Source organism: Nonomuraea rosea (assembly GCF_039539705.1).
Lineage (GTDB): Bacteria > Actinomycetota > Actinomycetes > Streptosporangiales > Streptosporangiaceae > Nonomuraea > Nonomuraea rosea.
This window is the reverse complement of the sequence record NZ_BAABDQ010000003.1, coordinates 110,643-168,313: the sequence shown is the minus strand read 5'-3', so window position 1 is coordinate 168,313 and position 57,671 is coordinate 110,643. Positions and strand designations below refer to the sequence as shown.

Below are 57,671 nucleotides of genomic sequence, written 5' to 3'. Positions count from 1 at the left end.
GTTCTGCTCCAGCCAGTCGCCGAACTCCGTCGAGCCGGTGAAGTCCACGATGCGGATGGCGGGGTGGGTGGCCAGGTCCTTGGCCAGCCCCTGGCCCTCCTCGACGGCCAGGGAGACGAGCGCGGGGTCGAACCCGGCCTCGGCGAGCACCTCGCGAGCGATCCGCACGGTGATCGCCAGCGGCAGCACGGCGCGCGGATGGGGCTTGACGATCACCGGGTTGCCGGTGACGAGCGAGGCGAACAGCCCCGGGTAGGCGTTCCAGGTCGGGAACGTGTTGCAGCCGATCACCAGCGCGACGCCCCTCGGGACGACCGTGAAGCGCTTGTCCATGACCAGCGGCTCGCCCTTGGCCGGCTTCTCCCAGCGGGCGGTGGCGGCCGAGGCGGTCATGGCGGCGTAGCCGCAGGCGATGGCTTCGAGCGCGCGGTCCTGCGCGTGCGGCCCGCCCGCCTGGAAGGCCATCACGAACGCCTGGCCGGTGGTGTGCTGGACGGCGCAGGCCAGCTCGAAGCTCCGCCGGTTGATCCGGTTGACGATCTCGACGCAGGCCAGCGCCCGCGCCTCCGGGCCCGCGTCCCGCCAGGCGGGCATCGCCGCCTTCGCGGCGCTGATCAGGTCCTCGGCCAGCGGCTGCGGATAGGTGACGCCGAGTTCGATCCCGTACGGCGAGCGCTCGCCGCCGATCCAGGACCCGGTGCCCGGTTGTTCGAGCGGGAACGGCTTCCCGAGATAGGACTCGAACGCCTCCTTGCCCCGCTCGGCCGCCCCCTCGCCATAGACGCGCGGGCTCGGCGACTCCGGATAGGCGCTCCAATATCCGCGGCCGGCGATCGCGGAAAGGGCTTTCTCCAGGGTCTCGCGGTGCTGCTCGAACATGTTGTCCACCCTCTTGACAGGGAACGGCCAGTCGTGAAGTGTTTACCGAACATTCGGTCAGTTGACAAGGAGACCTGCGTTGGAGAGCGCGCGTCGCATGATGGACGCCGACACCGCCTCCGCCGCCCTGGGCATCGAGCTGACGGAGCTGGGCGAGGGCCGGGCGGTGTGCCGCATGACGGTGTCCGGGCAGATGGTCAACGGTCACACCCTGTGCCACGGCGGTTACGTGTTCCTGCTCGCCGACACGGCCTTCGCCTGCGCGTGCAACACGTACGGCCCCGTGACGGTCGCGGCGGGCGCGGAGATCACCTTCGTCGCGCCCGCGCGCGAAGGTGACATTCTGGTGGCCGAGGCGGCAGAAAGGACTGTCTACGGCCGCAGCGGCATCTACGACGTCACGGTACGCAGGCCCGACGGCCAGGTGGTCGCGGAGTTCCGCGGCCGCAGCAGGCAGCTGAACGCCGGGCCAGACGGGCAGCACGATCGGCAGCACGACAGGCAGCACGACAGGAATCCGACGGCAGACCACTGAGACGGGAGCGGTGAACGGCTGATGAGACTCGGCGATCCCCCCGCGCCGGACGAGCTCGACCCGATCGAACGGGTGTCCCGCGACGAGCTCATGAAGCTCCAGCTCGAACGACTGCAATGGACACTCAGCCACGCATACGCAAATGTCCCGCTATATCGGGAAAAGTTCGATAGCGTCGGCATCCATCCGAGCGACTGCAAAGAACTGGGCGACCTCGCCCGCTTCCCCTTCACCACCAAGCAGGACCTGCGCGACAACTACCCGTTCGGCATGTTCGCCGTGCCGCGCGAGCGGGTCGCCAGGATCCACGCCTCCAGCGGCACCACCGGCAAGCCGACCGTGGTCGGCTACACCAGGAAGGACCTGGACGTCTGGGCGGAGGTCATGGCGCGCTCGATCCGCGCCTCCGGCGGGCGGCCCGGCGACATGGTGCACGTGGCCTACGGATACGGGCTGTTCACCGGCGGACTCGGGGCCCACTACGGCGCCGAGCGGCTGGGCTGCACGGTCGTCCCGGTCTCCGGCGGCATGACGCCCAGGCAGGTGCAGCTCATCACGGACTTCCGGCCCGACATCGTCATGGTCACGCCGTCGTACATGCTGGCCCTGCTGGACGAGTTCGAGTCGCAGGGCCTGGACCCGCGGGAGTCGTCGGTCAGGATCGGGATCTTCGGCGCCGAGCCCTGGACCGAGCGGATGCGCACGGAGATCGAGGACCGCTTCGACCTGCACGCCGTCGACATCTACGGCCTGTCGGAGGTGATGGGCCCCGGCGTGGCGAACGAGTGCGTCGAGAGCAAGGACGGGCTGCACGTCTGGGAGGACCACTTCTATCCGGAGACGGTCGATCCGTTCACCGGCGAACCGGCCGGCGAGGGCGAGCTGGTCTTCACGAGCCTCACCAAGGAGGCCATGCCGGTCATCCGTTACCGCACCCGCGACCTGACCAGATTGCTGCCGGGGACCGCCAGGCCGGCGTTCCGCCGCATGGTGAAGGTGACCGGCCGGACCGACGACATGATCATCCTGCGCGGCGTGAACGTCTTCCCGACCCAGATCGAGGAGGTCGTGCTGCGCACGGCGGGCCTGTCGCCGCACTTCCAGCTCCATCTGACCCGCCCCGACCGGCTGGACGTGATGACCGTCAAGGTCGAGGTCCGGCCCGGTTTCGAGAGCCGGGCAGAGGCCGGCGCGGCGCTGCGCAAGGCGGTCAAGGACACCGTGGGCGTGAGCGTGGAGGTCGAGGTGGTGGATCCGGAGACGCTGGAACGCTCGGTCGGCAAGCTCAGACGCGTCATCGACAAGCGGATAACCAGGGATAATTAGCATTATGGCCCCGCCAACCCCCACCAGGCACCGCAGACGCGGGCATGACCCCGAGTCCGTGCTGTCCATCGCCGTGGGCGTGTTCAACGAGCGCGGCTATGACGGGACGAGCATGGAGGACCTGGCCAGGGCACTCGGCGTCACCAAGTCCGCCATCTACTACCACGTTCCCGGCAAGGAGCAGCTCCTCGCCAGGGCGCTCGACCGGGCGCTCGACGGGTTGTTCGCGATGGTCGCCGACGAGCGGGCCGCCTCGGGCACCGCGATCGAGCGGCTGGAATGGGTCGTACGGCAGAGCGTCAGGATCCTCATCGACCGGCTCCCCTACGTGACGCTGCTGCTCCGGGTGCGCGGCAACAGCGCGACCGAGCAGGCGGCGCTGGGGCGGCGGCGGGAGTTCGACAGGTTCGTCAGCCACCTGGTCAAGGAGGCGGCGGCGGATGGGAGCATCCGGCCCGACGTGGACCCGGCGCTGGTGACGCGGCTGCTCTTCGGCACGGTGAACTCGATCACGGAGTGGTACCAGCCCGCACGCGGCGCCTCGGCGGAGGATCTGGCCGACGCGCTGCTGAAGATGACGTTCGACGGGCTGCGCGGCCGGCCGGCCGCGTAGCCGGGGAGAAGCGGGCCGCTCTCAGGCTTCGAGTTCGCCGTTCGTGCCGGGCTCGACCTCCTCGCGCCTCGGGCCGGGCGGGAGCTTGCCGCGCAGGTCCTCGCGGATGGCCTGGCCGAGTTTCTTGGTCGCCATCCTGTTGAGCGCGCCGCCCGCGACCGCGCCGGTCAGGAACGGGCCGAACGTCGTCAGGTGGCGGCCGAGCGTGCGCATCAACCGGTTGCGGAGGGCCGTCTTGGTGGCCGCGCCGAGTGCGAGCGTGACGGAGGCGGGTGCGAGCGGATCGATGCCGCGCTGTTTGGCCCAGGCGGCCGTGAAGGCGACCGCACGCTGGGTGCCGCTGCCCTGGACGCGTACGCCGTAGACCTCGTGCAGCTCGGCCAGCAGCTTGACCTCGATGGCGGCGACCACGATGGTCTCGGCCACGAGCTGCGCGGGGGCGGAGAGGAGGAGGGGTGGTGCGGCGAACTCGGCCGCCGCGAGCGCTCCGCCGATGGCGCCGACGGTCATCGTCGCCTTCTGGGCGGTGCGCACCAGATCATCGGCCAGTTCCTCGCCGGTCAGGCCGTGATGATGCTCGGAGAGGGTGTGCAGGTCCCTGATCGGGATGCGTGGCGCGATGTTGAGGAAGACGTCAGCCAGCCAGCGTCCCCGGCCCACGCCGGTCACGCGCGCCTTCTTCGCCCCTTCGGCCAGGGATCGGGCTAGTCGGCCGAGCAGCCTGCGCCGCTCGGCCGGCTCCAGCTCACCGGGTGCGGTGAGCTTGCCGACGAGCTCGCCGACCTCCTTGTCGGGGTCGGCGACCTCACTGCCCGGTTGATGATCTTTCTCCGGTACGGCCACGCGATGCCTCCTCTGTTAGGCGGCGCACTCCCTGCAGACCTGCTGGCCGTTCCTCTCGGAGGCCAGCTGGCTGCGGTGGTGCACGAGGAAGCAACGCGAACAGGTGAACTCGTCCGCCTGACGAGGGATCACCCGCAGGGACAGCTCTTCGTTCGACAGGTCGGCACCAGGAAGCTCGAGCGACTCCGCCAGATCGGTCTCGTCGATGTCGATGCTGCCGGACGACTTGTCAGTGCGCCGCGCCTGGAGTTCCTGAAGGCTGTCCTCCCCCAGGTCGTCGTCTGTCTTGCGCGGGCTGTCGTAGTCGGTAGCCATTGTGCTTACTCCATCCCCCTCATCTATATGTCTTCGCGCTCATCGCGCGTCTTCTAACGTCCGGGAGGCCCATCTTGTGCCCGTTCCGTCGGGGAGATTTCCCATCGGTACCCCGCAGGAACACGCCACGAACCTCCCAACACGTCAGGGCCTGCTGCCGTTGGCAATGGTTAGCCAAATATGGCGAAACCCACAGCCTTGGCGGCATGCACCACCGTGTTCGACGGCACATCCAACCACATGTGCGGCGAGAACGAGACGCCCCCACCACATCAACACGCGGACGGAGGTGCGGGAGAGACATCGCGGGTCAGCGTCTCGGGAGCTGAATGGTCACGACAAGTCCTCCACCATCACGCGGCACAGCGGCCACATTTCCGCCATGTGCCTGGACCACCGCACGGACGATGGACAGCCCGAGCCCCGCCCCCTTGGCCGATTCCACACGGTCCGCATGGAGCCTCCTGAACGGCTCGAACAGGCTGTTCACCTCGTACGCCGGGACGTGCTGCCCCGTGTTGGCCACCTGAACAACCAAGGCACCGTCCGCCATTCCCGTTCGGATCCATACTTTTCCGTTTTCGGGAATGTTGTACTTGACCGCGTTCTCCAGCAGGTTGCTCACGGAGCGCTCCAGGAGCACCGGATCGCCTATGGTAGGCGCGCTGACCAGTTCGGTCGTTACGGTTACGCCGTGTTCCTGGGCGAACGGCGCGACCTGTTCCACGGCCGTCTGGGCCACTTCCTGAACGTCCAGCGGTTTGCGCACGGCGAGTTCGCGCTCGCTCCTCGCGAGCAGCAGCAGCCCCTCGATGAGCTTCTCGTTACGGGCGTTGACTTCGAGGAGGGTACGCCCGAGCGCTTTGAGGTCCCCGGACGCCTCGGGATCGGACAGGGCGATCTCCAGCACCGTCCGGTTAATCGTGAGAGGAGTGCGCAATTCGTGGGAGGCGTTGGCCACGAATCGGCGCTGGGTGTCGAAGGCCACGTTGAGGCGGGCGAGCATGGCGTCGAAGGTGTCGGCCAGCTCCTTCAGCTCGTCGTTGGGGCCTTCGAGGGCGATGCGCTGGTGGGCCAGCGTGCTCTCCGACAGCTTGCGCGCCGTGCCGGTCATCTGCGCCACGGGCTTGAGCGCCCGGTCGGCCACGAAATAGCCGATGATGAGCGCCAGGATGCCCACTCCCAGCAGCGCCAGGAAGGAGCTGCCGAACAGCGCGTCCCTGGCGTTGGCGATCGCCTGCTGCTGGAACTGGCGCCACGACGACTGCAACTGCGCGTTCTGAACCGGGCCCAGCCCCAGGTCGATGCTGGGCCAGGCCTCGCCGATGGCCCTGCCGACGATGGCGTAGACCGAGAACAGCAGCACGGCCGCGGCCACGAAGACGAGCGCGCCGTAGGTGAGCGTCAGCCGCCATCGGATGCTGACCTTGCCCGGGAGCTCCTTCACACGCTCCATGGTGGTGCGCGCGACCGGCACGCGCGACGGCGGCGGCGGCGGGCCGTCCCACACGGGCGGCCCGCTGGGCGGCGGGGCCTCCTGCACGCGCGTCGTCGTCCTGGCCGAATGCGGGCTGATCATCGGATGCGTCGGTCCCGCTTCGCGCTCTGGCCTATCGGTCACAATTTGTACCCAACCCCGGGCACAGTCTCGATCACCTGAGGCTCGCCCAGCTTCTTACGCAGCGTCATCATGGTCACGCGGACCACGTTCGTGAACGGGTCGATGTTCTCGTCCCATGCCTTGTCCAGCAGGTCCTCCTGGCTGACCACGGCGCCCTCGGCGCGCATCAGCTCCTCCAGGACCGCGAACTCCTTCTTGGTCAGCACGACCTCCCTGCCGTCGCGCTCCACCAGCCGCTTGCCCGGGTCGAGGCGGATCCCGCCCCGCTCCAGCACGGGCGGCAGCGCGGGGGCGGAGCGGCGGCCGAGCGCGCGCACCCTGGCGACCAGCTCGATGAACACGAACGGCTTGGCCAGATAGTCGTCGGCCCCCAGGCCGAGCCCCTCCACCTTGTCGTCCACGTCGCCCGAGGCGGTCAGCATCAGGATCCGGGAGGCGGTCCGCTGCTCCACCAGCCGCCGGCACACCTCGTCGCCGTGCACGACCGGCAGGTCACGGTCCAGCACGATCACGTCGTAGTCGATGTAGGAGGTCCGCTCCAGGGCGCCGCCGCCGTCGTAGGCGACGTCGACCGCCATGGCCTCACGGCGCAGGCCGGTCGCGATCGCGTCGGCGAGCACCCGCTCATCCTCTACCACCAGCACTCGCACGCTTGGAACACCTCTTCCTATTCTGGGCCCTCATTCTGCCCACGGGCTCGATAAGCGCACGGTAAGCCATGTTCAGGCGTTGGTGACCCACCGGTGAGGGGAAGCCTCGCGAAATTCATGTTTCGGAAGGCGACAAGCCGGGGTATGCCTGCGGGACACCCATTGCCCGGATATCAAACGGCAATGGGGAGACTTCGCCCCCACACGGATCGAACCCCTAGAGAGTAGGTGAGATGGGCGAGTTCACGACCACGATCGAACACCGCCTCGACCAGGCTTATAAGGGCCTTCGGGAGGCCCGTAGCGTCGGCGACGACTACCTCGCCGACACACTCACCGCCGAGATCGAAGATCTGCGCAGGCTGGCAGACGATCACGGCATCCCGTTGCCCCGCTAGCTCATGAAACGGCCGGAGCCCCTGGCTCCGGCCGTTTCACTCATCTGCCTCAGGGCTGACGGTCGGCGTCCAGCGTGACCAGCAGGTCGTGCAGCTCCCCGAATAGCCCGGGCGCGGCGCACAGCGCGAACTCCGGGCTGACCTGCTTGCCGCGCAGCCCGCCCAGCGTGGCGCCCGACTCCGTCGCCACCAGCCCGGCGGCGGCGAAGTCCCACTGGTTGACGCCTCGCTCGTAGTACGCGTCCACGCGGCCCGCCGCCAGCGAGCAGATGTCGATGGCGCACGAGCCGCCGCGCCGGATGTCGCGCACGCGCGGCAGCACCTCGGCCACCACCTGGCCCTGGACGACGCGCCTGGCCGCCGAGTAGCCGAACCCGGTGGCGACCAGGGCCTGCGAGAGCGGGACCCCGGTGTTGCAGCGCAGCCGCTCGGCGCCCAGCCACGCGCCCCCGCCGAGCGAGGCCGTGTAGACCTCGCCGCGCGCCGGCACGTTGACCACGCCGGCCACGGCCTGGCCGCCGACCTCGACGGCTATCGACACCGCCCAGTCCGGCAGGCCGTACAGGAAGTTGACGGTGCCGTCGATCGGGTCCACGACCCAGCGCACGTCGGACTCGCCGGGCTCCTCGCCGCCCTCCTCGCCGAGGATGCGGTCATCGGGCCTGGCGGCGAGGATCCGCTCGCGGATGAGCTCCTCCGACGCCTTGTCCAGCGCCGTGACCACGTCGGTGGGGCTGGACTTGGTCTCGACCTCCTCGGACATCGTGGGCCGCTTGGCGAGGAGCATGTGCCCCGCCTCTCGGGCGATGTCCTCGGCCAGCTGCAGGAAGTCCGTCATCACGCCACCGAGTCCGGACGCTTCCACTCCTGCCCGAGCACGTGCTGGGCGAGGAAGGCGAGCACGGTCTCGTACCAGGCGACGGCGTTGCCCGGCTTGAGTATCCAGTGGTTCTCGTCGGGGAAGTACAGGAACTTCGACTCCACCTCGGTACGGCGCAGGTCCCACCACAGGCGCAGGCCCTCGCCGATCGGCACGCGGTAGTCCTTGTCACCGTGGATGACGAGCATCGGCGTGGTGATCTTGTCCAGTGAGCGGTGCGGTGACAGCAGGTCGTAGCGCTCGGAGCCGGGCTCGCCGAACTCCCGCTGCCAGTACATGGACGCGTCGGTGGTGCCGGCGAACTGGTCGAGGTTCCACAGCGAGGCGTGGGTGACGATGGCCTTGTAGCGGTCGCTGTGGCCGGCCAGCCAGTTGGCCATGTAGCCGCCGTACGAGCCGCCCATGGCGCCGATGCGCCCGGCGTCGATGTCGTCCCTGGCCAGCGCCACGTCCACGATCGCGTCGAGGTCGGCCTGGGTGCGCGGACCCCAGTTGCCCCAGCCGCGGTCGATCATCTCCTGGCCGTAGCCGGTGGACAGGCACGGGTCGGGCATCAGGACGGCGTACCCGTGCTGGGCCATGATCCACGCCTGCCAGCGCCACTGCCAGTCGTTCCACGAGGCGACGGGACCGCCGTGGATCCACAGCAGGAACGGCGCCGGGGCGTCGGCCGATGCGCCCTCGGGCAGCACGAGCCAGCCGCGGATCGTGACGCCGTCGTCGGCGGTGGCGGAGATCTCGGTCAGCGTGCCGGGCACCTCGGGGCGCGGCGCGGGCGAGGGCAGGTCGGTGATCTCGCCGGTGGCGACGTCGATCCTGGCCGGGCCGTGCGCGAGGTGGACGCCGCTGCGCAGGGCGTAGACGAAACGGCCGTCGGCCGACGCGCTGAGCCCGGCGTACGCGGCGTCGTCCTGGGTGAGCCTGCTGTGCTCCCCGTCCAGCGGCACGCGGAAGATCGGGCGGCGGCCCTGGTAGTCGGCCACGAGGTAGACGGCCGAGGAGTCCGGCGCCCATTCGACGCCCGCGGGGAACAGGTCGGGCCCGTACGCACGGCCCTCGCCGGTGGCCAGGTCGGCGATCCACAGCTCGCTGCGCGCCGAGACCTCCAGCCCGGTGAACCGCTCGCGGGAGCAGGCGATCTTCGTGCCGTCGGGAGAGACGGCCAGCGGGCCGCCGAAGTCGTGGCGGTCCTGGGTGAGCAGCACCCGCCGCTCGCCGGTGGCGACGTCGATGGTGACCAGGTCGGTACGCGACTCGCCCTTCTCCAGGGCGGTGCGCCAGGTGCTGACCACGGTGGCGCCGTCGGGGGTGAGCTCGAACGCGGCGTCCTCCAGCGCCTCGCCGGCGTCCGGGGTCAGGTCGCGCACGTCCTCCAGGCGGTCGGCGCCCAGCCGGGCGGCGAACAGCCGCGGCCGGCCTGGCCCGAGGTCGTGGTCCCAGTAGCGGACCGGGTAGCCCTCGTGCAGGATCGCGCTGATGCCCGCGTCCTTGCGCGCCTTGCGCTTGTCCGCTTCCGCCGCCTCCTCGCCGTCGAGCACGTCGGCGGCGAACACGACGACGTCACCGGCCGTGCGCACGGCGCCGACGCCGCCGGGGCGGGTGGCCACCTGGCGGGCCTCGCCGCCCGCGCGGGGCAGCAGCCAGAGCGCGGGCACCTCGTCCGTGGAGTCCTTGACGGTGGGGTCGGGGCGGGCGGAGGTGAACAGCACGTCTCCCCCGGCGGTGAAGACCGCGGGAGACTCGCCCTTGGCCGAGCGCGTCAGCCGGTAGGGCTCGCCGTCGACCGGGATCGCCCAGAGCGCGGTGCCGAACGACTTGCCGTCGGGATTGAGGGACTGGACGGCCGAGACCAGCTTGGAGCCGTCAGGCGAGAGTCGTAGCGAGAGAACCCGGGGAATGGCCACATAGTCACGTATGTCGTTGAATGCGCTCACTCGATCGAACCTACCGCGCGGGAAGGACCGTGGAGAGCCCGGCATAAGGTTGTCACGTGGGAATTTACGACGCCTTGCTGGTCCTGTCGTTCGGGGGGCCCGAAGGTCCCGACGACGTGCTGCCCTTCCTGGAAAACGTCGTACGCGGGCGCGGCGTGCCCCGCGAGCGGCTGCTCCAGGTGGCCGAGCACTATCAGGGGTTCGGCGGCGTCAGCCCGATCAACGGCCAGAACCGCGCGCTGGTCGAGGCGCTGCGCCCGGTCGCCGGCGTGCCGGTCTATTGGGGCAACCGAAACTGGCACCCGTTCGGCGAGGACACCGTGCGGCAGATGAAGGCCGACGGGATCAGGAAGGCGGCCGTCTTCGCCACGTCGGCGTTCGCCGGCTACTCCAGCTGCCGCCAGTACTACGAGGACATCAAGCGCATCTCCATCGACGGCGGCCCTGAGCTGGTCAAGATGCGGCATTTCGGGGACCACCCCGGGTTCGTGACCGCGATGGCCGACCACACGCGGGCGGCGCTGGAGCGGCTCGGCCGCGACGACGCCAGGCTGGTGTTCACCGCCCACAGCATCCCCGTCTCCATGGCCGAGAAGGCCGGTCCGGGCGGCGGCCTGTACGAGGCACAGCTACGCAGGAGCGCCGAGCTGGTCAACCAGGCGCTCGGCCGCACCGAGCCGTGGGACCTGGTGTGGCAGTCGCGCAGCGGGCCGCCGCAGGTGCCGTGGCTGGAGCCCGACGTCTGCGACTTCCTGCGCAAGACGGACGCCGGCTCCGTCGTGCTGGTGCCGATCGGATTCGTCTCCGACCACATGGAGGTCGTCTACGACCTCGACACCGAGGCCAGGCAGGTGGCCGGCGAGCTGGGGCTGCCGATGGAGCGGGCGGCGACCGCGGGCACGCATCCCCGTTTCGTGGGGATGGTGCGCGAACTGATGGATGAGCCCCAGCCCGTCCCTTGCCCACTGACCTGCTGTGTCTAATGGCCTCACTCCGTGAGGCGGGCTCGGTCGCCCAACGCCGCCGTCTTCCCCCGCTCTGGTCGCTGCGCTCCCGCCGCTCCTCCAGACGACGGCACTCCCTCGCGTCTAGGCGTAGGTGCGGGCGTAGGCGGCGGCGATGCCCATGACCTTGTTCACGTAGTCCCACGAGTGGTTGTAGAACCAGATCGCCTTGCGCAGCTTCTCGCCGCCCTTGCCCGCGCCGTTGGCGCACAGGTAGTTGGCCGCGCCGGGCACGGCGTCGTACGGGCTCCAGATGTCGCTCTTGCCGTCACCGTCGCCGTCCACCCCGTAGTGCTTCCAGGTGGCGGGCATGAACTGCATCGGCCCCAGAGCGCCCGCGCTCGACGGGCCGTTGTTGCGCCCGTGCGAGCTCTCCACCTGCCCGATCGCCGCCAGCACCGTCCATGAAAGCCCGGGACAGCGGGTGGCCGAGGCCTTGTAGAGCTCCAGGTAGCTGCCCGGCCGCCCCACGCTGACCTGCTGCCCCTGCTTCTGCTGCCCCTCCTGCTGAGCCCCCTGCTGCGTCTTCGCGGTGCGGGCGGCCGCGTCGAGCATGACCACCTGCGCGCCCTTCCCGAGCGCCTTGCGCACCGCCGACTCGCTGATCTTGCCGGACTTGCCGTGCAGCAGCACCGCCACCTCGGGCGCGAACCCGAGCTTCTTGCCCATGTCCGCGCTCACCAGCCCGTCCACGCCCTTGAGCCCGAGACCGGCCGACGCCGCGGCGCGCAGCCTGGGCCCGCCGTCCACCTGGTACATCGCGCCCAGGATCATCCCGAACTTGCGCATCGCGCTCGTGTCGGCCACCAGCTCGCCCCTGGCCAGCGCGCTCCAGACGGCGGGCTGGTCGGCAACGGGCTGCGGCGTCCAGGAGCGGAAGGCGGCCGGGTCGACGGCCAGCAGGTTGAGTGCGGTGCCCGACACCTTGACCGCGCCCGCGTCCACCACGATCACCTTCTGCACATGCGTCAGCTCGCCGAGCGCGAACCTCGTCCGCTTCGGCACGGCGGACGGGGTGATCGCCAGCACGCGCGGCGGGGTGGAGGTGATCCCAGGGCCGCCCTGACCGAAATCCTTGACCGGTTCGGCCGTGGGCACCATCTGGTCGAGCCGGGGAGCGGGCCGGCTCTCCGTCGGTCTCGGCTGCTTGCGTACGGGCTCCTGAGCGGATTTCAGCACGTCACCGTCCAGGATCACGACGAGGCCGCCGGCCGCGACGGTGACCGCGAGCACGGCGATGACCATGAGCATGACCGCGCGGAGTGAGGGAAGACCGGACACTCGGGACACGTTAACCCACGCGCCGGACAAATCACTTGCCATCCGAACAGTCGGTGCGCGAAGGTTAGCGGGCTTATGTAAGGGGGAAATGTGGTGGTCGGGCCTTACCGGGGGTTGTTCAACGGGCCCGGCGTCAAAGCGTTCGTCCTGGCCGGCTTCATCGGCCGGATGCCGATGTCCATGCTCGGCATCGGGGTCGTCCTGCTGATCTCCACGCTCACCGGGTCGTACGCCACCGCGGGCGCGGTCGCCGCCGCCACCAACGTGTCCTTCGCCATAGCCGCCCCCCTGTCCGGCAGGCTGGTGGACAGGTTCGGGCAGGGCCGGATCATCGCGCCGTTCGCCGTCGTCAACGGGCTCTCCCTGGTCGCCCTCATGCTGTGCGCCGGGTTCGGGCTGCCCGACTGGACGCTCTACGCCTCCGGCCTGGTCGTCGGGGCCACCTCGCTGTCCATCGGGTCGATGGTGCGGGCGCGCTGGTCGGTGATCCACGGCGGCTCCGACAGGCTGCACACCGCGTTCGCGTTCGAGTCCGTGGTGGACGAGGTCGTCTTCGTCACCGGTCCGGCGCTGGTCACGGTGCTCGCGACCAGCGTGAACCCGTACGCGGGGCTGGTCGTCGCCCTGGTCTGCATGCTGCTCGGCTGCCTGGCGCTGGCGGCGCAACGGCGCACCCAGCCGCCCGTCCAGCGGGTCAGGTCGGCGGGCGGCACGCCCATCCTGATCCCCGGGATCGCCCTGCTGTCGTGCGTCTACCTGGCGCTGGGCGCGGTGTTCGGGTCGGTGGACCTGATCACGGTGGCGTTCGCGGAGGAGCAGGGCGTCAAGTCGGCCTCCGGGTTCCTGCTGGCCGCGTTCGCGGGCGGGTCGATGGTGTCGGGGCTGTGGTTCGGGTCGCGGCGCTGGAAGATCTCGCTGCGCGGGCGGTTCGTGCGGGCGCTGGGCGTGTTCGTGGTGGGGCTGCTGCCGATCATGTTCATCGGTGACGTGTGGATCATGGCGGGGGCGTTGTTCCTGGCCGGGTTCGCGATCTCGCCGACGCTCATCACAGGCTTCTCGCTCACCGAGCGGCTGGTGCCGCCGTCCCTGCTCACCGAGGGTATGGCGTGGATCTCGACGTCGATCGGGTTCGGTGTGGCGATCGGCGCGTGGGCGGGCGGGCGGCTCACGGAGATGTACGGCGCCTCGAACGCCTACGCCTTCTCCTGGGGCGCGGCGGCGCTCGCCGTGGCCGTGGGCATCGGAGGTTCGGGTTTGCTGAGACTTCCCGAGGCGTCTTCACCCGCCAAGAGCTGATCCGCTACCGTCAGGACATCCCTCGCAACACCCATCACACCGGAAGCTCTAGCTATGTCCCGACAAATCACTTCACTTCTAGCTATCGCGGCTGTCTGCGTCACTCTCGCGCCGGCACCCGCGTTCGCCCAGGCTCCGAAGAAGGAACCGGTCGACTGCGAGCAGGTCAAGTGCATCGCGCTGACCTTCGACGACGGTCCGGGCCAGTACGCGGGAACGCTGCTCGACACGCTCAAGAAGTACGACGCGAAGGCGACGTTCTTCCTTGAGGGCCAATACGTGAAGAGCCGCCCTGCCTACGTCAAGCGCATGGCCGCCGAGGGCCACGAGCTCGGCAACCACAGTTACAGCCATCCTGACTTCACCAAGAGTGAGGCCGGGACGATCAAGAGCGAGATCCAGAAGACCCAGGACGCGGTGAAGAAGGCGTCGGGCGTCGAGCCCAAGCTGCTGCGCCCGCCGTACGGACTGGCCGACCTTCAGGTGTCCGACATCGCCGCCCAGTACGGCATGCCGATGATCCTGTGGACCGCCGGCTCGCAGGACTGGAGCACCAAGAACGTCGAGGCCATCAAGAAGAAGACCCTTGAGGTGGCTCAGCCCAACGGCATCATCCTGATGCACGACTGGGTGAAGCAGACGGTCGACGCGATGCCGGCGATCATCAAGACCCTGGAGAACAAGGGCTACCACCTGGTGACCGTGTCCGACGTGGTCAAGCAGCAGGACCTCCAGCCCGGGGACATCTTCCCGGTTCCCGCCGGCTGGGAGAAGTGAGTATCGTTCACGTTTAGCGGAACGAAGCTCTGGAGGGTGCTCGTGGTCTTCACCAACTGGGCGCGGAACCAGTCGGGCACCCCCGCCGAGGTGCGTACGCCGGCGTCCGTCGCGGACGTCGTACGCGCCGTGGTGGACGCCGCCGCCTCCGGGCGGCGAGTCCGCATGGTCGGCACGGGTCACTCCTTCACCGGGGTGGCCCTCACCGACGGGATCATGCTACGCCCGCACGGGCTGACCGGAGTCAGGTCCTGGGCGGACGACCGCGTCACCGTGCTGGCCGGGACCCCGCTGCGCGTGCTGAATGAGCTGCTCGGCGAGCGCGGCCTGGCGCTGTCGAACATGGGCGACATCACCGAGCAGACCGTCGCCGGCGCGATCCAGACCGGCACGCACGGCACGGGACGTGACAGCGGCGGGCTCGCCGACCAGGTCACCGAGCTGGAGCTGGTGCTCGCCGACGGCTCGGTGGCGACCGTGGGTCCCGGCGAGGACCTGTTCGACGCGGCCAGGGTGGGCCTGGGCGCGCTCGGGGTGCTGACGGCCGTGACGTTACGGGTGGAGCCCGCGTTCCTGCTGCACAACAGGCGGCACAGGCTGCCGCTCAGCGAGATTCTCGGCTCGCTCGACTCGCTGGTCTCCGCCAACGAGCATCTGGACTTCTTCTGGGTGCCGCACACCGATGCGTGCCTGGTCAAGACCAACAACCGGGACCCGGGCCCGGCCAGCCCGCCGAGCGCGGTCAAACGCTGGATGGACAACGTCTTCCTGGAGAACACGGCCTTCGGCGCGGCCTGCGCCGTGGGCGCGCGGCTGCCCGGCCTGATCCCGCGGATCAACGCGGTCAGCGCGGCGGCGCTCGGCGACTCGGAGTCGGTCGACACGTCGTACAAGATCTTCACAGCGCGCCGGGACGTGCGCTTTCTCGAGATGGAGTACGCTCTGCCGCGCCATCATCTCACCCAGGCGCTGCGCGAGACCAGAGACCTGATCGAGCGGATGAACTGGAAGATCACCTTTCCGGTGGAGGTGCGCGTCACGCCGCCCAGCGACGCGTGGCTGTCCACCGCCTACGATCGGGCGTCCGCGTACATCGCCTGCCACATCTACCGCCCGACCCCGAACCCCGCGTACTTCGAGGGTGTCGAGGAGATCATGACCCGGCTGGAGGGGCGTCCGCACTGGGGCAAGCTGCACACCAGGGACGCCTTCTACCTGAGCAAGGTCTATCCGCGCTTCGCGGACTTCACGGCACTGCGCGACCGGCTCGATCCACGCCGCCTGTTCACCAACGAGTACCTGGACCTGGTGCTCGGCTGACGGCCGCCACGATCGCCCGATGGCCTGCGTTAGGTAAAGAGCTGGCTCGGGAATCGGCGTGAGCGCGTGTCTTGCCGCGCGCGCCCCCCGCGCGAGCGGCAACCTTGTAACTCGTGCCCCGACGACTCGGCCTGCCCTCCGTTTACCTCGCCGCGGCCGTGGCCACGGCCGCCACGACCGCCGTCCCGCTCGCCATGACGCCCGCCTCCGGACTCGCCGTGGCCCCCATCGCGTCAGAGCCCAGCCGCCCCTACATCGTCACCGCGCGCAACCGGGTGGCCGCCCGCGAGCTCGTCGGCGAGGTGCGCTGGCGGGTACGCCGCTTCTACACCGCGGCGCTGCCCGGATTCGCCACCTTCCTCACCGCCGGCGAGCTGGCCGAGCTCCGGGCGGATCCTCGGGTGCGCACGATCGAGCCGGACCGCCAGATCCACCCTATGACCGGCGGCGCGTCCGCCAGGCCGCGCGCCGTGCGGACCGGCGGCGCGGGCACGACCGTGTACGTCGTGGACAGCGGCGTCGACGTCACCAGGCCCGAGTTCGGGGACCGCGCCTGGCACGCCTTCGACGCCACCGGCGGCACCGGCCGCGACTGCTCAGGCCATGGCACACAGGTCGCCAGGACCATCGCGGGGCGCTACACGGGCGTCGCGCCCAAGGCCAGGATCGCCTCCGTACGCGTGCTCGGCTGCGACGGGCCAGGCACGCTGGCCGACGTGCTGGCCGGGCTCGACTGGATCCGCCGGCACGCGCGCGGGCCCGCCGTCGCCGGCCTGTCCTTCGACGGGGCCGACTCCCCCGCGTTGCGGACCGCCGTGCGGGCGATGGCGCGTTCCGGTCTCTTCACCGTCGTAGCCGCCGATTCCCGTACGTGCCGGGTCACACCGGGCGGCGCGGCCTTCTCGGCGAACGCCCCCCACCTCGCCGGAGCCGCCGCCCGCCACCTGGAGCTCCATCCCGCCGCTCATCCATCCGTTCTCGCGTCTTGGCTGAAGTGCACGACAGCGGGCGGCGCGATTCGCCAGAATCCGTCTGGGGCCTCTAGCCTCCACATGCACAGCGGCGGGCAATAGCGGGATGGATTCCACAAATGTGACCGGCGTCACATCGCCCCGGGGCTATCCCATGAAGGCGATGTTCGGACATGCCGGGTACGGTGCTGGCAGGCAACCGGCACACGCGAGAGACTCAAGGGTCCGGGGGAAGAATGGCGACGCTGACGAAGGGACTCGCATGCAGGAGCTCCGACTCGTCGCGGTGAGTGAGGACGGCACCTATCTCGTGCTGGCTACTGCCGGACGAGGTACGCGCTTCACGCTTCCCGTGGACGACCGGCTCCGTGCTGCCGTCCGCGGCAACTTCTCCCGTCTCGGCCAGTACGAGATCGAAGTGGAGAGTCCGTTGCGCCCCAAGGAGATCCAGGCCCGCATCCGCGCCGGAGAGACGGCGGAGGAGATCGCCGCGACCGCCGGGATCCCGGTCGAGCGCGTCCGCTGGTTCGAGGGGCCGGTGCTGCAGGAGCGGGAGTACGTCGCCCAGCAGGCACAACGCGTGGCCGTACGCATGCCAGGAGAGTCCGCGCCAGGTCCCACCCTGGGCGATCTCGTGGCGGAGCGGCTGACCAGGCGAGGCGTGCCCACCGACGAGATCGACTGGGACTCCGCCAAGCGCGACGACGGCCTGTGGCGGGTCAAGCTCGGCTACGTCTGGAACGGTCACACGCGCCACGCCGAGTGGCTCTTCGACCCGCGCAAGCGTCATGTGACGCCCCACGGCGACGAGGCCCTGCGCCTGTCCGCCGCCGAGTTCGACCCCGAGCCGCCCGTGGTGGAGGACACGACGGTGACGCCGTTCGCGCCGCGCGTGGCCAAGCTGCAGCCGGTGCCGCCGCTCGCCTCCGACGCCGTGAACTTCCCCTCCGTGGTGCGCCGCGAGCCCGAGGAGCCCGCGGTCGGCTACAACCCGCCGCCCAGGGGCTCGGAGTCGGCGTACACGCGCGCGCCCGAGTCCTCGCCCCGCGAGTCCGCCTTCGACCGGCCCGCCGCTTCGCGCGACGGCGATTCGTCCTACGGCACGCCCGCCGAGGCCGGCCTCCGCCCCGACCCGCAGCCCCGCGACCCTTACCGCCAGGACACCGGCCGCCAGGACGCTGCCCGCGCGGATGCTTCTCGTGGAGATTCCGCCCGCGGGGATTCTTCTCGCGGGGATTCCACCCGCGGAGATTCAGCACCGTCGCGCGACTCCTACCGCCAGGACGCTCCGCCCTCCCGCGACCCCTACCGCCAGGACCCTGCGCCCCGCGACCCCCTCCGCCAGGACGCCGCGCCCGCTCGCGAGCACTTCCGCCCTGAGCCGCCGGCCCGCGAGACCGGCTATGGCCGCCCCGGCGACACTTCGTCCCGCCGTGGCGGGGCTTCGACGTGGCTGCCCGACTTCGGGCCCGGACGCCAGGGCGAGCGCGACACCGACTCCATCTACGCCCCGGCGACCTCGCCGCCCGCCCACCCCGACTCCCACGTCACCGGCACCACCCAGCCGCCCTCGGCCGAGGCACCGCCGTCCGCGCAGGATCGCCCCGAGCACACCGCCGACCGGACCCCTGAGTCCGCTCACCTCACCCAGACCCAGCCCCAGGACCGCCCTGCCACCCAGGACCACCCCGCAGCACAGGACCGCCCCGCCGGGCAGGACCAGCCGCTTTCCACCACGGACACCGCCCAGCCCGCGCCGCCGGCCTTCTCGACCACCGAGCGCGGCGAGCACGCCCTGCCCGGAACCACCCAGCCCGCCGCCACTGTGACGCCGCCGGCAGCCCAGACCGAGGCCGTCACGCCGGCACAGGCTGAGACCCGCACGCCGACCCACGCTGAGACCGTCGCACCGGCCGAGACCGTCGCGCCCAGCCAGACCGAGACCCTCACGCCCACTCGGGTTGAGACCGTCACGCCGGTCCAGGCTGAGACCGTCACGCCGGTCCGCGAGGAGACCGTCCTCCAGGCGACCGCCGAGCCGACTGCCACGACCGCGCCGGCACCTGCCGCCCAGCCGGCTCCCGCAGCCATGCCAGCGGCTGAAGCGGCCGCCAGCACGACGCCGATCAGCAGCACGACGCCGATCAGCAGCACGACACCGGCCAGCGCCGCAGCGACCGTCAGCCCGGACTCGATGACCAGCGCCGAGCCCACCGCACAGCCCGCCATCGCCGCACAGCCCACTGCCACGGCCCAGTCGGCCGCTCAGTCTGCCGGCGCCACCGCCGAGCGGACCGGCACGGTCCCGGTGACCGCAGCGTCACCGGCCGCCGAGGCGGCTGCTGCTCCGACCACGCCAGAGCCGGCCACAGCGTCACCCACCACTGAGCCGGCCGCAGCATCACCCGCCGCCGAATCGGGCTCTACTCAAACCGCCGCGTCCGACAGCGCCACGGACTCGGTCCCGGCCGCAGCGGCTGTGACGTCGTCCACCACCGCCCCCCTTACCGCGGCTACGGCCACGGAAGCCAGCGCCGCCTCGTCGCCCGCCGCCGGCACCACGACGTCTCCGGACGCCTCGGCACCGTCACCGGCAGCCGACGTCACGAGGGAAGCCACCGGCCAGTCCGCGAGCACCGTACAGAAGGCGGAAGCCGCAGAGGCCACGACGCCCAGCGCCGCGGAGGCGCCTGCCACGACCGAGGTAGCTGCCACCACGGCACCTGCTACGACCACGGCCCCCGCCCCGGACCCTGCTACGACCGAAGTGTCCGTCACCGCAGCGGCGCCCATTGTCGCGGCACAAGTTGACGCGGCACCCGCCACCGCCGAGACGCCCACCACCGTCGAGGCACCCACCACGGCTGCAGCAGTTGCCACCGACACGGCGCCTGCCTCCGTGGAAACGCCCGCCGGTGCCGACGCCTCGGCCACCGCCAAGGAGAACGAGGCCGTAAGCCCGGCCGCCGCCAAGGCGACCCCGGCCGCGACCACCACCTCCTCGCCCAGCAGCGCAACGGCTGAGGAAGCCACCGCCGGGACCACCAGCGCCACGGACGCCACCACGGCCAAGGCCACGCAGACCACCGAGAAGACGCCGACGCCTGAGGCGACGACCACCGAGCCGGAGAAGAAGGCGGCGCAGGCCGTACCGGACGCCAAGCAGAAGGGCACCGGCGACGCCCAGCCCGCAGCACCGGAGCCGGAGCCCGAGCAGCCCGTGCAGGCGACCAAGCCGCCTGCGCCCAAGCCCAAGCCCGTCCCCAGCGAGCCCAAGCCCGCACCGGCGGTGCCGGCCGCACGGGGTGGCAAGGGCGGCGAGACGAAGGACGACCCGGCCGTGCCGGTGCCGTCGCCCCCGCCTGCCCCGGCCGCCCGCCAGCCGCGCAAGGGTTCGAGGGGACGCCGCGCCTCGGTGCCGACGTGGGACGAGATCATGTTCGGCGCCCGCCGCCAGGACTGACCTCACCGACGCGTCCCCCAAACCCCCCGCCACCACGCCAGACCGCCCGCCCACACCCCCCAGCGGCCATCACGCCGCAGCCGCAAACCCAGCGCGTAGTACGCCGGGCCAGCCCTTCCATCGGGCCAGCCGTTGCATCGGGCCCGCCGTTGCATCGGGCCAGCCGTTGCATCGGGCCAGCCGCGCAGGGCTAACCGTTGCGTCAAGCCAGCCCCTCCATCAAGCCAGCCGCGTCAGGGCAGCCGTTGCGTCTGCCCAACTCGTCAAGGCCGGCCGGGCGCATCGGGTCGCCGCTCCATCGGACCAGCCGTTGCGTCAGACCAGCCACGGAGGGCCAGCCGTTCTGCGGGGTCGCCTTGCCGAGTGCACCGCGGCGCCGGCCATCCCCGGTGGCGCGCTTCGCCCCGGCCGGCACGCACCGTCAGCACGTCCGATGCGCGCTGGTCCACGGAGCCAGCCGGCGCCTGCACACCCACGCCGCAAAGCCCCGCCTGGCCTTCACGATCGACCCGCCCACGCCACCAGGCACCCTCGCGGGCCGTTGCGGGTCAGTCGGCGGCCGGCGTTCCGGCCTCTCGGAGGAAGGGCGCGAGCCACTCCGGCGTGACCTCAGCCGGGAACTCGACCCCCTGCGCCTCGGACACGTCGATCGCCGAGTAGCCGCCCTTGCCCGCCCCGACCCCGGCGATGAGCGTCAGCACCCCGGCCCGCCGCTGGAACCACGTCTGCCGCAGCCGCCACCCCACCACGGCCCGGCGTTCGACCACGGCCTGGGAGCGCCGTAGCGACCCCGACCGCACCGCCACCCGCACCCCGTCGTAGCCGTGGCCGAGGGACGCGTACCGGTCGAGGCCCAGCGGAACCCCGGCGCCCGCCAGCAGCAGCGCCACCACCAGGAAGATCCACCACACCATCAGCCCCGTCGCCCAGACCGCGACGGCGCTCAGCACCGCCAGCAGGGCCCAGGGGAAGACGGCACGGAAAAGGCGGCGGTTTCGCGCTATGGGCGGATGGCTCCGGAGCTCGGCCTGGAAGGGGCCGACAGCGTCTCCCGTCACCTGGAAGGCCACCGTGCGCGGCACGTCGGGCAGAAGCTGCCCCCGCGTCTGCGAATCGCCCAGGCCGGTCACGATCGCCCAGACGCGGACGACTCCGGCCCACCGCTCGGCGAGCCCGTCCACGATCTCGTAGCCGCGCACCCGCTCCGACTCCAGCGACACGCTGCGCCGGTTGATCAGCCCGCGCTCCGCCACCAGGTAGCCATCACGCCGTTTGAGGGTGAAGTCCCAGTTGAAGACCGCGTACATCAGCCCGCCCACGAACGGCATCGCCACCACGAGGAGCAGCGCCACGATCAGCAGCAGGTACGGATGACGCCACAGCCACTCCCCCGCGCTCCAGGCGGCGTCCCTGCCGAACCCCAGCTCGTCCCCCCACTGGAACGCCAGCCCCACGGCACCGCCCGCGAGCGCGAAAGGAGTCAGCAGGTACGCGCCCGACAGCGGCCCGTACAGCAGCCACCTGCGCGGCACGACGATGATCGGCCGTTCGACGGTCCCGGTCCCGGTCCCGGTCGCCGCGGCATCGGGTACGTGCTCCTCCGGACGGGCCGCCCGCCGCAGCAGGACGGACTTGAGTCGTTCGGCCTCGGCCAGCGTGACCCCGTCGAGCTTGGCCTCCTCGTCACCGCCGCTCGCGCCCGTGTCGATCTTGAGGATGGCCAGGCCGAGCAGGCGGTGCATGGGCGGCATGGACACGTCGACGCCGCGGATCCGCTCCAGCGGGATGGTCCGGATGGACCGGCTGATCAGCGACCGCTTCGTCTCCAGGCGGTCGCCGACGATCTCGTAGGTGAAGGTGGCCCACCTGATGACCGCGAACACGACGGTGCCGATGACGCCCGCGGCCGCCCACCCGTACGACCTTGTCGAGAAGCCGCCGACGAACAGCACGCCGATGAGGGGGAGGAGCAGCGAGGGCAGCATGCGTACCGGATCGATGAGCAGCACCTTGGGGCTCAGCCGCAGCGGCACGCGCACGAGCGCCGGCGCGAAACCGCCCTGCGGCGCGGCGCCATGCACAGGTGCGGTGTCAGGCTCCGGGCCGGGCGCGGGGCCGCTTCCTGGGCCGGGAGCGCCGTCCCGTTGTACGAGTGCGCTCTCCGGCGCGGGGCCGCCCTCCTGAACGGGACCGCTCTCTCTATGCACGGGCTCCCTGTGTACGGGGGCGTTCTCCGGCGCGGGCGGCGGGTCGCCATGAGGGGGTCGCCTGGGCTCGGTCACGTCGCGTCGTCCCTGAGCTCTTCCGCCCGGTGCGCGAGCTGCTCGGCCAGCCCCGCCGCCACCGTGAAGTCCAGCCCCTTGATCGTCGATGAGCCGGCATGCGACGCGGTACGGATCTCGAGCGTGGCCAGCCCGAGCATCCGCTCCATCCACCCTTGCCCCTTGTCGACCGTCTGGATGCGGCTCACAGGCACGAACACCCACTCCCGGGTCAGGAAGCCCGACCTCGCATAGACGACGTCACCTGAAAGCTCCCAGCGATGCACGGCATACCGTACGAACGGCTCGGCCACCAGGAACGGCAGGACCACCACCAGGACGGCGACCGGCAGCAGCCACGAGTTGTCGGCGAACCAGCCGGGCACCCACGGCCACCCGCTCCCGCCCACCCAGCGCGAGATCAGGATCGAGCCACCGGCGAAGAACACAAATGCGATCAGTGCCTCGAACAGCCACAGGCGAACGGCCTTGGGCGAGACGCGGTTCGCCGGATCGCGCAGCGGGCCTGTTGTCGTCACAGGGCCAGCTTAAGTCGCACGGCCGGACGGTGATCCGCCAGCCTGGCGGTAAAGATCCACCTGACGCCCCGGCGTGTCTGCCGACACCCGGCTCGGGCACGGTGCCATGCTCGGTGGCGGCCGGCCGTAGGCTGTCGAGCTTGGCCGCGTCGGCGGCGCCACGTTCGTGCCAGCCAGGCCCGGGAGCGCGGGACCGCACCCCAGCGCGAACCCCTCACGTAACGTGGCAGCCGCCGTCCGCGACGCTCCCCCCGGACGCGACGCCCCTCGCCGACCTGAAGGCCTGAACGCCCGTTCCGTCCGGGTGCCAGGACGGGACGACCCTTGCCGCCCGGACGCCCGGCCGCCCACCCGCAGGAACGCCCCCAGCCGCAGCCGTCACCTGATACCGCTAACAGGCGAACCGGCGCACCTGGTTTTTACCAACGCCTCCCGACCGAAACCGATGTCCGTTTTGTCGGGTCACAGCGCCAGATTCCCCGCCGAGTCCCGCCACACTGAACCAGCAGGCCAGAAAGGGTCCCTCGCTACGGCCCGATTCGGGCCCGCGGGGAATGACAGAGGTCATGGTTGTGTCCAACCTCACTGCCCGGATGCCGCGATTCTGGCTGGTTTCGGATCCTTTACCGGCCGCCGACCATCGAGAAACGGTCTGCGCACCGCCGAGAGCCGCGTAGCATCGTCCGGCATGGGGCTGTGCAATGCGGCATCACGCGTGCGACGCATCGCTGTCATTGTGACAGGGGTGGTCGTCGCGCTCGCGTTGGCTGGTTGCGGCAGTCTCATCGGAAGATCTCAGGCCAAGGACATCGCGGAGATCAACGTCTCGAGTCCGGAGTTGCGCGAAGGCAAACCGCTGCCGCGCGAATACTCCTGCCAGGGCGACCAGGGCAGTCCGCCTCTGCGCTGGTCGAGTCCGCCACTGTCCGAGGCGAAGTCGATCGCGATCGTGGTCGACTCCCACACGCCGTCAGCATCGGCCGTGCACTGGGTGCTCTACAACATCCCGGCGACCACGACCGAGCTGGGACCCGGTGCCGCCGCCGACCTCCCGACCGGGGCCGGCCAGGCCACGGTGACCAGTGGCAAGGCGGGCTACCAGCCCCCCTGCGGGGAGGGCACCTATCGCTTCACCGTCTACACGTTGAGTGGCAAGGTCAGCAGACCGGAGGGCGCCCCCCTCCCCGAGATCTTGAAACAGATCGCGGACCAGACCATAGCCCGCGGCCGCCTCACGGCGGTCAACATCCAGTGAGAGACCGAACACTGCTGGTAGTACGGTGTACCAATTCTTCACGTAGGGTGTGACAACGCTCATAGTGGTCCGACACAATCAGACTCAATTGTTAGGCACTGGTGATCAAAGGGGGCAGATCGCGTCGATGGCCGCGCGATCTCATCGGTGCCAAAGGGAGGCCATGGCTTTGAGGGTGGTGCAATGATCGCGGTCGTAGTCAGCTTGGTCGCTGTCGTGCTCCTCGTGCTCGTCGTCGTGGCACTGGGCATGCGTTCCATGAACCGCCGGGAGAGCTCTCTCCCTCCGGAACGGCTGAAGGAGATGGCCGAGAAGGAGGAGATGACTCATGCTCGGTCCACTGACGAGTTCGCTGCGCACGAACCGCGGATGAACAATTTCAGCCCCGACTTCAGCCCCATTGATGAAGTCAAGGTCAAACCGGTCCGCACCGGTCAGCGTGGCAGGCGTGGCGTCGACGAGTGGGGCAACCCGTCGTCCGACGATGAGGACGAGGAGTTTTGGGCCAACATCCGCAGTGACGCGGAAGAGGGCGGTTTCGGTGCGGGTGGCACCGTTGCGGCCAGGAAGGGCGCCTCGCGCCCAGTCGAGCGTGAACGCCCTGCCGAGCGCCCATCGGAGCGCCCTGCCGCAGAACGCCAGCCGGAGCGTAAATCCGAGCGACCCGCCGAGCGCAGGTCCGAGCGCCCCGCCAAGCGCGGCGGCGACCGTAGCGCCAAGCCGGCCAAGCCCGTCCCCGCCTCCGCCTCCGTGGACCCCAACGCGTCCACCGTGCAGGCCCCTCTCCCGCAGCGTCAGGTCCCCGCGGCCGCCGCGGCGGCCAACCTCGCCGATCTGGTCGAGCCCAAGCGCGCTCCCTCCCAGGCCGAGCTGGCGGACCAGCGCACCATGACCTTCGCGGCGCCGACGGCCGACGTGATGAGCATCCTCGGTGCGGGCGCCCAGCCGGTGCCCGCCCCCACGCGCTCCGCCGACCAGTCCCCCGCCTCCATCTCGTCCAATGCGATGTCGTCGAACTCCACGTTCCCCGCGGCCACCGGCAGCAGCGGCTCGTTCCCCGCCACCTCCGTCGCGAACGGCAACGGCTCCTACTCCGCCACCCCCGACAGCGGCTCGTTCCCCGCCTCCCCTGTCGCGAACGGCAACGGCATCTACCCCGCCAGCGCGGCCTCCAGCGGCTCTTTCCCCGCCGTGCCGTCCTCGCCCATCCACGGCGCGCCCACGAGCGACCCGTTCCCCGCCTACAACGGCGCGGCGGACCCGCTCGAGTCCACCTGGACCGCCCCGCCGGCCCCGTCCACGTCGGGCGGCTGGCCCTCCTCTCCCGACATCCTCGACGACCCCGCTCCCTCCACCGCCGTCTACGGCTCCGCGAGCTCCTGGCCTGCGTTCGAGCAGCCCGCCGGGCGCTCCCCGTCCTATCCCGCCTCCTACGAGGTGCGCCCGGGCTGGGCCGTGGCCGACGACTCCGACCCGCTCACCGGCCCCTCCCCCGCCGCCGGCACCCCGACCGTGCCCGGCAGGGCCGTCTCGTCCTACGACGACGTGCTGTCGGCCCCGACGCCGCAGTCCACGTTCGCGTACGAGACGGGCGACTACACCAGCCCCGCCGCCACCGCACCCGCCGCCTGGCCTGAGCCGCCCACGGGCACTCCTGCCTGGCCGACGTACGGCAACGGCCAGCCCCAGCCGTCGGGAGCCAACGGCGACCCCCGGCGCGCGCCCGAGCAGGACTACCCGCACGACTACTACCGCTGATCTCAGGCGCGCTCATTAATCCGTAAAACCCACGCGACGCGCTCCTAAAGCGGGGGTGACGGAGCAATAGGGTTTGCTCCATGTTCCGCGACACGCAGAGTAGCTGGCTGAGCACCCTCCGGCATGATGTGCCAGCCTCGCTCGTGGTTTTCCTGGTCGCGGTGCCCCTCTCCCTGGGCATCGCGATGGCCTCCGGAGCGCCGCTGGCCGCCGGACTGATCGCCGCCGTGGTGGGCGGGATCGTGGCCGGCGCGCTGGGCGGCTCGGCCGTTCAGGTCAGCGGGCCTGCCGCGGGGCTGTCGCTGGTGGTGGCGGATCTCGTACAGACGTACGGCTGGCGGGCCACCTGCATGATCACTCTGCTGGCGGGCGCGGTCCAGCTCGTGCTGGGGGTGTTCAAGGCGGCCAGGGCGGCGCTGGCGGTGTCGCCGGCCGTCGTCCACGGCATGCTGGCGGCCGTCGGCGTGATCATCGCACTCGCCCAGCTGCACGTCGTGCTGGGCGGCAGCTCTCAGCGCTCGGCCATCGCGAACCTGATCGAGCTTCCCGGCCAGATCGCCGACCTGCACGGCCACAAGGTCGCGGTCGGCCTGCTCACGATCACCGTGCTGGCCCTGTGGACGCGCCTGCCCCGGCAGATCAGGACCGTTCCCGCGCCGCTGGCCGCCCTGCTCGCGGCGGCGGCCACGGCGTGGGCGTTCAACTGGGACGTCACGCGCGTGGACCTGTCCGACAGCGTCACCGAGTGGGCGTTCCCGGTGCTGCCGCACGGCGACTGGCACCTGATCGTGGCGTCGGTGCTGCTGGTCGCGCTGCTGGCCGGCTGCGAGTCGCTGCTGTGCTCCGTGGCCGTGGACGGGATGCACGGCGGCCGCCGCGCCGACCTCGACCAGGAGCTGACCGGGCAGGGCGTGGCCAACATGGTCACCGGCGCGCTCGGCGGACTGCCGGTGGCCGGGGTGATCGTGCGGAGCACCGCGAACGTGCAGGCGGGCGCCCGTACCCGCTGGTCGGCGATCCTGCACGGGGTGTGGGTGCTGGTGTTCGCGCTGGGGTTCGGCTGGTCGATCCAGTGGATCCCGCTGGAGGCGCTGGCGGCGCTGCTGGTGTTCATCGGCGTGCAGATGGTGAACCTGGGTCACATCAGGAAGGTGCACGGCCACGGCGAGGTGCCCGTCTACGTGGTGACGATGGCCGCCGTGGTCCTGCTGGGCCTGGCCGAGGGGGTGCTGGCGGGCCTGGCGCTGGCGGCGCTGCTGGCGCTGCGCCGCCTGACCTGGGTGACGGTGCTGAAGCGCGAGGACAGGGACGAGCGGCTGCACGTGACGATCTCCGGCTCGCTGACGTTCCTCGGCGTGCCCAGGCTCACCCACGAGCTCCGTACGATCCCCGCGGGCACGCCCGTGGACCTCGACCTGAACATCGACTTCATGGACAACGCGGCCTTCGAGGCCATCCACTCCTGGCGGCTGGACCACGAGCGGATGGGCGGCGCGGTCGAGATCGACGAGCTGCACGACGAGTGGTACGCGCTGGCGGCCAGCGGGGCGCGGATGTTCCCGGTCAAGTCGCCGCCCAAGGCGCCTGATCGCTGGTGGCTGCCGTGGGCGCAGCGGCGACGGCGGCCGGGGAACCCGGACGTTCCGCCGGTCGGCGTACCCGCGGAGCCTGAGTGCCAGCTCACGGTGGGGGCGCGGGAGTTCCATCGGCGTACGGCGCCGCTGATGCGGCCCATCTTCACCGAGCTGGCCCGCAAGCAGCAGCCGACGCACCTGTTCATCACCTGCGCGGACTCCAGGATCGTGCCGAGCCTGATCACGGCGAGCGGCCCCGGCGACCTGTTCACGGTGCGCAACATCGGCAACCTCGTGCCGCGCAGAGGCTCCGAGCCGCACGACGACTCCGTGGTGGCCGCGATCGAGTACGCGACGCAGGTGCTGGGCGTGCACACGATCACGGTGTGCGGGCATTCGGGATGCGGCGCGATGGCGGGGGTGCTGAGTGGCGGGGTGCAGGCGGGCAGCCTGCCGGGGCTGCGCAGGTGGCTGCGGCACGGGGACCACAGCCTGGCCACGTTCATCGAGACCGAGGGCGACCGGCTGCACAACGGGGCCCTGGACGTGCTGTGCCGGGTCAACGTGCAGCAGCAGCTGGAGAACCTGCTCACCTACCGGAAGGTCGACGAACAGGTCAGGGCGGGCAAGCTGGAGCTGGTGGGGCTGTATTTCGACATCGGCTCGGCCCGGGTGCACATGGTGCCGCCGCTCCGCCCTACGCTCTGCGTGAAGCCGTCCGATCGCAGGGTGGCGGCTGGCGAAGAATGAACTCATGAAACTACTGGTGATCGGTGGGTCGGGGTTCCTGGGCCGGGCGTTCGTCGAGGAGGCGCTGGCCGGCGGGCATGAGGTCACGACGTTCAACAGGGGGCGGAGCGGGGCCGACGTGCCCGGCGTCGAGGCCGTGCGCGGCGACAGGGAGGTGGCCGCCGACCTGGAGCGGCTGGCCGAGGGGCGGTCGTGGGACGTCGTGATCGACACCTCCGGCTACGTGCCGAGGGTCGTGGGCGAGTCGGTGCGGGCGCTGTCGGGGCGGGCGGGCACGTACGCCTTCGTGTCGAGCATCTCCGCCCTCGACGGCTTCCCCGCCGAGCCGGCCGAGGAAGGCGCGCCCGGCTGGGCCTGCGAGCCGGACGCCGGGCCTGACGACGGCGGCTACGGCGTGCTGAAGGCGGGTTGTGAGCGGGCGGTCGAGCAGGGGTTCGACGGCAACGCGCTGATCATCCAGCCGGGCATCATCCTGGGTCCTCACGAAGACATCGCCAGGCTGCCGTGGTGGCTGACCAGGATCGCCCGCGGCGGGCAGGTCCTCGCGCCCGGCGACCCCGGGGCGCCGATGCAGCTCGTGGACGCGCGCGACGTGGCGATCTTCACGCTCGACCAGGCCGCGCGCGGGGCGGCGGGGCAGTTCATCGTGACGGGGCCCGTGGGCAAGGTCACCTATGGCGAGTGGCTCGGGCTCTGCAAGGAGGCGACGGGGTCTGACGCGGAGCTCGTGTGGGTGGACGACGAGTTCCTCGTGGAGCAGGGGGCCGGGACGTTCGTCGAGCTGCCGCTGTGGGGCGGGCCGCCGTCCGCGGTGACGGCGAACTTCTGGAACGTCCCCACGGGGGCGGCTGAGGCGGCCGGGCTGCGTACCCGGCCGGTGGCCGAGACCGTGCGCGACACGTGGGCGTGGCTGCGCGAGATCCCGGAAGACCGGCGCAACTTCGGCAGCAAGACCACACACGGGATGGCTCCTGAGAAGGAGGCCGCCATTCTTTCCGCATGGGCGGGCCGTTCTGCGTAATCCTGCGCAGACCGGGGGCCGCGTGCGGGGTTAGCGTCGGCGGTGCCAGCGAGGTTCTCCAGGTGCCCACGGCGCTCCTCGCGACGCCGGTCTCGACTCCCAGGGGCCGGAGGGGCGGAGGCGCCCGGCGTCACGCTATGCCCTGAAGTGGGCCGCCGATGATAGCGGGGCAGCCGGATCAGCGCCTCCGCCCCTCACTTCGCGGACTGCTAACACCGTAGAAACACCCGTATCGGAATGCTGCCCAACATGAGTTTTCGGGCATCACATTCCCTGTCGTCTGACCTGTCCGCTTTCGGGTAGGCCGGGTCGTGCCGGTGAAAACCGGGCCGCCGGAGCGCCGCCGGTCCGTTCTGGGGGCGCTCGTGGCCGCGATCGCGCCGCTGATCGTTCTGACGTCGAGCGGCGTGCCGCCCGTACCTGTGCCCTTCGATCCCCGCCCCGTGTCCCTGGCCTCGCCACCGTCCTCGGCCCCGTCGCGACCTCAGGCTCAGTCCAAGGAGGCGAAACCGTCGCGCCCGTCCTACAAGAAGCCGCTGACCCGTTCGCTGAGCCGTTACCTCGACGACCTCCCCGGCCAGCTCGCGGTGTCGATACGCGACCTCTCGACCGGCCTGTCGTTCTCCTACAACAGCGGCCTCAGGACGGCCACGGCCAGCATCGTCAAGGTGAACATCGTGGTCGCGCTCCTCCTGCAGGCCCAGCGCCGGCACCGCCGCCTGACGGGCTGGGAGCGGCGTTCGGCCGCGCAGGCCATCAAGGTCAGCGACAACGCCGCCGCGTCCGCGCTGTGGGCGGCGATCGGCGGGGCCTCCGGCCTGGCCGCCGCCAACAAGAAGCTCGGCCTGCGCAGCACCAGGCCCGGACCCGGCGGGGCGTGGGGCTCGACCACCACCAGCGCCGCCGACCAGATCCGCCTCCTGACCGCCCTCACCTCCGCCAAGAGCCCTCTCTCCGCCAAGCACCGCCGCTACGTGCTGGGCCTCATGGGGGACGTCGCGCCCGAGCAGTCGTGGGGCGTCAGCGCGGCCGGGCGCAAGGGGGCGGACGTGGCACTCAAGAACGGCTGGCTGCCCCGGGAACGGGACGGGGGCCGATGGACGGTCAACAGCATCGGGCGGGTGCGGGACCGCGGCCACACGTACCTGATCGCCGTCATCTCGCGGCGTCATGGGTCGATGGGGACGGGGGTCGAGACGGTCGAGCACGTCAGCAAGCTCGTCGCCAGGGCCCTGTCCCAGGCGTCGGCCAAGAAATGAGCTGTTCTGAGGCCGCTACGCCCTGCGCTCACGTTCGGCGCTTTCGCCCTGGGCCGCGCCCGTCGTATCAAGCCCCGGCAGCGCGCCGGGGCCGGGAAGCGGGGTGACGAGTCGGCCTGTAGGCCGGGTTTTGTCCTTCGTGTGAAGGGGCGACCATCCATCTAGGACCGCCGTTGCCGACGGCCTCAAGCGGTCTACCCGCGCGGCTCGGGCGGGCAGCCCTCGAACGTCGCGCGCGGGACGCTCCGAGGAGCATCCCTTCTTGACCTTGCTCCGGGTGGGGTTTACCTAGCCGCCCACGTCGCCGTGGGCGCTGGTGGTCTCTTACACCACCCTTTCACCCTTACCTCCCGGCGAACCGGGAGGCGGTCTGCTTTCTGTGGCACTGTCCCGCGGGTCACCCCGGGTCGGCGTTACCGACCACCCTGCCCTGTGGAGCCCGGACCTTCCTCGGCGGGCCTTCCGGCCCGACGCGGTCGCCCGGCCGACTCGTCTGGGAGAGGTTACCGCATTTCAAGCGGTTCCCAACTCAACGACAAGATCGATTCGCTGGAATGATCAGGTCATCGCCTGAGGGGGGCGGTGGCAGCGGCGGCCGTGCCGGAGGTTCTGGCGTCCGGCACGGCCCCGCTCAGCGCAGGTGCGACGTGTCGTTGAAGGACTTCACCACGGCCGGCCCGTCCGCGTAATGCTCGATCAGCGACAGGCAGGCCAGGTCGAGGTGCATCCGGTAGAGCGACGGCAGCGGCGCCAGCAGGGCCTGGGTCAGCAGCAGCTTGATGGGGGTCACGTGGGAGACCGCGAGGACGGTCTTGCCTTCGTAGCGCTCGACCAGCCGTTCGCCTGCCGCCTGGACGCGCTGCGCGGCCGTGGCGAAGCTCTCGCCGCCGGGCGGGGCGACCGTGGGGTCGGCTAGCCACGCGGCGAGCTCGGCGGGCCAGCGGCGCTGTACTTCCGTGAACGTGTGGCCCTCCCAGTCGCCGAAATCGGCTTCCCTGAGGTCTTCTTCCACGTCCACGTCGAGACCGGTCCGCTGGGCGACCGCCTCCGCCGTCTGCCGGGCGCGCTTGAGGGGGGAGGTGACGATCACGTCCAGCCGGTACGGCTCGCGCGACAGCCGGTCCGCCGCCGCCGCGGCCTGGGCCAGGCCGTTGGGAGTGAGCTCGGCGTCGCCGTGGCCGGAGAACCTGCGTTCGAGGGACAGCTCGGTCTCGCCGTGCCTGAGCAGGAGCAGCGACGTGGCGACCCGGGTGGGCGGGGCCCAGCCGGTGCCTTTGCCGCGCTGCTGGGCGGTGGCCACGGAGGCGGTGGGGGCGGATAGTTCGGAAATGTCGCCCGCGTCGAGGAGGTCCGTCTGCTTGGCCGCCGACGGCTTACGGGTCGCGGATGCCGTCCCCGCGGGTGCGCTCCCGGCGCCCGTGACGCCCTCCGCGCCGGCGGCCGGACCACCGGAGCCGCCGGATGTGGCGGAGCCGCCCGCCTTCCAGGTCAGGCCCTTGGCGGCGGCGTCCATGGCCTCGTTGGCCAGGCGGTCGGCGTGCTTGTTGCGTTCGCGCGGGATCCAGGTCCACTCCGTCACCCGCAGTCGTCTGACCAGCGCGCCGGCCTCCATCGCGAGGGGCCGGAGCCCTTCGTTCTTGATCTTCCAGCGCCCGGCCATCTGCTCGATGACCAGCTTCGAGTCCATTCGCACGGCCACCCGCGCCCCGTCGCCGGCCAGCCCGAGCACGGCCGTGAGACCGGCGATCAGGCCGCGGTATTCGGCGACGTTGTTGGTCGCGACGCCGATCGCCTCGGCCGCCTCCGCCAGCACCTGGCCGTCGGAGGCGGCCATGACGACAGCGCCGTAACCCGCCGGCCCGGGGTTGCCCCGCGAGCCGCCGTCCGCCTCGATGACGTACGACGTCACAGGCCCGACTCTGCCGTACGGACGAGGATCCGGCGGCACTCCTCGCACCGGAGCACGTCGTCGTGCGGGGCGGCCTTGATGCGGTTCATCTCGGCGATGGACAGGGCCACCTTGCAACCCTGGCACCGGCCGCCGCGCAGCATGGCGGCGCCCACGCCGTACTGGTCTCTGAGCTTTGCGTAGAGCGCGAGCAGGTCGGCGGGGATCTCGCCGACGGCGGCGGCTCGGCGGCCCTGGACCTCGCCCGACTCCTTGTCGATCTCGTTGAGCGCGGCGTCGCGGCGGTCCTCGGCGGTCGCGAGGGCGGTGCCGACCTCGTCGCGCTGCGTGGCCAGGTCGGTGACCCTGGTGTCGGCGGCCTCCCTGCGCTCCATGATCTCCAGCACGATCTCCTCCAGGTCGCCCTGGCGCTTCTGCAGCGAGACGATCTCACTCTGGAGACCGGCCAGGTCGCGCGGCGAGGTCACCGCGCCGGAGTCGAGGCGCTTCTGGTCGCGGTCGGAGCGCGTGCGCACGGCGTCGACGTCGCTCTCCGCCTTGTTCTGCTCACGGGCCAGGTCGCCGGCTTCGGTCTCGGCCTCGATGACTTGCGTGGCGAGCCTGGCGAACAGTTTCGAACGCTCGTCGATCTCGGCCAGCTCCGGCAGGGTGCGCCGGCGGTGGGCCAGCCGATCGATCACGGAGTCGAGCTCAGCCAGGTCGAGCAATCGTTTCTGGGCCTCAGGGGCTGCTTTCATGATCAATATCCTCTTGTCCTAACACAGCGATCTATGGGGGTATATCCGTTTTGACCTGGGGTAGCAGCCTGGCGACCGGCTAGGCCATGTGCACTCCATGTTCACCACGGACCCCGCCCCCTCGATCCGCTGTTCGAGAGGAGTCACGGTGAGTAGCAAGCTTAGAGGCAGCATCACCACCTATCAGACTAAGGCTGGCGCTAGGTGGCGAGTACAGATGCCACCCGCGCTCGACCCTCTGACGGGTAAGGAGATTCGCCCTACCGCCTCCTTCGACACCGAGGAGGAAGCCAAGGAGTGGCGCAAGAGCCAGAATGTCGAACTCCTTCTCGGAATCGTCACCAGTAACACGACTCTGGGAGAAGCTATCGTCCTGCGCACCAAGCAGGCCGCACTCAAGCAGTCAACGGTTCGCAACCATCTCGACGACCTGAAGCGACTGCCGGACTGGTTCGCAGGCATGAAGGTTTCCGCTGTCACCCAGGCCGACGCACTGCGCTGGCTGAAAGACGATCTGATTCAGCGCCCCTTGCGACGTAGCACGATGCTCAATGTGGTCACCACCGTCTCGGCCGCCTTCGAGTACGTGACCGCCTGCGGCGTCCGGGTGGGAAATCCCATCCGCGCCGTCAGCGCTCGCAGGGTCGTCCTGCAAAACGTCTTCGACGATGTCTACGACGACGAGGAAGAGATCGAGCTGGACGAGGAAGACGCGTTGGACGACGAGCTTTTCAGGCGAGGCCCTGTATGGACACCTGAGCAGATTAGGACGTTCATTGACGCCCAGCCCTACACGTACCGCGCGATGTACCTCGCCATCGTGCTGAACGCTGTGCGAAGGGGCGAAGCTCTCGGGATGCAATGGGAGAGTCTGAACCTTGCCCAGAGCACCATCCGGCTGCGCAAGAACATCACCTGGGCGCGCGGGCATCTGGTGATCTCTCCAAGCCCGAAGAACGGTAAGCGGCGCAAGGTGATTTTGGACCCGATGATGCTCGAAGCACTTCAGGAGCACAAGGAGGTCCAGGATGCGGAGAAGGGCCGCTTTGACACCTGGGAGCCCGAGAACTGGATATTCACACGCCCCCGATGGCGGCGTAACGACATCAACTGGACTCCAGGTACCCACCTGCTACCTCTGACGGTATCTGGGCGCGTGAACGACATGGCGGTCAAGTTCGGATTTCCCACGATGGGAACACACGGGCTACGGCGATCCTGGGCCACCATTGCCGATGGCCTCGGCATCCCCAGGAGGGTGCGCCGGGACGTTCTCGGTCACAGCACGAACGTGACCGACGCCTACTCGAAAACCACCAAGCAGGAGATCTTGAAGGCTCTGGAGATGGTCAGGGCCGAGATCTTCCCCGACTGGAAGCCCCGCATGTGATGATCCACTAAGGGCAGGGCGGCACTCCACCGCCCTGCCTTTCGCATGTCCAAGGCGTGTGACGCACATCACACGAGGTGGTCTGCACGGATCTGGGAAATGCGCACCTATATACGGGTGCAGAGGGGGCAAGAGGGCGGCGCTGGAACGAGCGCGTCCCTGCTCTCTCCCCTCTTGGGAGGGGGGTAAGGGGGGTGGGCTACCACCCCTTACTTACCTACTTAGTGCTGGTAACCGGCCCTTGAGGGCCAGGTCAACTACTGACTACCTACTCAGTCAGTAGATCTAGTTCTCCTGTCGGTGGCCTCGGGAGGCCACCTAGTACTTACTTCTTACTCCCCCAGGGTCACCTCCTGAATCGCTCCGCTCCAGGAGGTGGGATGCCCCGAGCACCTAAGAAGTGCCTGGAGTCAGGTTGTCGAAAACCGGCCTCCAAGGCCGGTCGATGCGACACCCACTACCAGCCCTGGGCTGTCACCAGTCCGAGGAACCGGACGAGGCCGGCGAACGCCGCCTCACTGATCCGGCAAGCCCGTCGCCGAGACCGGGAGCGCTGCTACCTGTGCAGCGGCCCAGGCCGAATCGTTGACCATGTCGTCCCCGTCGCCGAAGGCGGCTCGTGGGACCTGTCCAACCTGGCCTGCATCTGCGATGCCTGCCACACCATCAAGTCTCGGAAGGAGGCCGCGCGGGGGAGGGCGCGTCACCCATGAGAAATGAACATCACACCACGTCGTGTAGCCCTGGGGGCTTCTGCGGCACTTGTCCCACTCCTTGCTTCCTTCGTGGTGAAGGCGACCCCGCCTTTGACGCCCTCGTCGAGCGTGGCCCTGAGCCCGAGTTCGAGCAGTTCGACTCACCGGAAGACACCAACTCGTTCGTCCTCAAGTGCGCACGGTGGGACGACCCCGAAGCCGAGTGCCTGGCCGACAACTGCGCGTTCAACTACTTCTGCTTCACCGACTACCAGCGCGACACCGAAGGCGACCCCGCCTAAGACCGCGTCGCCGAAGCCGACCCCGAAGGTCACGGTCAAGCCGAAGCCTCCGTCTTCGGCAACCCAGGTTGCCAAGGTCTTGAAGATCGCCGCAGGCGAGATCGGGACTTCTGGTCGGCCGAACAAGTACACCCGGTGGTACGCCAACGACCTGGGCAAGGGCTCGGAGTTCCTGAGCGTCGCCTGGTGCGCCATCTTCCTCGTCTGGGCTGCCGATGAGGCAGGGGTGCGGTCCAAGACCGGCACCGACGCCTGGACGGTCGGATGGGCCAACTGGTACGCGGCCAAGGGCAAGTGGGGCACCAAGCCGAAGGTCGGCGCGATGGTCTTCTATGACTGGTCGGGCGGCAAGAGCCGCTCCGGTATCGACCACGTCGGCATCGTCGAGAAGGTCAATGCCAACGGCTCGATCGTGGCCATCGAGGGCAACCACAGCAACGCGGTGGCCCGCGTACCGCGGTCGAGTTCCATCGTCGGCTACGGCTACTGGGCCTAACCAGCATTCGGCGGAGCGGGTCCCAGATTCGTGGCTAAGTTCAGCAGGTAAGCACACCGTCGATGATTGTGCAGATCGCGGTCTCTTGCAGGATGCTTTGCACCAGTTCGTCCGGGTTCAGAGGCAGAGGCTGAGCTGCGACTGAGGCCGAGACCAGGGTCGTGGTAGTGAACATGGTCGCGACCACGATCGAGATGCGGCGCATTGGTGTGTTCTCCCATCTGTGTGGCGAACTTGGGTTACTCCTAACGGTTGCCACTTGCGCCATCACAGAACGTAACTACTGGATACAGAGAGATATCAATACAGGTCAGAGCATCTGACTGATGGGGGCTTCCAGCAAGAACCGCGCTTCGAGCCGGTGGGGCTGGCACGGCGCGCGTGAGGGCGGGTTCCGCGCGCTTTCTTCTTTCTTCTACATCGGAGGTGATGCGCATGGCCGGTCGGCACGCGAAGGCTGTGACCGACGTGCCCGCCAAGGGCAAGCTGAAGAACAAGGACTCCGCGGACTCGCAGGAGTCGCCAGACCCCCGCTCCCACCGCGCCCGCTACGGGGCCGGCGAGGAGACCTGAGGTGGCCGGCAGAGGTCCCGCGCCCAAGGACAACGCCGTCAGGCGTAACGCCGTGGACCTGAGCCATCTGGAGGGAGACGAGGACGTCCCCGACCGCACGAAGAAGCTGTTCAAGCGCGACGGCTACAGCGTGGCCACGCAGCGCTGGTGGGACACCTGGGCGGACAGCGAGCAGTCGGAGGCATTCAAGGCGACCGATTGGATGCGTCTTCAGATGTTGGCGCCCCTCGTTGAGGCGTACTTCCGCCGCCCCGGTCACAACGCCCTGGCCGAGATCAGGCAGAACGAGTCGCTGCTGGGTGCCACGGTCACCGACCGGATGCGCCTTCGCATGAACAAGACCGACACCAAGAAGGGCGACACCACGCCCGACAAGCTCCCCGAGAACGTGGCGGACATGGACCTGTACCGGCAGCTCGGGGGCGCGTGAGGGAGATGCCCGTCACTCGCTGGGGGCCAACTGGTTGGCCGCCTGGCGGTAGTACCTGGCCTCCGACTCGTAGCGCGACTTCTGCGCACTGAGTTGTTTGATTCGGTCCACGATGTCCGCACGGCGGCCTGGGGCTTCCATCCCGGCCAGCGCCTCGATTTCCGCTTGTGCCGTCTGCGCCTTCGCAACAGCCTTGGCTTCCGCCGCCTGAAGAAAAGCAAGCATTTCGGCGCGATTCTTTGAGGGTTTGGGTGTGTCCGCTGCCGGTGTCGGATTGGCAACTACGACAGTCGGCGCGGACCCGAAAACTCCAATCACGTCCGTAGAGAACGAGCCCGTGGCTACGGCCAAGCTCAGAACGCTGGCTAATGCCAGCTGTTCCCTACTCAGGTGGACACCGCCCTTAGCTGGGCGCCGGTGCTCTCCCACATTGCTGATGCTAAGGGACGCCCACCTGCCCGATATGCCCCTATCTCCGATTCGCGGCGATTTGGAGTTAAGAAACCCAATTTCAGCAACCGCGTCTTCCGGTTCGTAACTTCACAGCAGTCGGGGGGTGCCTGATGCAAACCGGCAACCTCCCCGATGGGGTTCCTCATCCCCAGCGCAGCCTCGGCTACCAGATCCTTCGCTGGGCTGAGACCTACATCGTCCAGCCGGACGGCGAGAACGCTGGCCAGCCGTGGCAGTTCACGGTGGAGCAAAAGAGGCACATCCTCTGGCTCTACGCCATCGACGACAAGGGCCGGTGGCTCTACGACACCGCCTGCCTTCGCCGTGCGAAGGGATGGGGGAAGACGCCGCTGTTGGCGGCGCTGTGCATCATCGAGTTCATCGGCCCGTGCCGGTTCTCCCACTTCGACGAGAACGGCTTCCCGGTCGGCAAGGCCGTGGGCCTGCCGCTGATCCAGATCGCGGCCACCTCGATCGACCAGACCGCGAACACCAGGGACATGGTGCGCGGGATGTTGGCGAACTCGCCGGCTGAAGAGGTCTATGACATCGAGATCGGCAAGGAGCGGATTCAGTTCCGCTCCGGTCGTCCCGGTCGTATCGAGCCCGTCACCAGCTCCTCGCGGGGCTTGGAGGGCGCGAGGCCCACCTTCTGTGTGCTCGACGAGACCCACCACTGGGTGTCTTCCAACGGAGGCATCTCCGTCTTCGAGGTGCTGGACCGTAACGTCCGTAAGACCGCTGGCCAGGGCTCGCGCATCGTCGAGTCCACCAACGCCTTCAACCCGAACGAGGAGTCGGTCGCTCAGCGCACCTACGAGGCGTACCGCAAGAAGCCTGACGGCAGGCTGCTGTACGACTGTGTAGAGGCCGACAGCGACGAGATCGACCTCAAGGACCTGGAAGCCGTTGAGCTGGGCCTACGGCAGGCGTACGGCGACAGCACGTGGGTGGACATCCAGGGCCTCATCGAGGCCATCCAGGACCCACGGACCACCGTCTCGCAGGCGTACCGCTTCTATTTGAACAAGATCCAGGAAAGCGCGGACACCTGGATGGCTCGTCCCATCTGGGACGGCCTGCTGGACGAGAACGACCCGATCAAGCCCGGCGATCAGATCGCGGTGGGCTTCGACGGCTCGCTCTACTCCGACTCCACGGCGATCGTGGGGTGCAGGTTGAGGGACGGCAAGCTGTTCCTGATCCATCTGGACGAGGACCCGCACGACCCGCTGCGTGAGTGGCAGGTGGACACCCTCCTGGTGGACAAGCGGATGCGCGCCGCCCGCGACACCTACCGGATCGAGTGGGCCTACTGCGATCCGTCGTACTGGCAAAACGTCGTCGGCACCTGGGCCTTGGACTTCAAGGAGAGGGACAAGGACGGCCGGGACATCGTCTTCGAGTTCTCGCCGCAGCGTGCCAAGCAGATGTGCGAGGCGATCGAGCGGCTGCACACCGCCGCCCACCTCGGCGAGGACGTGTGCCACGACGGCAACCCGGACCTGGCCCGCCACATCGGCAACGCCGTGACCTACGAGGTCCCGCAGGGCCTGCTCATCCGCAAGGAGAGCAAGAGGTCCCGCAAGAAGATCGACGCCGCCATCGCAGCGGTCTTGGCCTACGAGGCCAGAGCGGAAGCCATCGCTGACGGACGCATGCGAGTCCGGCGAAAGGCCCGCCTTCGCAGCTACTAACCAAAGGAGGCCCCTTGACTGTCGGCCGTATGGGGGGCCGCCCCGAATCGCCGCTGGAGTGGATCGGCTGGCTTGAAGGCAAGCTGTCCAAGCAGCGAGCGGAGGTCAGGAAGTACTCGGCCTACTACGACTCCGAGAACAAGACGCTGTCGTACGCGCAGCAGAAGTTCAGCGAGGTCTTCGGGGATCTGTTCGTCGGCTGGCGGGACAATTTTTGCCCCTTGATCGTGGACAGCATCTCGGAGCGCCTGAGAGTTCAGGGCTTCCGGATGGGGCCCGAGGAAGAGGCCGACAAGGACGCCACCGAGATCTGGCAGTACAACGGCCTGGATGCCGAGTCCAACTCGGCGCACATCGACACCCTGATGGGCGGGCTGAGCGCTCTGGTCGTCTGGGGCGATGAGGACGACATGCCGCTCATCTCTCCGGAGTCGGCCGAGGAAGTCGTCGTCCAGTACGAGCCAGGAAGCCGGCGCAAGCGCGCCGCTGCGCTGAAGCAGTACACCGACGACTGGGGCACCGAGCACGCCACCCTGTGGCTGCCTGCGGGGGTCTACACCAGCGAGCTGATCAGCACCGATGGTCACCGGCGCGTGTGGGCTGATCCCAAGTACACGAAGAACCCGCTGGGCAAGGTGCCGGTCGTCCCGTTGCTGAACCGGACCAGGCTGAGCCTGCTGCCGTTCTCGGAGCTGGCGAACATCCTGCCGGTGCAGGACGCCATCAACAAGGTGGCGGCCGACGCGCTGGTGGCCAGCGAGTTCGCAGCGTTCCCGCAGCGAATTTTGGCAGGTATCGAACAACCTCCGGACGACGCCTCGGACGCTGAGCTGGAGCAGGCTCGTCAGCAGATGATCCGGGCCTACATCGACCGCATCCTGACTCTCGACTCAGCCGACGCCAAATGGGGCCAGTTCGAGGCGGCCGACCTCAAAAACTATGTGGTGCTCATCGACATGCTGGTCCAGCACATGGCCAGCCAGTCGCGCGTGCCATTTCACTACTTCTTGTTGAACGGCGGCCAAGCGCCGAGCGGCGAGAGCATCACCGCAGCAGAGGCCGGTCTCGTGGCCAAGGCCAGGGAGAGGATGCTGCACTTCGGGGAGTCCTGGGAAGAGGCTCTGCGGCTGGCGTTCGAGGTCAAGGGCGACATGTCCAGGGCCAAGGCGTACAGCGCGGAAGTCATCTGGGCCGACCCCGAGTACCGCAGCAAGGCTCAGCTCGCTGACGCCCTGCTGAAGATGAAGGAACTCGACGTTCCGAGCAAGCAGCTCCAGGAGGAGTACGGCTACACGCCCACGCAGATCGCCCGCTTCGACACCATGCGCGAAGAGGAGATGAAGCGGGAGAAGGAGCTGGCTGACAAGTACGCTCCCACCGTCATCGACATGGCCACCGGCAAGCCCGTGAAGCCCGGTCAGCAGCCTGCGCGTGGCGAAGCCAAGCCGAAGTCGCCCTCGGACAAGAGCGCTTCGGTCGAGCGGCAGAAGGCCGCCGCCTAAGACGTGTCACCCCAAGCCCTCCGCCGACATGGCGGGGGGCTTTCTCACCCCCCCTCAATCCGACATGGAGAGGAACCCAGCAAGTCGATGGACGTGAACGACCAGCAGCCCGAGAACAGCACCTCCACCCCGGCCCCCGACGCCAACACCCCTGCCCAGATACATGAGGCTGGAAACGATGGCGTGAAGGACTGGGAGGCCGAGGCGAAGAAGTGGCAGCACTTCTCCAAGAAGCACGAGGCCAACTGGAAGAAGGCTTCGGAGGAGCTGGACCGGCTCAACCAGGCCAACATGACCGACGCCGAGCGAGCCATCGCCGACGCCAAGGAACAGGGCCGCCTGGAGGCGCTGGCATCCGTCACCGCTGAGCGTGTGCAGGACAAGCTGGAGGCCGCCGCCGCCAAGGCCGGTGTAGACCTCGCGCCCCTGCTGTCGCACATCGACATCAGCAAGTTCGCCGCCGAAGACGGCGGCGTGAACCAGACCGCGATCGGTGACTTCGTCACCCAGCTCTCTGCGCAATTCGCTGGCCCCAAGGAGCCCCGCTTCGCTCAGGGCCTCGGGATTGGACCGCAGAGCGATCAGCGTGCCCCCGGCCAGCTCACCAGGGCCGACCTCAAACGGATGTCCGCCCGTGAGATCGCCCAGGCCAAGAAGGACGGCCGGCTGGATGCGCTGACTCGCGGCGAAATCTAACAACCCCCTTCGCACAGCTCAGGCCCTCGGCATCGCGCCGGGGGCCTTTTGCATGCCCTGAACCAGTGAGGAACCCGCCTTGCCCACCAGCTTCACCGACGGCACGTACAAGGACTCCGGCGCACGCCTGACCAACGGCACCAACGGCGTCTTCATCCCGGAGCTGTTCTCCGCCCAGCTCCTGACCGACACCGAGGACCAGCTCGTCCTCGGCAACCTCTTCGGGACCAACGCCTACGAGGGCGAGTTCAAGCGCGAGGGCGACCAGATCCGCATCCCGCACTTCGTGGACACCGTCCAGGACAAGGGCGTGGTTCCGGCCTACGGCACCATCGGTACGCGCGACCGCGCGCAGCTTGAGTACATCAAGATGCAGGTCGCTCGCGGTTCGTCCTTCAACTTCGAGGTGGACAACCTCCACCAGCTCCAGACCAAGTCCGGCATCACCCTGATGGACGAGCTGGTCCGCCAGCGGGCCCGCAAGACGGCCCTGGCCCTGGATGCCCTGGTGGCCACGGCCATCGTCCAGGCGTCCATCGAGACGGCCGTGGACTCCGGCCTGGGCAAGGACTACAACAGCGACGGCGGCACCGCCGCCCTGCACGGCCTGGTCGAGACCGTCGAGCTGAGTACCGGCACGGCTGCCCGCTACAACCAGATCGTGGACATGATCGCGATGCTGGACGACGCCAACAGCGAGGCCGAGCGCTTCCTGCTGGTCGGTACCAACGTCAAGACCGAGCTGCTGAAGGTCAAGGAGTTCATCGACGCGAGCCACTGGGGCGGCGCGCCGATCATGGTCAACGGCTTCATCGGCTCCATCGCCGGTGTCCCGGTCATCGTGTCCAACACGGTCGGCCCGCGCGTCGCGCGCCGGGGCAAGCAGGCGCAGGTCACGGGCTCGCACGACGCTGCCCGCAGCGTTGACATGATCCTGGGCACCCGCAACTCGGTGGCTGCGGTCGTCCCCAACGTGGACGTCAAGCTCTACGAGCCCGAGGACAGCTTCACCGAGGCCGTGAAGGCGCGTATCCACTACGACGCAAAGGTCATCGCCCCCCACGAGATCGTCATCGGCAAGCCCGCTGCCTGACCCCTCTCGCTGAGCCCCCGGTCCTGATCGGCCGGGGGCTTCGCCATGCCCGAAAGGGGTCCGCATGCTGATGACGGTTACCGACATCGAAGCTCGCACCGGGCAGACGTACGAGGACGAGCAGCTCGACCGTGTCAACGCCTTCGTCGGAGACGTCACCGCGCTGGTGGAGTCCTACCTGGGGCGCACCTACACCACATCCACCCCTCCGGCCGCCGTGAGGGCGGTCGCCTGCCTGGAGGTGATCCGGTATCTCAACACCGACCCCGGTGTTGCATCGGACAGGATCGGTGACCTGTCCACGGCCTACGCCTACGGCGGGGCTGTCGTCGTCCTGAGCCGCGACGCCAAGGACGCCCTTCGGCCGTTCCGCTGGAAGTCCGGACTGGGCTCCATCCAGATCATCTCCCGCTACATCCCCGAGCCGGGGAGCACAGCGTGATCCTGGACAAGGCCAACGAGACGATCCGCATCTTCGAGGCCCAATGGGTCGATGACGGGTACGGCGGCGGTCAGAGCCCGGTGGCCGGCTCCAAGTTCATCGAGGTCAAGGCGTTCGTCTTGCCGACCGGCTTCGCAGGGGCCGGCTGGGCGGTCAACTCCCGCGCAGCCCAGCAGGGCTGGGCCGATACCGCCCGCATCACCATCGTCGTCAAGCTCACCAAGACGCTGAAGGACTTCGGCGAGTGGTCCCGCATCGAGGCCCAGGGCCAGTTGTGGACCGTCGTGGACCACCCTCGCCGCTGGCGCACCAGGCGCGTGGACTTCGTCACCGTCTTGTGCGAGCTGAAGGGGGACGCGGCGTGAGCTACTGGGTCCACCCCGACTGCAACGAGATCGTGGCCGGTCTGCCCGGCGTCCACGCCGAGGTCGTCAAGACCGCCCACAGGGGTGCTCGCCTGCTGAGGAAGGCCATCAACTCCCAGACGGGGGCGATGGCCGGAAGCGTCGAGGCTCATTCTCTGGGCTCCAAGGACGCCTGGTTCGGCCTGTCCGACCCCGGCGCCATTCCCTACAACTTCGGCCACCACAACAACTGGGCCGACAGGGACATCCCCGGCAGCCACGTCATCGAGAAGGCGATGCGGAGCCTGTGAGCGTCTACCTGACTCCGATCAGGTGGCAGCGACGATCTCCGATCACCGACCAGGGCGGCATCGGCTCCTGCACAGGCCACGCGATGGCCGGTGTCATCGGCACGGACGGGCTCAACCGCACCGGCCGCTCTGACGTCGGCGAGGAGCTGGCGCTGGAGCTGTACGCCCTGGCGACACGGCTCGACATCTGGCCCGGCGAGTACCCCGAGCAAGACACAGGCTCATCCGGTACGGCCGTGGTCGAGGCGGCCAAGCAGCTCGGCCACATCCGGTCGTACTGGTACACCCGCAGCCTTCAAGGGGCGCTGCGAGCGCTCCAGTTCGGCCCGTGCGTCGTTGGCTTCCCCTGGCTGACCGGCTGTGAGGACCCTCGCGCTGACGCCCTGGTGCCCTACACGGGCCACTCAAAGGGCGGTCACGAGGTCGAGCTGGTCGGTTGGGAACCGGCCGAGCAGCGGTTCGTCTTCGCCAACTCCCGAGGCCCCGACTACGGGGACAACGGGTTCTTCCGCATGACCTACCGCGACCTCGGCCACGCCCTACGCCTCGGCGGTGACGTCATCCTGCCGATCTTCCCCGAGACCCCGTGAGAGGTGACGGCACTGATCCCTGATCCCGAGAAGGTCATCATTTCGGCGCTGGAGCACTACATGCCCGACCTGGTGACGAACGGACGCTCGCGCGTCTACAGCCAGGCCCCCAAGGAGTGGGACAAGCAGTCCTTCCTCGTGGTCAGGGCCACCGGTGGTGGCGCTTCGCGCTACCCGCACCTGTACGCGGTCTGCTACTTCGAGGTCGAGGCTTTCGCCCACCAGCGTGGGGAGGCTTCGCTGCTGGCTCGCCGGGCTGGCGCTTCGATGTCGCAGGCCAGCCGTGAGGGCTACCGCTACGAGGCCCCCCAAGAGGCCGGCTACCTGTTCGGACTGCGCGAGGTCAACGCTCCGAGCCTCGTCTACGACGGCCTGAGCAGCAAGCACGGCGACACCTTCATGTTCCAGGGGACCTACCAAATCTCCGTCCGCGCTCTGCGCTGACCCCTCCCCTGCTGCCCCCTTCTTTCTTCTTTCTTTCCGCCTGCCCTCATATAGGAGGTTGGTAGCCCCGATGGCTCCCACGTACCTGACCCGAGACCCTGTCCTCGTCCCGAACACGGGCTACGTCTTCGTCGCCCCCGAGTCGACTCCCAAGCCGACGCTGCCGCTGGACATCCGCAACCTGCGCACCCTGCGCGAGAGCATCGGTGCCTCCTGGGTGTCGATCGGCAACACCTCGCTGGAGAACGGCATCTCCCACGAGTCCGAGGGCGATGACCCCGAGGTGCTGGGCACCTGGCAGAACCCGTCTCTGCGGACGACCAACCCGCCCAAGGTCTACACCGTGACGCTGGCGCTGGCCGACTTCACTGTGGACACCTACAAGCTCTACTACGGCGGCGGCTCCGTGACCGCTGACGGCTCGTTCGTGATCCCGAACGTCCCGTCTTCGAGCACCCGCGCCATGCTGATCGTCGCCGTAGACGGCGACCGTCACGTGGTCGAGTACTACGAGCGGGTCTCCCTGATCGGTGGCGAGGGCGTCGTGTACGACCCGGCCGCTCTCACCGAGATGCAGGTCGTGGCGACCGTCCTGGGCGGCACCAACGGCCTGGGCGAGATCAGCCCGGTCATGTGGGGCAAGGCGGTTGAGATCAGCCCGCCCACCCTGTCCGCGATCAACCCGGCTCAGGCCGCTCCCGGTACCCAGGTGACGCTGACCGGCACCAACCTGACGGCTCCGATCACGGTCTGGTTCGGCATCTACGAGGGCACCGACGTGGTCACCACGCCGACCGGCACTCAGCTCACGGTCACGGTCCCCGACCCGGTCGAGGGCGGCGACCTGGCGGTGCAGGTCAAGGTCGAGACCAACTTCGGCGAGTCCGCCGGCCAGGCGTTCACGATCGACCAGGCCGCCTGATCCTTCCACTTTTGCCATGCCCTGATTCATAAGGCTGGTAACTAAACCGCCCCGCTGGGTGTGCTCGGGAATGGCGCATCCAGCGGGGCTTTCACATTCCCACATTCCCGTCCCTGAAGGAGTGCCCCGTGGCTGTTCTGAAGTACGACGACCTGATCGCTGACGTTGAGCGCGAGCTGGAGGAGAACGGCCTCCACTTCATCGCCAAGGACGGTACGACCGTCGTTCTGCGCCCCATCCTGCTGCTCGGCAAGGACGAGCTGAAGGTCGTCCAGACCCTGCTGGAGAAGGTTGGCGATGACGACGCTGACACCTTCGCCAAGATCGAGGCCATCGACGCCATGCTGATCGCTGCGGCGGACAAGAAGCAGGCGCTCAAGGACTCTCTCGGCGACCTGCCGCCCCAGATCCGCACCCGCGTGTTCGACGCCTGGATGAAGGGCTCCGACGCGGGGGAAGCCTCCGCCTGATCGAGCTGATTGATAGCTACGGTGACGAGCTGGTCGCTGACTTCCGCAGGTTCTACCAACTGGACCTGCGTGACCTGTGTCGCGGCCAGCTCTCTCCCACCATCGCTTTCTCGCTCATCAGGCAGCTCCCGTTCGATTCGGCCTTCGTCACGGCACTCCGCGGCGGCCCTGAATTCGCCGGCTGGGGTCCTCAGACCTACGCCCTGGCGAACGTCTACGACGCGATCAACGGCCTGACCTACCTGTACCAGGTCTCGCACGCCGAGAAGCCGAAGAAGGTCAAGCCCCTGCCTCCTCACCCACGCCCCGGCGTGAAGACCGAGGAGGAGCCCAAGAAGCCCAACCCACTGCTTGCCCGACTGCGGGGCGAGGACGCCCCTGCGCCAGTGCTAGGGCCAGGCTCGAAGATCCGTCTTCCTCCTCCTCGTCCCTGACCCGGATGGAGGAACACATATGGCGGGGAGTCCCGCGCGCAAGGAAGTCGGGCGCGTCGGAGTCAAGGTCGTCCCGGACACCAGCGAGTTCGACAAGCGGCTGAAGGCCACTCTCGCCCGGTGGTCCAAGGAGAAGATCGAGATCGCCGTCGAGGCCGATCTCTCCAAGTTCAACGCCGAGCTGAAGAAGGCGCTGCGCAACCGCGACCTGAAGATCAAGGTCGAGGCGGACACCGCCAAGGCGGACGCCGAGATCAAGAAGACCGCCCGCTCCCGCAGCGCCACCGTCCAGCTCCGCGTGCTCGGCAACGAGGCCACCCGGCGACTCGACAGCCTGGACAAGGAGTCCATCAAGCAGGTCAAGGTCTCCCTCGATGACAAGGCGGCCAAGACCCGGCTCGACGTCATCTCCAAGGACCGCAAGGTCACCCTGTCGGTCAACGTCGATGAGGGCAACCTCGCCGACGTCCAGAAGTGGACCCACTCCCTGGGGGACTCCTTCTCCAAGGTCGGCCAGGAACTGGACGACGGGGTCAAGCGGGCCACCGCCCGCATCAAGGAGATCAACGACGAGAAGGTCCGGATCAAGGTCGAGGCTGACGCGGCCAGGGCCGAGGCCAAGCTCAAGCGGATCGCTGCCACCGAGACCAAGCGGATCAAGGTTGACGTCGATCAGTCGAGCATGAGCCGCTTCGGCTCGGTGATCTCCGGCGCTTTGAGCGGGGCCGGCACTGCCATCGGGGCCGTCATGTCGTCCATCGGCACAATCACCTCGATGTTCGGCGGCATGGGGCGGGCCGGGTCATCGGCCTTCTCTGGCCTGTCCAGCACGGCGAACTCGGCCAACCAGTCGATCGGCTCCATGACCTCATCCATCGCCGGAGTGGTCGCCGGGATAGCCCAGATCGCGACGATGTTCTTCGTCTTCACGTCGTTGATCACGTTGCTGGGCTCGGTCGTGACCGCCGCTCTGGCGGCGGCCGTGGCGATCGGCTCGGTGGTCATCGGTGTGGCCGCCCTGGTGGCGGTGCCGGTCATCTTCGCCGGAATCGCAGCCTCGCTGATCAGCCACAACGAGAAGCTGAAGGCCGAGTTCTCCAAGCTCGGAGACACCGTCCGGTCGGCCATCGCCCAGACGGCTACCCCCATGGTCAACGCCCTGTCCGGGGCGATGAAGACGCTGAACTCCAGCCTCCAGCAGGGGACACCGCTCTACAACGCACTGCGTACGGCCTTCGACCAGAGCGCACAGGCGGTCAAGCCACTGACCCAGGGCGTCCTGTCCTTCGCGACGAACGCCCTCGGCGGGCTCAACACCGCCCTGTCCAACCTCAACTCCTCCGGCTTCTTCCAGGGGATCTCCAAGAGCCTGGGCACCCTCGGGACGGCCTTCGGGTCGTTCTTCGCCAGCCTGTCGAGCTGGGCGCCTGCCTTCCAGGCCGGATTCCAGTCGATCGCGAATGCGGCCCTGAAGCTCGCACCGTCGATCGCCAACCTGATGGGAACCTTCGCGTCCTTCGCGCCGGGACTCATCGACGGGATCGCCACCGCAGCTCAGCGGCTGTTTGACGCCTTCTCCTCCAACTCGGCCACCTACCAGGCTGCGGCCCAGGCCGTGGTGGACGCCATGGTTGAACTCGCACCCTCGATCGAGCAGGTGGCCTCAGCATTCGCCAGCATGGCACCGTCCGTGATCAACACGGCGGCCTTCGCGATCCGCCAGTTCGCCGAGGTGGTCTCCGACCCCGGATTCCAGTCGGCCCTGACGACGATCACGAACATGACCTCGCTGTACGCGGCGTCGGTCGCCAAGCTCGCAGGCGGGGCGCTGTCGAAGCTGAGCGGCATCTTCGGCGAAGCCGAGACCTCCACCGAGAAGTTCGGCGCAGCCGTCCAGAAGACCGCGTCCATGACGCCAGCACTTCTCGACCAGGTCACCGCCTCCTACGACAAGGTCCATGAGAAGGGCATGGTCGCCCTGGAGCAGGGCAAGGCCACCTGGTCCGCCCTCCTCACCGGGGCCGCCACTGCGGGCCAGAAGCTCAACGCCGACTGGCAGGCCACCTTCACCAGCATGCAGGGCACGATGAAGGCCGGCACCGCTGCCCTCAACCAGGGGCTGGCCACCGACCTGAACACGATGTTCCAGCAGTGGGTGTCCTCGGGCGGCAAGGTGGACGCTCAGTGGCAGGCCGACTGGGCAAAGATCATCGCCACCACGCAGGCCAAGGGCGACGAGCACACTCAGGCGTACGCCCAGAACCTGAACGCGCTGGTCACCAGCACCCAGACCAAGGGTGCTGAGGCCGTGGCCATGGTCCAGAAGTTCATGGCCGACATGGGGGTCCAGGTCTCGACGTCCGAGATCGCCAACCTCATGGGCGTCAAGATGGACGCCACCTCCCAGGCGGTCCAGAAGGGCGTTGACGCCGCACAGTCCAGCTTCCAGAAGCTGCCCGGACTGATGCAGCAGATCATCAACACGGCCAAGACGCCGGAGGAGATGGGCGCTCGCCTCGACGCGATGAACACGATCATCGACGCCAAGGCGACGGCCGGTGGTCAGGCGTTCGCCAAGCTGCCGCAGGCCATGCAGCAGGCCATCGCAGCCGACCCGATCCAGGGCAAGGTGGCCACGATCATGACCGGCATGGTCACGGCCATCACCACTGGCGTGAACCAGGCCAAGACGGCTTTCGCCGAGCTGCCCAAGGCGATGGCCCAGGCCGTCACCTCCAACTCCTCGGTCGCCTCTGCCGTCCAGGCCCAGATGTCCAAGGTCGCGTCCAACATCAAGTCCGGAGTCTCCCAGGCGGTCTCCGCCTACAAGCAGCTCCCGACCCAGATGGCGGCGGCGGCCAAGGCCGACAAGACGGCCGACGCGGTGAAGGCGACCATGACCAAGGTCACCAGCAACATCAAGTCGGGCGTCTCCTCCTCCGTCTCCCAGTTCAAGAACCTGGCCACACAGGCGGCCAGCGCAGGCCGACTCTCCGGGTTCGTCTCGGCGGTCAGCTCCGCGATGAGCAGTGCCAAGTCAGCGGTGTCCTCGGCGGTCTCGTCGATGATCGCTTCGCTGAACAGCCTGAACCGCACCTTCAAGGGCCCGACCGTCACCCAGACGACGGTGGTCAAGACGACGACCAAGGCTTCGGCCTCGGCGACGGCTGACCAGCCTGCGATGGCGATGATGGCCCCCGTGATGCTCGCGTCCGCAAGCCTCCTGGCCAGCCAGGCGGTCTCGGACCTGTCGGACAGCATGGTCACCTACTCGCGCGGCCTCCGGGCTCGGGATGCCGTCGAAGCCTCCGGCTCGAACGGCGTGACCAAGGTCTACAACATCACGGTCCACGCGGCTCCGAACGTGCCGACCGAGGCGCAGTTGCGCAAGCAGCTCTCCTACGCCGACGCACTCTACGAGTAATCCGCCCCCACGATCAGGGCCCCGGTCACACCCTCCCGGCCGGGGCCCTCCCTTTCCGCTGCCCAGATACAGGAGGTTGGTAGTTGCTGTTCAAGCCCACGGTCATGCAGATCAAGGGAGTGGATGGGGCGCTCTACACCCTGACCGATGAGTCCTTCTCCGGGCCGGCGATTCTGCTGCGCGACGGGGCCAAGGGCTTGGACGCCCCAACCTTCGATGTGAAGGCCGACCAGTACGCCGCCATCGACGGCGGGTTCGTGCGCTCTGCCCGAGCAGACATCCGGGAGATGTTCCTGCCGGTCACCATCGTGGCCGACAGCCGCCACGAGATGATGGCGCTCAAGCGCCGCTTCATCGCCTCGCTCAACCCCAAGAAGGGCCTCGTCCAGCTCCAGAGCACGGAGTTCTCGATCCCCGCCCACTTCGAGGGCGAGCCTACGAGCAACGATCTGGTAGCCGAGTCCACCCGCGCCATCACCTGCTACTACGCGGGCGGCATGGAGGGCGGCGAAGGGGCCGAGAACGGCATCCACTTCGCCACCTACGGCCTGATCCTGAGGGCACCAACCCCCTACTTCCAGAACCTGGCCCGCACCACCCAGACGTTCCAGACCTTCGAGGTCGTCGAGCCGTTCATCGAGCCGAGCGCCACCTTCCTGTCAACGGACGGCCTCACCCTGGCCCTGAGCCTGGCCCTGTCCTCGGACCCGATCTGGGCCAACGCGGTCAACCTGACCAACCCCGGCGACGTTGATGCGCAGCCTCGGTGGGAAATCCGCGGCCCCTTGTCGGCCCGCTTCTCCATCGTGCTCAAGGACGCCGAAGGCGAGGTGGCCAAGGAGCTGCGCTTCGCCGAGGCGTTCGAGGTCACCCAGTACCAGGTGCTCGTGGTCGAGACCACCAAGGGCCGCCAGTCGATCCGCCTGTACGACCAGATCCCGGCCAACGGCGGCTACGACCCCACGGACGGCAAGTCGATGTGGTGGGCCTTCGACGTCACCTCGGACATGTGGGCGATCGAGCCCGGCGACGTCAACGCGGTGGCCATGCAGATCGACAAGGCCGAGAGCTTGTCTCCCGAGGAGGAGACCGCCTGGAACGCGGCCAACCAGCCGAACGTCACCGTCTCCTTCCTGCCCTCCTACCTGGGAATCTGATGCGCAACTTCCGAATCTTCATCCGGGAGTCGCTGTTCCCGCGCACCGTCGCGGAGGGCGGCGACGGCCTGCCCCCGCTGGCGATCGTCGGCGAGGCCGACTCCTACCTCACCTTCGACGCCATCATGCGCCACAACGCGGCCGGCTCCTGGACTCTCCAGGTGCCGGCCGACCACCCGCAGTCCAAGATGCTGATCCCCGGCCGGGGCATCGTCGTCTACCAGGACGGCGAGGACACCCCGATGTTCTCCGGCCCCATCCGCCAGATCGACAAGGAGTGGGACGAGGCGAACTCCGGCGCTGGCACAGTGACCGTGTCCGGCGTGGACGACAACTACCTGCTCGCCGAGCGGCTCGCCTGGACCAACCCGGCCGCTGACATCCACCTGGCCGCAGTCTTCCAGCACTGGCAGGCCGACCCAGAGTGGCCGAACGTGGCCGAGCTGCTGCGCCAGATCCTCCTGGCCAACGCCCAAGGCCAGGCGCTGCGCCGCCTGGACCGGCTGTTCATCCCCGGCCCCGACTCCACGGTCAACTTCATCCCGGACGAGACCTCCCGAGTGGCCCGGCTCAAGTTCGACCAGGCCGACCAGCTCACCTCGCTGCTGAGCGCGGTCTACGGCTTCCGCATCACCTTCATCTGGCACCCGAACCCGGCCTCGGTCGCCTCCAACGGAGACCCCGACGCCAAGGGCCCCGGCATCCTGCTCAAGCTGGAGCAGATCGCGGACCTGACCGAAGAGGTGCAGTTCGGGGCCGACATGGGCAACCTGCGCGGCTACAAGTACATGATCAAGGCTCCTGAGGCCACTCGTCTGGTGATCGCCACCCAGAACCGAACCTGGCGGGAGTACCAGCGCAAGGACACCTTCAACAGCTCCGGCGTCAAGGACGGCTACACCGAGGAATGGGTGGACAAGACCGGGCCCGAGCGGTGGTTCGGCTACTTCGCCAACGACGAGTACGACCCCGAGTGGTGGGGCGACCCGGAGGAGACCCCGGACGACAAGCGCCACACCCTGGACTGGGCGGCGGACGGCTTCACCGCCACCGAGACCGAGTGGGGTGTGACGGCCGAGCGCTTCCGCGACCGCCGTGACCTGCCATGGCAGTGGCTCCAGGACCCCTCCCAGCCGACCGGCTGGGCTCTCGACCCTCCCGTGTGGTCCGCCCAGTGGCGGGCCCTCCAGGACGAGATGGCGGGCTTCAACCTGGAGGCCGGCCCCAAGGCATCGATCAGCATCGACCCGCTGGAGACCGACAACGGCGTCATGTTCGCCCGTGAGTACGGCCTGGGTGACCTGGTGCGGGTCTACATCGACGGGGAGACCCGAAACGAGATCGTGCGCGAGGCCCGCCTGTCGGCCTCGGTCGAGGACGGGCCCAGAGTCAAGCCGACCATCGGCACCTACGGCTCCTCCGAGACGCCGTTCCTGTACGCCAGCATCCGCTCCCTGTGGGACCGGGTCTCCGGCGTCGAGGCCCGCGAGAACCTCCGGGCCACCTTCGATGAGGTGCCCACCTCCGACTTTGTTCTGAAGAAGGCGAGCTAATGACGTTCAGCAATGTGGCGCTCAACGCCAGCAAGTTCTGCCTGGTCTACACCTCCAGCGGTGTGGCCATGCCACTGGCCAACGGGGTCCACAAGGTTGACTTCAAGGCGAACGTCAAGCACACCGCCGAGCTGTACCTGGACGGAGTGCGGTTCACACCGTCACCGGCGTTGGTCGTCGCTGCGGGAGCTACCGGGCAGATCCGTCTGCCTGTCCCCAACGACGGCCGCCACCACTTCGTCAAGGTGGTGGACACCAAGACGAGCAGCGCCAGCTCGGCCGAGATCGAGGTCTGGTCCGGCTGCGTCGGCGTGGTCTACTTCGTCGTCTCGACCGTCACCCAGAACCCGGCCACCAACGAGCAGCTCGTGGACGTCCGGATGACCAACTCCGGCCAGGTCTCCCAGGCGTACACCACCCGCCTGCTGCTGGACGGTAAGACGGTCGGCACGCAGATCACCCTCAACCCCGGCCAGCAGGAAACCCGCCGCATCACCATCCCGGCCGACAGCGCCAACCACGTCATCTCGGGTGAGGTCCGGATCGGGTCGGCCTTCGCCGACGACGTGTGCCTCTGGTACGTCATCAAGGGCAATGCGGCCCCGCCCGTTCCCCCGGACCCGTCCGACAACGCCTCCCAGTTCGTGCCCGGCGAAACCGTCATCATCCAGTCCGCGGTGACCTCCACTCCGCTGGCGACGGACGGCAGCGAGTGGGTCCTGGTGGAGATCTCCCCGAGAGACGCCAACACCTGGACGCCTGCTGGCACCGAGGGCGGCTTCATCACTCCGCAGGAGGACGGCACCTGGTCCGCCTCCATCCCCACCAACGCCACCGCCTTCCCGGTGGGAAGCGAGTGGGACGTGCGGGCCCGGCGCTTCCGCGACTACCAGCAGAGCGACGAGGTCATCCACTACTTCGACATGGTGACCGGCACGGTGACCCAGCCGCCCGTGGACGGCGGAGGAACCCCGCAGCCGACCCTGAACGCTCCCGTCATCACCGGCCCGACCAACCGCGACCAGTGGGGCGGAACCTGGCTGACCATCTACGGCACCGGCACCCCAGGCGCCCGCGTCGAGTTCAAGACCGAGAGGGTCACCGCCTGGGGCCAGACCAACTACGTCCCCAAGGCCACGACGGTCGGCAGCAACGGCAAGTGGTCGACCCAGGTCTTCGCCAAGAAGCAGGCCCAGCCCAACAGCTACAAGGTCCTCGGCTACCGAGGCCGCATCCACAAGAACGCCCTGTTCTCCCCGTGGTCCAACCGTCTCGACGTCACCTGGCACCACCCGCGCCGCTAAGGAGATCCACCGTTGGCTGACACGCCCGACAGCACCCAGCACTACTGGCCCTTCCCCTCGGGGCCCGGCCAGGTGGTCACCGACCACGATTGGGAGACCATGGCCACCCAGTGGCAGGCCAACGGTGTGCGGGGCTTCCCCGAGTCCGGGGGAGTCCCCTCGGCCGGGAACACCGGCCTGTACGCGGTGCGCGTCTCGAACACCCAGATTGAGATCCAGCCCGGCGTGGCCCACATCGCCGGCCACTTCTACGAGCTGAAGATCCCGAAGATCCTGGATCTCGACATCACCGGCTCTACCGGCTGGGACGGCTCCAACATCCGCCGTGACCTCGTGACCCTGCGACTGGACCGGGCGAACAACAACTTCCGCTTCGTCCAGCTCAAGGGCGCGGTGGGCACCGGCACGAGCATGACCCTGGAAGCACCCGGCGAGGAGCTGCCGCTGGTGCAGATCGACGTCGTCCGTAACGTGGGCGTCACCACCGCCCCCGGCGACCGGCGCTGGTTCCTCGGCGGCCACGTCCGCCCGATTGTGGGCCAGTACGGCTGGTTCGACCCGTCGCCGTACAACGGCGAACTTGGTGTCGATGTGGTGGGCAGCCGCCTGGTCGTCGGCAAGAACGGCCAGTGGGTCTCGGCCAAGGAGGTGTTCCTCAACGACACCGACTCGGCAGTGGTCGCGCAGCTCCAGGCCCTCCAGAGCCAGGTGACCTCCCTGCAAGGGCAGCTCGACACCGCAGTGACCGACCTGGACACCCTCGGTTGGCAGCTCTCGGGCACTCAGGCCGACCTGGACGCCGCCGAGGCGAGCTTGGCCACGGCACGCTCAGATCTGGCAGCGCTTCAGCCTGGCCCGTGGACCAACGTCTCGTTCCTGCAATCGAACCTGACCAACTACAACTCCACCACCGTGCTCCAGGTGCGCCGGGTCGGCTCGGTCGTGTTCATGAAGGGTGCGCTGGCCAGGACGGACGGCACGGCGCTGGGTTCCTACCTCGGTAAGGGCGACAACCTGCTTCAGGTCCCGGCCGGGTTCCGGCCCGCCGGCCCGCAGTACTTCGCCGTCTCCACCTACAACAACACCGACCTCCAGCACCCGCCTGGCGCGTCAGCGTCGATGGGCACCGACGGCATCATCCGCCTGTGGGTGCCGCCGAACCTCACCTCCCGCAGCCAGATCTACCGCGTCGAGTTCTCGATCTCCTGGATGTTGGGGTGAGCATGCCTGACAAGACCGACCCCAACCTCGGTGGGGTCTTCATCTCGACCTCGCAGATCTATCAGCTGCTCCTGGAGCTGAAGTACGACTTCAAGGCGATCGACATCAAGATCGACGCATCCACCACGGCCTCCAACGACCACGAGGGCCGCATCCGTGGCTTGGAGAAGTGGAAGTACGCCATCTCGGCGTCCCTGATCAGCTCCCTGGCCGCGCTCGCGCTGGCCCTGATCAAGGTGTTCACCCCCTGATCAAGAAGTAAGAAGTCCCCCGAGGGTCCTGCCGGAAGGCGGGGCCCTTTCTCTTTGGGAGGTCCTTTGACGACCCCTGCCAAGGTGATCGCCGCCGCTCGGGCCGATCTCGGCATGCGGGAAGACCCGTCCGGCTCCAACGTCACCCCGATCACCAAGGCTTTCGGCAAGATCCCCGGATACCCCTCGAACGGCTACGGCTACCCCTGGTGCGCCGCCGCCACCTCGATGTGGTGCAAGGAAGCCGGCCTCAAGGCCAACACCGACTACCCCCACACCGCAGGCACGCTCACCCAGTACTCCTGGGCCCGCAGCAACGGCCGCTGGTTCACCACCCCCAAGGTGGGCGACCTGGTCCTGTTCACCAACAACGGCTCCACCTCGGGCATCTACCACGTCGAGCTGGTGGAGGAGGTCTCGGCCTCCTCGATCACGACCATCGGCGGCAACACCTCCGGCTCTGCCGGGAACGGCATCCAAGGCAACGGCGACGGCTGCTACCGCAAGACCATCGCCCGATCGAACTCCCGCATCTGCGGCTACGTCCGCCCCCGCTACGCCGGGTCGACCAATGAGCCCGCCAAGACCTGGGACGGCAAGAGCTACCCCGGCCACTTCGTGCGCTACGGCGACACCGGAGCCGAGGCCAAGGCCGTGCAGCAGATGCTGGTCAAGTTCGGCTGGAAGATCACCGTAGACGGTGACTTCGGAGAGGCCACCCACCACGCCGTGAAGACCTTCCAGAAGAACCACAAGCTGGAATCTGACGGCGTCGTAGGCCCGGACACCTGGAAGGCGCTGGCCGCAGGCCCGCCCAAGACCACACCTCCGAAGGCCACCACCGCCCCTCAGCCCGTCGTGAAGGTCCCCGCGGCCTCCTTCACCCGAGTGATGAAGCTCGGCGACGAGGGCCAGGACGTGCAGGCAGTCCGGCAGAAGCTGATCGCCCTCGGCTACTCCTACCTCAAGCCCGGCCTGACGTGGGGCCCCATGATGACCGTCGCCGTCATGGACGCCCAGGCCCGCAAGGGCGTCGAGGTGGACGGTCAGGTCGGTCCCAACACCCTCAAGGCCCTGGGCCTGTAAGGAGGAACACCCCATGGATCAGGCCCAGCTCGCGGCCAGTCTCCAGGCCCTGATGGACCAGCAGAAGGCCGCCGCACAGCGGCCGGCCCCTGTCGCTCCCGTACAGCCGGATGTGCTCGTGGCCTCGGTGCCCGAGGTCACGCCCGAGTTCACCCCCGAACCCGATCCCTTCTTCGAGCAGTACTTCGTCCAGGCCACCCCGGCTGGGGAGCAGACGGCGCTCGTGGAGCCCTATGTCGAGCCGTACGTGTTCGACGACGACCTTCTGGAAGACCAAGAGGAAGCAGCAGCAGTGAAGGTTACGAACGTCGCCAACGCGGCCTACCGCGCCAAGCGGACCGGCATCCAGGGACTCATCGTCTCGGTGGTCATCGCCGCTGGCGGTGTCCTTACCGCGCTCCAGGTGGACGCAGAGATCGACTGGAAGCTCGTCGGCATCTCCCTCGGCCAGGCCGTACTCACCGCCGTCGTGTCCTTCCTGCACAACGACAAGTCGGCCTCCGCCGACTCCGAGTAACCCGCCCAACGAGCAAAGGAGACTGCCATCTCTTTCGGAACGCCCAACCACTCGATCCCCGACGCGAAGCTCACCATCTCCCTCAGGGGAACCAACTGCGGATTCGAGGTAACGGCTGGCCCCGCATGGGGCGACGCGGCCGAGACCGAGGCCCTCATGCAGCTCATCGTCACTGCGCTCAAGGCGCTCCCCGGCGTGACGGAGTTCTACGCGACCCGGACCTACCCGGTCTCCCAGCAGGTCACCCCGTAGCAAGAAAGAAGTAAGCCCCAGGTCCCCGCCCGACGCGGGGGCCTTTTCTATGTCTGGAGGCAGTGTGGCGGCCACCTACCGCTTCAACATCGACCAAGGCACGACCGTCAAGCGCACACTCCGCTGGACTCGCGACGGGCAGCCCGTAGACCTCACCGGGGCCACCGCCCGTATGGAGATCCGGACCGCTGTCGGCGGCACGTTGCTCCACCGGCTCGACACTGACAACGGCGGGCTCACGCTCGCAGCGGACGGGACCATCCTCATCCGCATCGCGCCTGAGGTGTCCTCGGCCTGGACCGTCACCTCTGGCGTCTACGACCTCGAAGTGGTCGATGCCTCAGGCCAGATCACCCGCCTCATCCAGGGCCAGGTGTCGGTGTCCCCGGAGGTGACCACGGGTGTCTGATGCTGTCGAGATCGTCAACGACACGACCGTCACCCTCTCCTCTG

55 protein-coding genes and 1 other RNA gene (1 of these 56 only partly in view) are annotated in these 57,671 nt (G+C 68.7%); 41 read left to right on the top strand and 15 right to left on the bottom strand.

Annotated elements, in window-relative coordinates; genetic code table 11:
- Positions 1–879: the 5' portion of a phenylacetic acid degradation protein PaaN gene (paaN, locus tag ABEA43_RS08245; RefSeq protein WP_345560019.1), read on the bottom strand. Its footprint begins 768 nt before the window's first position; only the first 879 of its 1,647 coding nucleotides appear in the window; its start codon is at positions 877–879; the stop codon falls past the left edge of the window.
- Between the two features lie 97 nt (positions 880–976).
- Between paaN and paaI the strand changes: the two genes are divergently transcribed.
- From paaI to ABEA43_RS08230, 3 genes are read left to right on the top strand one after another with little or no spacing between them, the layout of a single operon-like run.
- On the top strand, positions 977–1,414 hold the full coding sequence (gene paaI, locus ABEA43_RS08240; protein ID WP_345560783.1) for a hydroxyphenylacetyl-CoA thioesterase PaaI: 438 nt from the start codon (positions 977–979) through the stop codon (positions 1,412–1,414).
- A gap of 21 nt (positions 1,415–1,435) precedes the next feature.
- The gene (gene paaK / locus ABEA43_RS08235) at positions 1,436–2,740 is read left to right on the top strand and encodes a phenylacetate--CoA ligase PaaK (protein ID WP_345560018.1); all 1,305 of its coding nucleotides are present in this window, start codon (positions 1,436–1,438) and stop codon (positions 2,738–2,740) included.
- Positions 2,741–2,744: 4 nt separating this feature from the next.
- Positions 2,745–3,353: a TetR/AcrR family transcriptional regulator gene (locus ABEA43_RS08230; RefSeq protein ID WP_345560017.1), complete on the top strand. Its 609-nt coding sequence runs from the start codon at positions 2,745–2,747 to the stop codon at positions 3,351–3,353.
- A gap of 21 nt (positions 3,354–3,374) precedes the next feature.
- Here ABEA43_RS08230 and ABEA43_RS08225 read toward each other — a convergent pair whose 3' ends face one another.
- The 4 genes from ABEA43_RS08225 to ABEA43_RS08210 all read right to left on the bottom strand — a co-directional run bounded on the left by ABEA43_RS08225 (position 3,375) and on the right by ABEA43_RS08210 (position 6,782).
- Positions 3,375–4,196 carry a hypothetical protein gene (locus ABEA43_RS08225; protein WP_345560016.1) on the bottom strand — a complete coding sequence of 274 codons (822 nt, stop codon included), beginning with the start codon at positions 4,194–4,196 and terminating at the stop codon, positions 3,375–3,377.
- Positions 4,197–4,211: 15 nt separating this feature from the next.
- Complete coding sequence (locus ABEA43_RS08220; protein ID WP_090929286.1) at positions 4,212–4,511, bottom strand: DUF4193 domain-containing protein; 300 nt, start codon at positions 4,509–4,511, stop codon at positions 4,212–4,214.
- 310 nt (positions 4,512–4,821) lie between these two features.
- Entirely contained in the window at positions 4,822–6,090 is a 1,269-nt protein-coding gene (locus ABEA43_RS08215) for a sensor histidine kinase (RefSeq protein ID WP_345560015.1), read from the bottom strand.
- A gap of 38 nt (positions 6,091–6,128) precedes the next feature.
- A complete protein-coding gene (locus tag ABEA43_RS08210; RefSeq protein ID WP_345560014.1) occupies positions 6,129–6,782 on the bottom strand; it encodes a response regulator transcription factor in 654 nt (217 codons plus the stop codon).
- Positions 6,783–7,015: 233 nt separating this feature from the next.
- Between ABEA43_RS08210 and ABEA43_RS08205 the strand changes: the two genes are divergently transcribed.
- A complete protein-coding gene (locus ABEA43_RS08205; protein WP_165974805.1) occupies positions 7,016–7,180 on the top strand; it encodes a hypothetical protein in 165 nt (54 codons plus the stop codon).
- Between the two features lie 49 nt (positions 7,181–7,229).
- On the opposite strand, the gene ABEA43_RS08200 is transcribed toward ABEA43_RS08205, so the two are convergent.
- Together ABEA43_RS08200 and ABEA43_RS08195 are read right to left on the bottom strand one after the other, a co-directional pair.
- The gene (locus ABEA43_RS08200; RefSeq protein ID WP_345560013.1) at positions 7,230–8,018 is read right to left on the bottom strand and encodes an inositol monophosphatase family protein; all 789 of its coding nucleotides are present in this window, start codon (positions 8,016–8,018) and stop codon (positions 7,230–7,232) included.
- Complete coding sequence (locus ABEA43_RS08195; protein WP_345560012.1) at positions 8,018–10,039, bottom strand: S9 family peptidase; 2,022 nt, start codon at positions 10,037–10,039, stop codon at positions 8,018–8,020. The genes ABEA43_RS08200 and ABEA43_RS08195 overlap by 1 nt, the downstream gene beginning before the upstream one ends.
- An 11-nt stretch (positions 10,040–10,050) precedes the next feature.
- Between ABEA43_RS08195 and ABEA43_RS08190 the strand changes: the two genes are divergently transcribed.
- The gene (locus ABEA43_RS08190; RefSeq protein ID WP_345560011.1) at positions 10,051–10,977 is read left to right on the top strand and encodes a ferrochelatase; all 927 of its coding nucleotides are present in this window, start codon (positions 10,051–10,053) and stop codon (positions 10,975–10,977) included.
- Positions 10,978–11,082: 105 nt separating this feature from the next.
- Here the strand turns inward: ABEA43_RS08190 and ABEA43_RS08185 are convergent, their stop codons facing one another.
- Entirely contained in the window at positions 11,083–12,279 is a 1,197-nt protein-coding gene (locus tag ABEA43_RS08185; RefSeq protein WP_345560010.1) for a lytic transglycosylase domain-containing protein, read from the bottom strand.
- Positions 12,280–12,369: 90 nt separating this feature from the next.
- Here ABEA43_RS08185 and ABEA43_RS08180 point away from each other — a divergent pair, with 90 nt between their 5' ends.
- From ABEA43_RS08180 to sepH, 5 genes are all read left to right on the top strand, one after another.
- Positions 12,370–13,575, top strand: coding sequence for an MFS transporter (locus ABEA43_RS08180; protein ID WP_345560009.1), 1,206 nt, complete (start codon positions 12,370–12,372; stop codon positions 13,573–13,575).
- A 54-nt stretch (positions 13,576–13,629) separates the two neighbouring features.
- Positions 13,630–14,352, top strand: coding sequence for a polysaccharide deacetylase family protein (locus ABEA43_RS08175; RefSeq protein WP_345560008.1), 723 nt, complete (start codon positions 13,630–13,632; stop codon positions 14,350–14,352).
- A 42-nt stretch (positions 14,353–14,394) separates the two neighbouring features.
- Positions 14,395–15,672 (top strand): D-arabinono-1,4-lactone oxidase, encoded by a 1,278-nt coding sequence (locus ABEA43_RS08170; RefSeq protein WP_425570224.1) that lies wholly within the window; start codon positions 14,395–14,397, stop codon positions 15,670–15,672.
- A 113-nt stretch (positions 15,673–15,785) separates the two neighbouring features.
- Positions 15,786–16,745: a S8 family serine peptidase gene (locus tag ABEA43_RS08165; RefSeq protein WP_345560006.1), complete on the top strand. Its 960-nt coding sequence runs from the start codon at positions 15,786–15,788 to the stop codon at positions 16,743–16,745.
- A gap of 160 nt (positions 16,746–16,905) precedes the next feature.
- Positions 16,906–20,106, top strand: coding sequence for a septation protein SepH (sepH, locus tag ABEA43_RS08160; RefSeq protein WP_345560005.1), 3,201 nt, complete (start codon positions 16,906–16,908; stop codon positions 20,104–20,106).
- Between the two features lie 548 nt (positions 20,107–20,654).
- Here the strand turns inward: sepH and ABEA43_RS08155 are convergent.
- Together ABEA43_RS08155 and ABEA43_RS08150 are read right to left on the bottom strand one after the other, a co-directional pair.
- Positions 20,655–22,313 carry a PH domain-containing protein gene (locus ABEA43_RS08155; protein WP_345560004.1) on the bottom strand — a complete coding sequence of 553 codons (1,659 nt, stop codon included), beginning with the start codon at positions 22,311–22,313 and terminating at the stop codon, positions 20,655–20,657.
- A 71-nt stretch (positions 22,314–22,384) separates the two neighbouring features.
- Positions 22,385–22,906: a PH domain-containing protein gene (locus tag ABEA43_RS08150; protein WP_345560003.1), complete on the bottom strand. Its 522-nt coding sequence runs from the start codon at positions 22,904–22,906 to the stop codon at positions 22,385–22,387.
- 745 nt (positions 22,907–23,651) lie between these two features.
- Here ABEA43_RS08150 and ABEA43_RS08145 point away from each other — a divergent pair.
- The 5 genes from ABEA43_RS08145 (at position 23,652) to ABEA43_RS08125 (ending at position 30,523) form a co-directional block, all read left to right on the top strand.
- A complete protein-coding gene (locus ABEA43_RS08145; RefSeq protein ID WP_345560002.1) occupies positions 23,652–24,161 on the top strand; it encodes a YbhB/YbcL family Raf kinase inhibitor-like protein in 510 nt (169 codons plus the stop codon).
- A 183-nt stretch (positions 24,162–24,344) separates the two neighbouring features.
- Positions 24,345–25,919: a hypothetical protein gene (locus ABEA43_RS08140; protein ID WP_345560001.1), complete on the top strand. Its 1,575-nt coding sequence runs from the start codon at positions 24,345–24,347 to the stop codon at positions 25,917–25,919.
- Between the two features lie 80 nt (positions 25,920–25,999).
- Entirely contained in the window at positions 26,000–28,243 is a 2,244-nt protein-coding gene (locus ABEA43_RS08135) for a SulP family inorganic anion transporter (RefSeq protein ID WP_345560000.1), read from the top strand.
- A 4-nt stretch (positions 28,244–28,247) separates the two neighbouring features.
- Positions 28,248–29,264, top strand: coding sequence for an NAD-dependent epimerase/dehydratase family protein (locus tag ABEA43_RS08130; protein WP_345559999.1), 1,017 nt, complete (start codon positions 28,248–28,250; stop codon positions 29,262–29,264).
- A 311-nt stretch (positions 29,265–29,575) separates the two neighbouring features.
- Positions 29,576–30,523 (top strand): serine hydrolase, encoded by a 948-nt coding sequence (locus ABEA43_RS08125; protein WP_345559998.1) that lies wholly within the window; start codon positions 29,576–29,578, stop codon positions 30,521–30,523.
- Positions 30,524–30,626: 103 nt separating this feature from the next.
- Here the strand turns inward: ABEA43_RS08125 and rnpB are convergent.
- From rnpB to ABEA43_RS08110, 3 genes are all read right to left on the bottom strand, one after another.
- Positions 30,627–31,015: RNase P RNA component class A (gene rnpB, locus ABEA43_RS08120), an RNA gene on the bottom strand.
- A gap of 139 nt (positions 31,016–31,154) precedes the next feature.
- Positions 31,155–32,432, bottom strand: a complete 1,278-nt coding sequence (locus tag ABEA43_RS08115; RefSeq protein WP_345559997.1) for a bifunctional RNase H/acid phosphatase — start codon at positions 32,430–32,432, stop codon at positions 31,155–31,157.
- Complete coding sequence (locus ABEA43_RS08110; protein WP_345559996.1) at positions 32,429–33,169, bottom strand: zinc ribbon domain-containing protein; 741 nt, start codon at positions 33,167–33,169, stop codon at positions 32,429–32,431. The genes ABEA43_RS08115 and ABEA43_RS08110 overlap by 4 nt, the downstream gene beginning before the upstream one ends.
- Positions 33,170–33,317: 148 nt before the next feature.
- On the opposite strand from ABEA43_RS08110, the gene ABEA43_RS08105 reads away from it, so the two are divergent.
- The 4 genes from ABEA43_RS08105 (at position 33,318) to ABEA43_RS08095 (ending at position 36,052) form a co-directional block, all read left to right on the top strand.
- On the top strand, positions 33,318–34,559 hold the full coding sequence (locus ABEA43_RS08105) for a tyrosine-type recombinase/integrase (protein WP_345559995.1): 1,242 nt from the start codon (positions 33,318–33,320) through the stop codon (positions 34,557–34,559).
- Positions 34,560–34,939: 380 nt separating this feature from the next.
- A complete protein-coding gene (locus ABEA43_RS68125) occupies positions 34,940–35,272 on the top strand; it encodes an HNH endonuclease (RefSeq protein ID WP_425570202.1) in 333 nt (110 codons plus the stop codon).
- Complete coding sequence (locus tag ABEA43_RS08100) at positions 35,269–35,556, top strand: hypothetical protein (protein ID WP_345559994.1); 288 nt, start codon at positions 35,269–35,271, stop codon at positions 35,554–35,556. Before ABEA43_RS68125 ends, ABEA43_RS08100 begins: the two co-directional genes overlap by 4 nt.
- Before the next feature lie 79 nt (positions 35,557–35,635).
- Positions 35,636–36,052 (top strand): CHAP domain-containing protein, encoded by a 417-nt coding sequence (locus tag ABEA43_RS08095; protein ID WP_345559993.1) that lies wholly within the window; start codon positions 35,636–35,638, stop codon positions 36,050–36,052.
- Between the two features lie 40 nt (positions 36,053–36,092).
- Here ABEA43_RS08095 and ABEA43_RS08090 read toward each other — a convergent pair whose 3' ends face one another.
- Positions 36,093–36,257 carry a hypothetical protein gene (locus ABEA43_RS08090; protein ID WP_345559992.1) on the bottom strand — a complete coding sequence of 55 codons (165 nt, stop codon included), beginning with the start codon at positions 36,255–36,257 and terminating at the stop codon, positions 36,093–36,095.
- 230 nt (positions 36,258–36,487) lie between these two features.
- Here ABEA43_RS08090 and ABEA43_RS08085 point away from each other — a divergent pair, with 230 nt between their 5' ends.
- On the top strand, positions 36,488–36,625 hold the full coding sequence (locus tag ABEA43_RS08085; protein WP_345559991.1) for a hypothetical protein: 138 nt from the start codon (positions 36,488–36,490) through the stop codon (positions 36,623–36,625).
- 1 nt (position 36,626) lies between these two features.
- A complete protein-coding gene (locus tag ABEA43_RS08080) occupies positions 36,627–37,055 on the top strand; it encodes a phage terminase small subunit (RefSeq protein ID WP_345559990.1) in 429 nt (142 codons plus the stop codon).
- A gap of 12 nt (positions 37,056–37,067) precedes the next feature.
- Here the strand turns inward: ABEA43_RS08080 and ABEA43_RS08075 are convergent, their stop codons facing one another.
- Complete coding sequence (locus ABEA43_RS08075) at positions 37,068–37,280, bottom strand: hypothetical protein (RefSeq protein ID WP_345559989.1); 213 nt, start codon at positions 37,278–37,280, stop codon at positions 37,068–37,070.
- A 338-nt stretch (positions 37,281–37,618) separates the two neighbouring features.
- Between ABEA43_RS08075 and ABEA43_RS08070 the strand changes: the two genes are divergently transcribed.
- The 20 genes from ABEA43_RS08070 (at position 37,619) to ABEA43_RS07975 (ending at position 57,627) form a co-directional block, all read left to right on the top strand.
- Positions 37,619–39,205 (top strand): hypothetical protein, encoded by a 1,587-nt coding sequence (locus ABEA43_RS08070; RefSeq protein ID WP_345559988.1) that lies wholly within the window; start codon positions 37,619–37,621, stop codon positions 39,203–39,205.
- A 14-nt stretch (positions 39,206–39,219) separates the two neighbouring features.
- Positions 39,220–40,707, top strand: a complete 1,488-nt coding sequence (locus ABEA43_RS08065; protein ID WP_345559987.1) for a phage portal protein — start codon at positions 39,220–39,222, stop codon at positions 40,705–40,707.
- Positions 40,708–40,794: 87 nt separating this feature from the next.
- Positions 40,795–41,403 (top strand): hypothetical protein, encoded by a 609-nt coding sequence (locus tag ABEA43_RS08060; protein ID WP_345559986.1) that lies wholly within the window; start codon positions 40,795–40,797, stop codon positions 41,401–41,403.
- Between the two features lie 79 nt (positions 41,404–41,482).
- A complete protein-coding gene (locus tag ABEA43_RS08055) occupies positions 41,483–42,496 on the top strand; it encodes a major capsid protein (RefSeq protein ID WP_345559985.1) in 1,014 nt (337 codons plus the stop codon).
- A 64-nt stretch (positions 42,497–42,560) separates the two neighbouring features.
- Positions 42,561–42,938 (top strand): hypothetical protein, encoded by a 378-nt coding sequence (locus tag ABEA43_RS08050; RefSeq protein WP_345559984.1) that lies wholly within the window; start codon positions 42,561–42,563, stop codon positions 42,936–42,938.
- Positions 42,935–43,303, top strand: coding sequence for a hypothetical protein (locus ABEA43_RS08045; protein WP_345559983.1), 369 nt, complete (start codon positions 42,935–42,937; stop codon positions 43,301–43,303). The genes ABEA43_RS08050 and ABEA43_RS08045 overlap by 4 nt, the downstream gene beginning before the upstream one ends.
- Entirely contained in the window at positions 43,300–43,593 is a 294-nt protein-coding gene (locus ABEA43_RS08040; protein ID WP_345559982.1) for a DUF5403 family protein, read from the top strand. The genes ABEA43_RS08045 and ABEA43_RS08040 overlap by 4 nt, the downstream gene beginning before the upstream one ends.
- The gene (locus tag ABEA43_RS08035; protein ID WP_345559981.1) at positions 43,590–44,183 is read left to right on the top strand and encodes a hypothetical protein; all 594 of its coding nucleotides are present in this window, start codon (positions 43,590–43,592) and stop codon (positions 44,181–44,183) included. The genes ABEA43_RS08040 and ABEA43_RS08035 overlap by 4 nt, the downstream gene beginning before the upstream one ends.
- 3 nt (positions 44,184–44,186) lie before the next feature.
- Positions 44,187–44,627, top strand: coding sequence for a hypothetical protein (locus tag ABEA43_RS08030; RefSeq protein ID WP_345559980.1), 441 nt, complete (start codon positions 44,187–44,189; stop codon positions 44,625–44,627).
- A gap of 70 nt (positions 44,628–44,697) precedes the next feature.
- Positions 44,698–45,549, top strand: coding sequence for an IPT/TIG domain-containing protein (locus ABEA43_RS08025; protein WP_345559979.1), 852 nt, complete (start codon positions 44,698–44,700; stop codon positions 45,547–45,549).
- Between the two features lie 128 nt (positions 45,550–45,677).
- Positions 45,678–46,019, top strand: a complete 342-nt coding sequence (locus tag ABEA43_RS08020; protein WP_345559978.1) for a phage tail assembly protein — start codon at positions 45,678–45,680, stop codon at positions 46,017–46,019.
- A 453-nt stretch (positions 46,020–46,472) separates the two neighbouring features.
- The gene (locus tag ABEA43_RS08015) at positions 46,473–49,877 is read left to right on the top strand and encodes a hypothetical protein (RefSeq protein WP_345559977.1); all 3,405 of its coding nucleotides are present in this window, start codon (positions 46,473–46,475) and stop codon (positions 49,875–49,877) included.
- Between the two features lie 83 nt (positions 49,878–49,960).
- Entirely contained in the window at positions 49,961–51,034 is a 1,074-nt protein-coding gene (locus ABEA43_RS08010) for a hypothetical protein (RefSeq protein WP_345559976.1), read from the top strand.
- Positions 51,034–52,587 (top strand): Gp37-like protein, encoded by a 1,554-nt coding sequence (locus tag ABEA43_RS08005; RefSeq protein WP_345559975.1) that lies wholly within the window; start codon positions 51,034–51,036, stop codon positions 52,585–52,587. Before ABEA43_RS08010 ends, ABEA43_RS08005 begins: the two co-directional genes overlap by 1 nt.
- Positions 52,587–53,891 carry a hypothetical protein gene (locus ABEA43_RS08000; protein WP_345559974.1) on the top strand — a complete coding sequence of 435 codons (1,305 nt, stop codon included), beginning with the start codon at positions 52,587–52,589 and terminating at the stop codon, positions 53,889–53,891. Before ABEA43_RS08005 ends, ABEA43_RS08000 begins: the two co-directional genes overlap by 1 nt.
- Before the next feature lie 12 nt (positions 53,892–53,903).
- Entirely contained in the window at positions 53,904–55,112 is a 1,209-nt protein-coding gene (locus tag ABEA43_RS07995) for a hypothetical protein (protein WP_345559973.1), read from the top strand.
- A gap of 2 nt (positions 55,113–55,114) precedes the next feature.
- A complete protein-coding gene (locus tag ABEA43_RS07990) occupies positions 55,115–55,363 on the top strand; it encodes a hypothetical protein (RefSeq protein WP_345559972.1) in 249 nt (82 codons plus the stop codon).
- 66 nt (positions 55,364–55,429) lie between these two features.
- Positions 55,430–56,449 carry a peptidoglycan-binding protein gene (locus ABEA43_RS07985; RefSeq protein WP_345559971.1) on the top strand — a complete coding sequence of 340 codons (1,020 nt, stop codon included), beginning with the start codon at positions 55,430–55,432 and terminating at the stop codon, positions 56,447–56,449.
- 13 nt (positions 56,450–56,462) lie between these two features.
- On the top strand, positions 56,463–56,966 hold the full coding sequence (locus tag ABEA43_RS07980; RefSeq protein WP_345559970.1) for a hypothetical protein: 504 nt from the start codon (positions 56,463–56,465) through the stop codon (positions 56,964–56,966).
- 316 nt (positions 56,967–57,282) lie between these two features.
- The gene (locus ABEA43_RS07975; RefSeq protein ID WP_345559969.1) at positions 57,283–57,627 is read left to right on the top strand and encodes a hypothetical protein; all 345 of its coding nucleotides are present in this window, start codon (positions 57,283–57,285) and stop codon (positions 57,625–57,627) included.
- The last annotated feature ends 44 nt before the right edge of the window (positions 57,628–57,671 follow it).

What these genes read in the sequence shown, in the direction of transcription:
- ABEA43_RS08110 (WP_345559996.1), bottom strand. Translation starts at nt 33,169, where the DNA reads ATGAAAGCAGCCCCTGAGGCCCAGAAACGATTGCTCGACCTGGCTGAG.
- sepH (WP_345560005.1), top strand. Translation starts at nt 16,906, where the DNA reads ATGCAGGAGCTCCGACTCGTCGCGGTGAGTGAGGACGGCACCTATCTC.
- ABEA43_RS08005 (WP_345559975.1), top strand. Translation starts at nt 51,034, where the DNA reads ATGCGCAACTTCCGAATCTTCATCCGGGAGTCGCTGTTCCCGCGCACC.
- ABEA43_RS08060 (WP_345559986.1), top strand. Translation starts at nt 40,795, where the DNA reads ATGGACGTGAACGACCAGCAGCCCGAGAACAGCACCTCCACCCCGGCC.
- ABEA43_RS08085 (WP_345559991.1), top strand. Translation starts at nt 36,488, where the DNA reads ATGGCCGGTCGGCACGCGAAGGCTGTGACCGACGTGCCCGCCAAGGGC.
- ABEA43_RS08000 (WP_345559974.1), top strand. Translation starts at nt 52,587, where the DNA reads ATGACGTTCAGCAATGTGGCGCTCAACGCCAGCAAGTTCTGCCTGGTC.
- ABEA43_RS08230 (WP_345560017.1), top strand. Translation starts at nt 2,745, where the DNA reads ATGGCCCCGCCAACCCCCACCAGGCACCGCAGACGCGGGCATGACCCC.
- ABEA43_RS08070 (WP_345559988.1), top strand. Translation starts at nt 37,619, where the DNA reads ATGCAAACCGGCAACCTCCCCGATGGGGTTCCTCATCCCCAGCGCAGC.
- ABEA43_RS08075 (WP_345559989.1), bottom strand. Translation starts at nt 37,280, where the DNA reads ATGCTTGCTTTTCTTCAGGCGGCGGAAGCCAAGGCTGTTGCGAAGGCG.
- paaK (WP_345560018.1), top strand. Translation starts at nt 1,436, where the DNA reads ATGAGACTCGGCGATCCCCCCGCGCCGGACGAGCTCGACCCGATCGAA.
- ABEA43_RS68125 (WP_425570202.1), top strand. Translation starts at nt 34,940, where the DNA reads ATGCCCCGAGCACCTAAGAAGTGCCTGGAGTCAGGTTGTCGAAAACCG.
- ABEA43_RS08025 (WP_345559979.1), top strand. Translation starts at nt 44,698, where the DNA reads ATGGCTCCCACGTACCTGACCCGAGACCCTGTCCTCGTCCCGAACACG.
- ABEA43_RS08195 (WP_345560012.1), bottom strand. Translation starts at nt 10,039, where the DNA reads ATGCCGGGCTCTCCACGGTCCTTCCCGCGCGGTAGGTTCGATCGAGTG.
- ABEA43_RS08140 (WP_345560001.1), top strand. Translation starts at nt 24,345, where the DNA reads ATGATCGCGGTCGTAGTCAGCTTGGTCGCTGTCGTGCTCCTCGTGCTC.
- ABEA43_RS07980 (WP_345559970.1), top strand. Translation starts at nt 56,463, where the DNA reads ATGGATCAGGCCCAGCTCGCGGCCAGTCTCCAGGCCCTGATGGACCAG.
- ABEA43_RS08050 (WP_345559984.1), top strand. Translation starts at nt 42,561, where the DNA reads ATGCTGATGACGGTTACCGACATCGAAGCTCGCACCGGGCAGACGTAC.
- ABEA43_RS08220 (WP_090929286.1), bottom strand. Translation starts at nt 4,511, where the DNA reads ATGGCTACCGACTACGACAGCCCGCGCAAGACAGACGACGACCTGGGG.
- ABEA43_RS08175 (WP_345560008.1), top strand. Translation starts at nt 13,630, where the DNA reads ATGTCCCGACAAATCACTTCACTTCTAGCTATCGCGGCTGTCTGCGTC.
- ABEA43_RS08100 (WP_345559994.1), top strand. Translation starts at nt 35,269, where the DNA reads ATGAGAAATGAACATCACACCACGTCGTGTAGCCCTGGGGGCTTCTGC.
- ABEA43_RS08200 (WP_345560013.1), bottom strand. Translation starts at nt 8,018, where the DNA reads ATGACGGACTTCCTGCAGCTGGCCGAGGACATCGCCCGAGAGGCGGGG.
- ABEA43_RS08090 (WP_345559992.1), bottom strand. Translation starts at nt 36,257, where the DNA reads ATGCGCCGCATCTCGATCGTGGTCGCGACCATGTTCACTACCACGACC.
- paaI (WP_345560783.1), top strand. Translation starts at nt 977, where the DNA reads ATGATGGACGCCGACACCGCCTCCGCCGCCCTGGGCATCGAGCTGACG.
- ABEA43_RS08135 (WP_345560000.1), top strand. Translation starts at nt 26,000, where the DNA reads ATGTTCCGCGACACGCAGAGTAGCTGGCTGAGCACCCTCCGGCATGAT.
- ABEA43_RS08015 (WP_345559977.1), top strand. Translation starts at nt 46,473, where the DNA reads ATGGCGGGGAGTCCCGCGCGCAAGGAAGTCGGGCGCGTCGGAGTCAAG.
- ABEA43_RS08130 (WP_345559999.1), top strand. Translation starts at nt 28,248, where the DNA reads ATGAAACTACTGGTGATCGGTGGGTCGGGGTTCCTGGGCCGGGCGTTC.
- ABEA43_RS07990 (WP_345559972.1), top strand. Translation starts at nt 55,115, where the DNA reads ATGCCTGACAAGACCGACCCCAACCTCGGTGGGGTCTTCATCTCGACC.
- ABEA43_RS08215 (WP_345560015.1), bottom strand. Translation starts at nt 6,090, where the DNA reads ATGATCAGCCCGCATTCGGCCAGGACGACGACGCGCGTGCAGGAGGCC.
- ABEA43_RS08205 (WP_165974805.1), top strand. Translation starts at nt 7,016, where the DNA reads ATGGGCGAGTTCACGACCACGATCGAACACCGCCTCGACCAGGCTTAT.